At 45.6% G+C, this 56,553-nt stretch carries 59 protein-coding genes, 1 tRNA gene and 1 other RNA gene (1 of these 61 only partly in view); 29 read left to right on the forward strand and 32 right to left on the reverse strand.

All coding sequences use genetic code 11. The features are described from left to right. Positions 1-129: 129 nt before the first annotated feature. The 4 genes from MSG33_RS12120 to mutY form a co-directional block, all read right to left on the reverse strand. Positions 130-205 (reverse strand) — tRNA-Phe (locus tag MSG33_RS12120). 100 nt (positions 206-305) lie between these two features. After that, a complete protein-coding gene (gene mltC, locus MSG33_RS12125) occupies positions 306-1,445 on the reverse strand; it encodes a membrane-bound lytic murein transglycosylase MltC (protein ID WP_005393998.1) in 1,140 nt (379 codons plus the stop codon). A 78-nt stretch (positions 1,446-1,523) separates the two neighbouring features. Then, positions 1,524-1,796 carry an oxidative damage protection protein gene (locus tag MSG33_RS12130; RefSeq protein WP_005381002.1) on the reverse strand — a complete coding sequence of 91 codons (273 nt, stop codon included), beginning with the start codon at positions 1,794-1,796 and terminating at the stop codon, positions 1,524-1,526. A gap of 19 nt (positions 1,797-1,815) precedes the next feature. Continuing rightward, a complete protein-coding gene (mutY, locus tag MSG33_RS12135) occupies positions 1,816-2,892 on the reverse strand; it encodes an A/G-specific adenine glycosylase (protein ID WP_248381206.1) in 1,077 nt (358 codons plus the stop codon). 203 nt (positions 2,893-3,095) lie between these two features. Between mutY and trmB the strand changes: the two genes are divergently transcribed. From trmB to glsB, 3 genes are all read left to right on the forward strand, one after another. After that, positions 3,096-3,815, forward strand: coding sequence for a tRNA (guanosine(46)-N7)-methyltransferase TrmB (gene trmB / locus MSG33_RS12140; protein ID WP_085342616.1), 720 nt, complete (start codon positions 3,096-3,098; stop codon positions 3,813-3,815). A 17-nt stretch (positions 3,816-3,832) separates the two neighbouring features. Continuing rightward, entirely contained in the window at positions 3,833-4,861 is a 1,029-nt protein-coding gene (locus tag MSG33_RS12145; RefSeq protein WP_248381208.1) for a DNA methylase, read from the forward strand. 98 nt (positions 4,862-4,959) lie between these two features. After that, positions 4,960-5,880, forward strand: a complete 921-nt coding sequence (gene glsB / locus MSG33_RS12150; protein ID WP_005393987.1) for a glutaminase B — start codon at positions 4,960-4,962, stop codon at positions 5,878-5,880. A gap of 60 nt (positions 5,881-5,940) precedes the next feature. Here glsB and hemW read toward each other — a convergent pair whose 3' ends face one another. The 7 genes from hemW to MSG33_RS12185 all read right to left on the reverse strand — a co-directional run bounded on the left by hemW (position 5,941) and on the right by MSG33_RS12185 (position 10,995). Continuing rightward, positions 5,941-7,119, reverse strand: coding sequence for a radical SAM family heme chaperone HemW (gene hemW / locus MSG33_RS12155; protein ID WP_248381210.1), 1,179 nt, complete (start codon positions 7,117-7,119; stop codon positions 5,941-5,943). 18 nt (positions 7,120-7,137) lie between these two features. Continuing rightward, positions 7,138-7,740, reverse strand: a complete 603-nt coding sequence (locus MSG33_RS12160; protein WP_074191809.1) for an XTP/dITP diphosphatase — start codon at positions 7,738-7,740, stop codon at positions 7,138-7,140. A gap of 118 nt (positions 7,741-7,858) precedes the next feature. Continuing rightward, entirely contained in the window at positions 7,859-8,290 is a 432-nt protein-coding gene (locus MSG33_RS12165; RefSeq protein WP_005393982.1) for a DUF4426 domain-containing protein, read from the reverse strand. 127 nt (positions 8,291-8,417) lie between these two features. Further along, on the reverse strand, positions 8,418-8,708 hold the full coding sequence (gene yggU / locus MSG33_RS12170) for a DUF167 family protein YggU (RefSeq protein WP_005393980.1): 291 nt from the start codon (positions 8,706-8,708) through the stop codon (positions 8,418-8,420). Beyond that, positions 8,708-9,265: a YggT family protein gene (locus MSG33_RS12175; RefSeq protein WP_012841393.1), complete on the reverse strand. Its 558-nt coding sequence runs from the start codon at positions 9,263-9,265 to the stop codon at positions 8,708-8,710. Before MSG33_RS12175 ends, yggU begins: the two co-directional genes overlap by 1 nt. A 52-nt stretch (positions 9,266-9,317) precedes the next feature. Beyond that, positions 9,318-10,136 carry a pyrroline-5-carboxylate reductase gene (proC, locus tag MSG33_RS12180; protein WP_248381212.1) on the reverse strand — a complete coding sequence of 273 codons (819 nt, stop codon included), beginning with the start codon at positions 10,134-10,136 and terminating at the stop codon, positions 9,318-9,320. A 157-nt stretch (positions 10,137-10,293) separates the two neighbouring features. Continuing rightward, positions 10,294-10,995: a YggS family pyridoxal phosphate-dependent enzyme gene (locus tag MSG33_RS12185; RefSeq protein WP_134648191.1), complete on the reverse strand. Its 702-nt coding sequence runs from the start codon at positions 10,993-10,995 to the stop codon at positions 10,294-10,296. A 28-nt stretch (positions 10,996-11,023) separates the two neighbouring features. On the opposite strand from MSG33_RS12185, the gene MSG33_RS12190 reads away from it, so the two are divergent. Together MSG33_RS12190 and MSG33_RS12195 are read left to right on the forward strand one after the other, a co-directional pair. Next, the gene (locus tag MSG33_RS12190; protein ID WP_005381015.1) at positions 11,024-12,064 is read left to right on the forward strand and encodes a type IV pilus twitching motility protein PilT; all 1,041 of its coding nucleotides are present in this window, start codon (positions 11,024-11,026) and stop codon (positions 12,062-12,064) included. Positions 12,065-12,094: 30 nt separating this feature from the next. Then, the gene (locus MSG33_RS12195) at positions 12,095-13,201 is read left to right on the forward strand and encodes a PilT/PilU family type 4a pilus ATPase (protein WP_005381016.1); all 1,107 of its coding nucleotides are present in this window, start codon (positions 12,095-12,097) and stop codon (positions 13,199-13,201) included. A 61-nt stretch (positions 13,202-13,262) separates the two neighbouring features. On the opposite strand, the gene ruvX is transcribed toward MSG33_RS12195, so the two are convergent. From ruvX to metK, 8 genes are all read right to left on the reverse strand, one after another. Further along, a complete protein-coding gene (gene ruvX, locus MSG33_RS12200) occupies positions 13,263-13,688 on the reverse strand; it encodes a Holliday junction resolvase RuvX (protein ID WP_005381017.1) in 426 nt (141 codons plus the stop codon). A 34-nt stretch (positions 13,689-13,722) separates the two neighbouring features. Continuing rightward, a complete protein-coding gene (locus tag MSG33_RS12205; protein WP_248381420.1) occupies positions 13,723-14,286 on the reverse strand; it encodes a YqgE/AlgH family protein in 564 nt (187 codons plus the stop codon). A 127-nt stretch (positions 14,287-14,413) separates the two neighbouring features. Then, positions 14,414-15,364 (reverse strand): glutathione synthase, encoded by a 951-nt coding sequence (gene gshB, locus MSG33_RS12210; RefSeq protein ID WP_006743090.1) that lies wholly within the window; start codon positions 15,362-15,364, stop codon positions 14,414-14,416. Between the two features lie 13 nt (positions 15,365-15,377). Beyond that, on the reverse strand, positions 15,378-16,109 hold the full coding sequence (gene rsmE, locus MSG33_RS12215) for a 16S rRNA (uracil(1498)-N(3))-methyltransferase (RefSeq protein ID WP_005393970.1): 732 nt from the start codon (positions 16,107-16,109) through the stop codon (positions 15,378-15,380). A gap of 116 nt (positions 16,110-16,225) precedes the next feature. Continuing rightward, positions 16,226-16,921, reverse strand: a complete 696-nt coding sequence (gene endA / locus MSG33_RS12220) for a deoxyribonuclease I (RefSeq protein WP_047008832.1) — start codon at positions 16,919-16,921, stop codon at positions 16,226-16,228. A 150-nt stretch (positions 16,922-17,071) separates the two neighbouring features. After that, on the reverse strand, positions 17,072-17,569 hold the full coding sequence (locus MSG33_RS12225) for a SprT family zinc-dependent metalloprotease (RefSeq protein WP_048626010.1): 498 nt from the start codon (positions 17,567-17,569) through the stop codon (positions 17,072-17,074). Positions 17,570-17,637: 68 nt separating this feature from the next. Continuing rightward, on the reverse strand, positions 17,638-18,435 hold the full coding sequence (locus tag MSG33_RS12230) for a DUF2189 domain-containing protein (RefSeq protein ID WP_005393959.1): 798 nt from the start codon (positions 18,433-18,435) through the stop codon (positions 17,638-17,640). Positions 18,436-18,836: 401 nt separating this feature from the next. Next, positions 18,837-19,991 (reverse strand): methionine adenosyltransferase, encoded by a 1,155-nt coding sequence (metK, locus tag MSG33_RS12235; RefSeq protein WP_005381027.1) that lies wholly within the window; start codon positions 19,989-19,991, stop codon positions 18,837-18,839. Between the two features lie 315 nt (positions 19,992-20,306). On the opposite strand from metK, the gene tkt reads away from it, so the two are divergent. Further along, a complete protein-coding gene (gene tkt, locus MSG33_RS12240; RefSeq protein ID WP_053807744.1) occupies positions 20,307-22,301 on the forward strand; it encodes a transketolase in 1,995 nt (664 codons plus the stop codon). Between the two features lie 92 nt (positions 22,302-22,393). Here tkt and MSG33_RS12245 read toward each other — a convergent pair whose 3' ends face one another. Next, positions 22,394-23,287 carry a LysR family transcriptional regulator gene (locus tag MSG33_RS12245; protein ID WP_248381214.1) on the reverse strand — a complete coding sequence of 298 codons (894 nt, stop codon included), beginning with the start codon at positions 23,285-23,287 and terminating at the stop codon, positions 22,394-22,396. A gap of 140 nt (positions 23,288-23,427) precedes the next feature. Between MSG33_RS12245 and MSG33_RS12250 the strand changes: the two genes are divergently transcribed. The 5 genes from MSG33_RS12250 to mscS all read left to right on the forward strand — a co-directional run bounded on the left by MSG33_RS12250 (position 23,428) and on the right by mscS (position 30,401). Next, the gene (locus MSG33_RS12250) at positions 23,428-25,386 is read left to right on the forward strand and encodes a ligand-gated channel protein (protein WP_005393952.1); all 1,959 of its coding nucleotides are present in this window, start codon (positions 23,428-23,430) and stop codon (positions 25,384-25,386) included. Positions 25,387-25,517: 131 nt separating this feature from the next. Further along, positions 25,518-26,555, forward strand: a complete 1,038-nt coding sequence (gene epd / locus MSG33_RS12255) for an erythrose-4-phosphate dehydrogenase (RefSeq protein WP_248381215.1) — start codon at positions 25,518-25,520, stop codon at positions 26,553-26,555. A 153-nt stretch (positions 26,556-26,708) separates the two neighbouring features. Further along, positions 26,709-27,869, forward strand: a complete 1,161-nt coding sequence (locus MSG33_RS12260) for a phosphoglycerate kinase (RefSeq protein ID WP_005393948.1) — start codon at positions 26,709-26,711, stop codon at positions 27,867-27,869. A gap of 154 nt (positions 27,870-28,023) precedes the next feature. Then, a complete protein-coding gene (gene fbaA, locus MSG33_RS12265; protein ID WP_005393947.1) occupies positions 28,024-29,100 on the forward strand; it encodes a class II fructose-bisphosphate aldolase in 1,077 nt (358 codons plus the stop codon). A gap of 434 nt (positions 29,101-29,534) precedes the next feature. After that, positions 29,535-30,401 carry a small-conductance mechanosensitive channel MscS gene (gene mscS, locus MSG33_RS12270; RefSeq protein WP_005393946.1) on the forward strand — a complete coding sequence of 289 codons (867 nt, stop codon included), beginning with the start codon at positions 29,535-29,537 and terminating at the stop codon, positions 30,399-30,401. Between the two features lie 46 nt (positions 30,402-30,447). Here mscS and MSG33_RS12275 read toward each other — a convergent pair whose 3' ends face one another. Continuing rightward, complete coding sequence (locus tag MSG33_RS12275) at positions 30,448-30,930, reverse strand: YbaK/EbsC family protein (RefSeq protein ID WP_248381216.1); 483 nt, start codon at positions 30,928-30,930, stop codon at positions 30,448-30,450. A gap of 19 nt (positions 30,931-30,949) precedes the next feature. Continuing rightward, the gene (locus tag MSG33_RS12280; RefSeq protein ID WP_012841398.1) at positions 30,950-31,579 is read right to left on the reverse strand and encodes a LysE/ArgO family amino acid transporter; all 630 of its coding nucleotides are present in this window, start codon (positions 31,577-31,579) and stop codon (positions 30,950-30,952) included. Between the two features lie 146 nt (positions 31,580-31,725). Between MSG33_RS12280 and MSG33_RS12285 the strand changes: the two genes are divergently transcribed. Together MSG33_RS12285 and MSG33_RS12290 are read left to right on the forward strand one after the other, a co-directional pair. Continuing rightward, positions 31,726-32,622 (forward strand): LysR family transcriptional regulator ArgP, encoded by an 897-nt coding sequence (locus tag MSG33_RS12285; protein WP_046875104.1) that lies wholly within the window; start codon positions 31,726-31,728, stop codon positions 32,620-32,622. Between the two features lie 227 nt (positions 32,623-32,849). Further along, entirely contained in the window at positions 32,850-33,542 is a 693-nt protein-coding gene (locus MSG33_RS12290) for an oxidative stress defense protein (protein ID WP_005393939.1), read from the forward strand. Positions 33,543-33,602: 60 nt separating this feature from the next. Here the strand turns inward: MSG33_RS12290 and serA are convergent, their stop codons facing one another. The 5 genes from serA to MSG33_RS12315 all read right to left on the reverse strand — a co-directional run bounded on the left by serA (position 33,603) and on the right by MSG33_RS12315 (position 36,925). Further along, positions 33,603-34,835 carry a phosphoglycerate dehydrogenase gene (serA, locus tag MSG33_RS12295; RefSeq protein WP_005393937.1) on the reverse strand — a complete coding sequence of 411 codons (1,233 nt, stop codon included), beginning with the start codon at positions 34,833-34,835 and terminating at the stop codon, positions 33,603-33,605. Between the two features lie 273 nt (positions 34,836-35,108). Beyond that, a complete protein-coding gene (gene rpiA, locus MSG33_RS12300; protein WP_005380982.1) occupies positions 35,109-35,765 on the reverse strand; it encodes a ribose-5-phosphate isomerase RpiA in 657 nt (218 codons plus the stop codon). A 53-nt stretch (positions 35,766-35,818) separates the two neighbouring features. Next, a complete protein-coding gene (locus MSG33_RS12305) occupies positions 35,819-36,418 on the reverse strand; it encodes a 5-formyltetrahydrofolate cyclo-ligase (RefSeq protein WP_248381217.1) in 600 nt (199 codons plus the stop codon). Between the two features lie 5 nt (positions 36,419-36,423). After that, positions 36,424-36,608: non-coding RNA, 6S RNA (gene ssrS / locus MSG33_RS12310), on the reverse strand. A gap of 8 nt (positions 36,609-36,616) precedes the next feature. Further along, a complete protein-coding gene (locus MSG33_RS12315) occupies positions 36,617-36,925 on the reverse strand; it encodes a cell division protein ZapA (RefSeq protein WP_005393932.1) in 309 nt (102 codons plus the stop codon). Between the two features lie 249 nt (positions 36,926-37,174). Between MSG33_RS12315 and MSG33_RS12320 the strand changes: the two genes are divergently transcribed. The 3 genes from MSG33_RS12320 to MSG33_RS12330 are packed head-to-tail and all read left to right on the forward strand — an operon-like array spanning position 37,175 to position 40,195. After that, on the forward strand, positions 37,175-37,753 hold the full coding sequence (locus MSG33_RS12320; protein ID WP_170903475.1) for a YecA family protein: 579 nt from the start codon (positions 37,175-37,177) through the stop codon (positions 37,751-37,753). A gap of 23 nt (positions 37,754-37,776) precedes the next feature. After that, entirely contained in the window at positions 37,777-38,955 is a 1,179-nt protein-coding gene (gene ubiH / locus MSG33_RS12325) for a 2-octaprenyl-6-methoxyphenyl hydroxylase (RefSeq protein ID WP_248381218.1), read from the forward strand. 31 nt (positions 38,956-38,986) lie between these two features. After that, positions 38,987-40,195, forward strand: a complete 1,209-nt coding sequence (locus tag MSG33_RS12330) for an FAD-dependent 2-octaprenylphenol hydroxylase (RefSeq protein WP_248381219.1) — start codon at positions 38,987-38,989, stop codon at positions 40,193-40,195. Between the two features lie 65 nt (positions 40,196-40,260). On the opposite strand, the gene MSG33_RS12335 is transcribed toward MSG33_RS12330, so the two are convergent. From MSG33_RS12335 to ygfZ, 3 genes are all read right to left on the reverse strand, one after another. Beyond that, positions 40,261-40,467: a DUF1107 domain-containing protein gene (locus MSG33_RS12335; protein WP_005380970.1), complete on the reverse strand. Its 207-nt coding sequence runs from the start codon at positions 40,465-40,467 to the stop codon at positions 40,261-40,263. Positions 40,468-41,106: 639 nt separating this feature from the next. Further along, positions 41,107-41,580, reverse strand: coding sequence for a YbaK/EbsC family protein (locus tag MSG33_RS12340; RefSeq protein WP_031780369.1), 474 nt, complete (start codon positions 41,578-41,580; stop codon positions 41,107-41,109). Continuing rightward, a complete protein-coding gene (gene ygfZ, locus MSG33_RS12345) occupies positions 41,573-42,541 on the reverse strand; it encodes a tRNA-modifying protein YgfZ (protein ID WP_085342629.1) in 969 nt (322 codons plus the stop codon). Before ygfZ ends, MSG33_RS12340 begins: the two co-directional genes overlap by 8 nt. A gap of 189 nt (positions 42,542-42,730) precedes the next feature. Between ygfZ and MSG33_RS12350 the strand changes: the two genes are divergently transcribed. Both MSG33_RS12350 and MSG33_RS23595 read left to right on the forward strand, forming a co-directional pair. Further along, on the forward strand, positions 42,731-42,991 hold the full coding sequence (locus MSG33_RS12350) for a succinate dehydrogenase assembly factor 2 (protein WP_005393925.1): 261 nt from the start codon (positions 42,731-42,733) through the stop codon (positions 42,989-42,991). Then, positions 42,939-43,421: a protein YgfX gene (locus tag MSG33_RS23595; protein ID WP_317411432.1), complete on the forward strand. Its 483-nt coding sequence runs from the start codon at positions 42,939-42,941 to the stop codon at positions 43,419-43,421. Before MSG33_RS12350 ends, MSG33_RS23595 begins: the two co-directional genes overlap by 53 nt. 22 nt (positions 43,422-43,443) lie before the next feature. On the opposite strand, the gene nadB is transcribed toward MSG33_RS23595, so the two are convergent. Continuing rightward, entirely contained in the window at positions 43,444-45,057 is a 1,614-nt protein-coding gene (nadB, locus tag MSG33_RS12355; RefSeq protein WP_248381220.1) for an L-aspartate oxidase, read from the reverse strand. Positions 45,058-45,610: 553 nt separating this feature from the next. Here nadB and rpoE point away from each other — a divergent pair. The 11 genes from rpoE to acpS all read left to right on the forward strand — a co-directional run bounded on the left by rpoE (position 45,611) and on the right by acpS (position 54,850). Further along, on the forward strand, positions 45,611-46,189 hold the full coding sequence (gene rpoE / locus MSG33_RS12360; RefSeq protein ID WP_005380946.1) for an RNA polymerase sigma factor RpoE: 579 nt from the start codon (positions 45,611-45,613) through the stop codon (positions 46,187-46,189). 26 nt (positions 46,190-46,215) lie between these two features. Further along, a complete protein-coding gene (locus tag MSG33_RS12365) occupies positions 46,216-46,842 on the forward strand; it encodes a sigma-E factor negative regulatory protein (protein ID WP_012841405.1) in 627 nt (208 codons plus the stop codon). Further along, the gene (gene rseB / locus MSG33_RS12370; protein ID WP_248381221.1) at positions 46,839-47,804 is read left to right on the forward strand and encodes a sigma-E factor regulatory protein RseB; all 966 of its coding nucleotides are present in this window, start codon (positions 46,839-46,841) and stop codon (positions 47,802-47,804) included. Before MSG33_RS12365 ends, rseB begins: the two co-directional genes overlap by 4 nt. Next, positions 47,801-48,271 (forward strand): SoxR reducing system RseC family protein, encoded by a 471-nt coding sequence (locus MSG33_RS12375; protein WP_005384575.1) that lies wholly within the window; start codon positions 47,801-47,803, stop codon positions 48,269-48,271. The genes rseB and MSG33_RS12375 overlap by 4 nt, the downstream gene beginning before the upstream one ends. Before the next feature lie 159 nt (positions 48,272-48,430). Beyond that, on the forward strand, positions 48,431-50,224 hold the full coding sequence (gene lepA / locus MSG33_RS12380) for a translation elongation factor 4 (protein ID WP_248381222.1): 1,794 nt from the start codon (positions 48,431-48,433) through the stop codon (positions 50,222-50,224). 104 nt (positions 50,225-50,328) lie between these two features. Continuing rightward, positions 50,329-51,228: a signal peptidase I gene (gene lepB / locus MSG33_RS12385; protein ID WP_005380933.1), complete on the forward strand. Its 900-nt coding sequence runs from the start codon at positions 50,329-50,331 to the stop codon at positions 51,226-51,228. Between the two features lie 20 nt (positions 51,229-51,248). Beyond that, positions 51,249-51,926 (forward strand): ribonuclease III, encoded by a 678-nt coding sequence (gene rnc / locus MSG33_RS12390; RefSeq protein WP_005393907.1) that lies wholly within the window; start codon positions 51,249-51,251, stop codon positions 51,924-51,926. After that, entirely contained in the window at positions 51,919-52,881 is a 963-nt protein-coding gene (gene era, locus MSG33_RS12395; protein ID WP_006743309.1) for a GTPase Era, read from the forward strand. The genes rnc and era overlap by 8 nt, the downstream gene beginning before the upstream one ends. 115 nt (positions 52,882-52,996) lie before the next feature. After that, positions 52,997-53,728 carry a DNA repair protein RecO gene (gene recO, locus MSG33_RS12400; RefSeq protein ID WP_005384578.1) on the forward strand — a complete coding sequence of 244 codons (732 nt, stop codon included), beginning with the start codon at positions 52,997-52,999 and terminating at the stop codon, positions 53,726-53,728. Beyond that, the gene (gene pdxJ, locus MSG33_RS12405; RefSeq protein WP_006743311.1) at positions 53,725-54,456 is read left to right on the forward strand and encodes a pyridoxine 5'-phosphate synthase; all 732 of its coding nucleotides are present in this window, start codon (positions 53,725-53,727) and stop codon (positions 54,454-54,456) included. The genes recO and pdxJ overlap by 4 nt, the downstream gene beginning before the upstream one ends. 13 nt (positions 54,457-54,469) lie before the next feature. Beyond that, entirely contained in the window at positions 54,470-54,850 is a 381-nt protein-coding gene (gene acpS / locus MSG33_RS12410; RefSeq protein ID WP_248381223.1) for a holo-ACP synthase, read from the forward strand. A 69-nt stretch (positions 54,851-54,919) separates the two neighbouring features. Here the strand turns inward: acpS and barA are convergent, their stop codons facing one another. Continuing rightward, a protein-coding gene (gene barA / locus MSG33_RS12415) for a two-component sensor histidine kinase BarA (RefSeq protein ID WP_248381224.1) crosses the window boundary here: on the reverse strand, positions 54,920-56,553 show its 3' portion. 1,165 nt of this gene lie beyond the right edge of the window; only the last 1,634 of its 2,799 coding nucleotides appear in the window; its start codon lies beyond the right edge, outside the window; its stop codon occupies positions 54,920-54,922.

Raw genomic sequence — 56,553 nt, forward strand, 5'->3', positions numbered from 1 at the left:
CGGAATCGAACTGGTGACCTACTGATTACAAGTCAGTTGCTCTACCTACTGAGCTAAGTCGGCACACTTTATTCTTTGTGCTTTTGTCCGTGTTATAACATTTCGTTAAGACACCAACAAATCAAATTGTGGTGCCCGGAGGCGGAATCGAACCACCGACACGAGGATTTTCAATCCTCTGCTCTACCGACTGAGCTATCCGGGCGACGGAGCGCTATTAAACGGATTTTCCCGCTTTGCGTCAACCACTTTTTTTAAATAATTTCAAAAAAGTGCTTGTTCGAACGCTTTTTATTCAACTGTCACTACAAAGTTTGCTTTGAGTTAAATTCCTTTTTGAAATTTGTAACTTTTTCTAGGTAACGACGTGCTTCTGCGTTCGGGTGTTTCTTAGTTAATGCCCAATAAACTTGGTTGGGTTGCAACGAATTAAGATCTTGCATTGCGCGTTTGCGATCGCTGCGATGGAATGTGTTTAAAACACCTCCAGTACCACCATTGTAAGCGGAAATCATACTGTACTCGAGAGAGGTTGGGTGATGGACTTCTCTTAAATAACGATTTTTTAAGATGTAGAAATACGCAGTACCGGTATCGATGTTGTTTTCTGGATTAAACAAATATTCCGGGCTTGGCTGGCCTGAGCGCTTTTTCACGAGCTTGAATACGTCTCGACCGGCGGTTTTAGGTACAACTTGCATTAAGCCATACGCATTTGCCCAACTTACTGCGTACGGGTTGAAGCTGCTCTCGGTTTTAATAATGGCGTATATCAAATCTTCTGGAATATCGTATTTCTTGGAAGCTCGGCGCACGATATCGGCGTATTGGTAGCTGCGTGTTGAAAAATGGTCTTCAACCATGGGGATTTCGACGTAATACGCTTTCTTGAAATCAACGTCTTTGGTCTTGATCTTGTTTGCGATGAGATACTCCGCAAATCGGTTTGCCCGCCAAGACCACTGAATTGGCTTATTGTCTTGATCGACAACTTGTTTATACAGAAATGGTTGCCCTTCTAACGTGATTCCTTTTGAGGAGAACAAGTCGACGTGAGCTGGATCGTCTGGCGTGAGTAAGGTAGTGACAATCGCCTCTTTGAGGTGCTTTTGGGGCTCGGTCGGTGATACGGTTTCAATCGTGATCACGCCTTTGCGAAAGTCGACTTCGGCACGGCTAAGGTAGTTATCGATATATTTGACGTAATTACTTTTGCCTGCGTACTTAATTTCTTTTTTACCCCAGCGCTTTTGAATATTACCAGAGAAACTATTGATCAGGGCATCCAACGCGGCGGTATCTTTTTCAAATTGTCCAGGTAGCTCAGCTAAGTTATTGGCAAAACGGTTTGTGGGCTCGTAGTTGACGTCATAAATCTTTTCGACGAATTCACGGCTACAGCCAGCCATTAAAAGTGCGGCAGCAATAAAGACAATTTTTTTCATAAGTATCAGGGCTATTGAAGGTAATAGAAAAATGACACCACAAGTGGTTGTGATGTCATTGTTTTAACTCAAGCAACTTTATTCGCTCGGCGGTGTGTAACCTTCGATATGAACGTCTTTTCCTTCAAAGAGGAAGTTTACCATTTCTGTTTCGATCAGTTTTCGGTGCTCTGGATCCATCATGTTGAGTTTCTTTTCGTTGATCAACATGGTTTGTTTGTGTTGCCACTGAGCCCACGCTTCTTTCGAGATGTTGTCGAAAATGCGTTTACCTAGTTCACCAGGGTAAAGTTGAAAGTCTAGACCTTCGCCTTCTTTTTTTAGTCGAGCACAAAATACAGTGCGGCTCATAATGACTCCTTGTATTCAATTAACGAAGTTCGTGGGGTAGCGCTTCCAGCAATAGTTTTACTGGCGCGGCTAAACCGACTTCTTCAGGTTTAGATAAGTTATACCAAAGACCTTTGTTGCCTTCCATTATCACGTCCGGTTGCTTTGATAAATCAATCAAAATTGGCGTGATATCGAGGTGGTAATGGCTAAAGGTATGGCGAAAGGTAATCAGTGTTTGCTGCTGTTTGATATTGCTGGCTTGAATGCCACGTTGATCCAGTAGCAATTCAATGTCGCTTTCTACATCCACATGTTCGGTTTGCGGGAAGCAAAATAAGCCACCCCAAATGCCTGTTTGTGGTCTTTGTTCTAACCACACTTCATGACCATTCTCGGTGCTGTGGTGAAGCATTACAAAACGAGTTTGCTTGATTGGCTTGTCTTTTTTCGGTTTTTTACCCGGGTAGTCGAGCACATTGCCTTGTTGTTTTGCCACACACAGATCCGCAACAGGGCAGAGGCTACATTTGGGTTTGCTGCGTGTGCAGACCATTGCGCCCATGTCCATCATTGCCTGGTTATACTTATCTACGTCCGTTTGTGGGGTGTGCGTTTCGGCAATTTCCCACAGCTGGTTTTCAACCTTTTTTTGTCCTGGCCATCCTTCGACTGCGAAACAGCGGGATAGGGTGCGCTTCACGTTGCCATCAAGAATCGCATGTGGTTGTTTATACACAGACGATAAAACGGCGGCTGCGGTAGAGCGGCCAATCCCCGGTAAGGCGTTCATTTTCTCTATATCAAGAGGAAACTCACCATTGTATGTAGAGGCGACCTCTTGTGCTGCTTTGTGAAGGTTACGGGCTCGGGCGTAATACCCTAAGCCAGTCCAAAGGTGCAGGACTTCATCTTGCTCAGCATTGGCAAGATCGATCACGGTTGGAAAACGCTCTAAGAAACGTTGGTAATACGGAATAACCGTAGTGACCTGAGTTTGCTGAAGCATGATTTCAGACAACCAGACACTGTATGCGGTCTTATTTTGTTGCCACGGAAGATCTTTTCTTCCATATGCGTCATACCATTCTAGGATGGCATTGGCGAAAGGTGTCACGACTTGCTCTGTATTCTATTATTTGTTAGGTGCAAAATTGCACCACATAATGGGCAAGAAGTACAACGGATAAACAGTAGGGATATAAAGAGGTGTGCTATTGCTTTTGGGCTGCCATAGGCCAAGAGCTCAACAAATACTTGCACCTCAGTAAATTCTTTGGATAATCCCCGCTTTGATTAATCAATGTGCAGGCAAAATCAATGAGTGAAGTAACCACTAACGAATACAACGAAGACGGAAAGCTGATCCGCAAAATCCGCAGCTTTGTGCGCCGTGAAGGGCGTTTGACTAAAGGTCAAGAGAGCGCGATGAATGAATGCTGGCCAACGATGGGTATTGACTTCAAAGCTGAACTTCTCGATTGGAAAGAAGTGTTTGGCAACGATAACCCAGTAGTGCTTGAGATCGGTTTTGGTATGGGTGCTTCATTGGTTGAAATGGCAAAGAATGCACCAGAGAAGAACTTCATTGGTATCGAAGTACACAGCCCGGGTGTTGGTGCTTGTCTTGCGGATGCGCGTGAGGCGGGAGTTACTAACCTGCGTGTGATGTGCCATGACGCAGTGGAAGTGTTTGAGCATATGATTCCAAACGGTAGCCTATCGACACTGCAGTTGTTCTTCCCAGACCCTTGGCACAAGAAACGTCACCACAAGCGTCGCATCGTTCAATTAGGTTTTGCTGAAATGGTTCGTGAGAAGCTGATCCCTAATGAAGGTGTTTTCCACATGGCGACAGACTGGGAAAACTACGCAGAGCACATGATTGAAGTTATGAACCAAGCGCCAGGTTTCGAAAACATTGCTAAAGATGGTGATTTCGTTCCTCGTCCAGACGACCGTCCTTTAACGAAGTTTGAAGCTCGTGGTCACCGTCTTGGTCACGGTGTGTGGGATATCAAATATAAGCGTATCGCGTAACTAGAGGAGTTCATGGGATGTACCATTACGCGATATTAGCGAATCCGGGTCATAACCGAATTTACTTTGATAGCGCAATGACCATTGCCTGTTCAGAGCTAAAAGCAATTTTAGCTTCACAAGGCGTGGATGTGACAGAAATTGGTAGTAAAGAGGTTGGCTTACCTGCAGCGTTGGTGTTTTCTTGTCAGGAAGCTCTAAGCGATGAGCAGACGCGAAGAATCGCAGCCTCTTCGATTTACTATGCACTATTTGAAGTGCGCGAAGATGGTTTACTTCGACCAATTCAAGCGCCAGCGTTCAATACTTTCCCGGAAAGCATGAGTCAGATTCTGCGTTATACCGGGAAAACAAACGAGCAGTTTACTCGCTTTATGGTGAATATCGGCATTAGTGCGTCCAATACGGGAAGTGAGCAGCTGACCTTAATGGATCCAATGTGTGGTAAAGGTACAACCTTGTTTGAAGGCTTGATCCATGGTTTGAACGTGGTGGGGGTAGAGATCAATGCCAAGTGGGTGCAAGAGATCCAGACCTTTATCGTTAAGTTCATGAAGAATGGCCGCTTTAAGCACAAAGTGAGCAAAGAAAAGCGTACTGCGGGTGGCAAGAAAGTGGCGGATGGTTTCGTGGTTGAAGCTGCAGCAAATAAAGAAGATTACAACCAAGGCAATCTTCAGTTTATGAAGCTGTATTCGGCTGATACTCGTATCGCTGATCAAGTCGTGAAAAAGAACTCAGTTGATGTGATGGTGTCTGATCTGCCTTATGGTGTGCAGCACGGCAGCAAAAATGCCAAGGACAGCAAACTGAACCGCAGCCCACTAGAGCTTTTAAAAGAGGCTCTGCCTGCATGGAAAGTGGTACTGAAAAAACAAGGTTCAGTGGTGTTGTCTTTCAATGAATTTACGTTGAAATGGAAAGACGTCGCGGCATTATTTGAAGAGCAAGGTTGGAAGGTACTTTCAGAAGAGCCTTACATCGGTTATCTTCACCGTGTTGATCAATCTATCAACCGCAATATTATTGTGGCAGTAAAACCATAATCGACTTGAGTCGAACGAACCCTATGGAAAAGCCAACGACACGTTGGCTTTTTTTACCTCTGAGCTCAACGAGTTCTCTTGTAAATAGAAGGTAGAGAATGAAACCGACAGTGGAAATTTTGACAGATATTTTGGCGGAAGTGCGCCCTTTAATCGGCCAAGGCAAAGTGGCTGATTACATTCCTGCTCTGGCAAAAGTACCCAGCAACAAGTTAGGTATTGCGGTATACACCAACGAAGGTGAGGTTATTAAGGCGGGCGATGCCGATGAACCTTTCTCTATCCAATCTATTTCAAAAGCATTGAGCTTGACGTTAGCGATGTGCTTGTACAAGCAAGAAGAAATTTGGTCTCGAGTGGGAAAAGAGCCTTCGGGGCAGGCATTTAACTCGCTAATCCAGCTAGAAATGGAGCAAGGTATTCCTCGCAATCCTTTTATTAATGCTGGAGCGATAGTTGTGGCGGATCTGTTGCAAACTCGCTTATCTGCACCTCGTCAGCGCCTATTGGAATTTGTACGTCAGCTTTCTGGTGATACTCATATTGTGTATGACAAAGTCGTCGCGGCATCCGAAATGATGCATGGTGATCGGAATGCGGCGATTGCATATCTCATGCGCTCGTTTGGTAACTTCGAAAATGAAGTAATTCCAGTGCTGCAAAACTACTTCCACGCTTGTGCACTGAAGATGAGCTGTGTCGACTTGGCTAAAACGTTTAGCTATTTGGCAAATAAGGGCACATCGGTACAAACGGGTAAGCCCGTTGTTTCTCCCGTGCAAACCAAACAACTTAATGCACTGTTAGCAACGTGTGGCCTGTATGATGGCGCGGGCGAATTTGCTTATCGTGTTGGCATGCCTGGTAAGTCTGGTGTCGGTGGTGGCATTATCGCGGTAGTACCTGGCGAAATGACCATTGCAGTATGGTCTCCAGAGCTTGACCCTTCAGGTAACTCCCTTGCTGGTACTAAGGCGCTTGAATTGCTATCGGAGCGAATTGGCCGTTCGATTTTCTAATGTTGAATGTTCTATATAAAAAGCCTCTCAATTGAGAGGCTTTTTTGTTTTTGGGCTGCGTTACTCTTCGCTTTCTTCGGCCATAAAGGCTTCGAGCAAGTCATTAAGGAAGAGCTTCCCTTTTTCAGTAATTTGCCAATGAGTGGCGGTTTCACTCAAGTAGCCCATTTCTAACGCCCAATCAATAGTTTCTTGAATCGTACTGAGCGGCAAGCCTGTGGTGTCCACGTAATCTTGCTTCGGGCATGCTTCCATTAAGCGGAATCGGTTCATAAAGAACTCGAATGGACGGTCTTCATCCGCGACGACATGTTCTGTATGCAGATAAGGTTTGACCATATTTTGATAAGCCGCTAAATAGCCACGCGGGTGTTTTACCTTTGTCGTTCGAATAATACGCCCGTCGGTAAAACTGAGTTTGCCATGAGAGCCACAACCAATACCAAGGTAATCGCCAAAGCGCCAGTAGTTGAGGTTGTGCTGACACTGATAGCCCGGCTTGCTGTAACCCGAGATTTCATATTGCACATAACCCGCGGCTGAAAGTTTTTGGTGTCCGAGCTCGAAAATATCCCACAAGTCATCATCGTCAGGTAGCGTTGGTGGCTTGTAGTAGAACATGGTGTTTGGTTCGATGGTCAGCTGATACCAAGACAGGTGCGGCGGTGCCAACTCAATAGCTTTGTCCAAATCTGCCAAGGCTTGTTCGATGCTTTGATCTGGTAAGCCGTGCATGAGATCGAGGTTAAAGCTGTTCAAACCGATTTGGTGCGCCAGCTTAGCAGCATTGACGGCTTCGTCTTGGCCGTGAATGCGCCCCAAACGCTCAAGCTTCTGTTGCTCAAAGCTTTGCACGCCGATAGAGATACGCGTTACACCAGCTTTGCGGTAGCCAACAAAACGCTCTGCTTCAATGGTGCCTGGGTTAGCTTCCATGGTGATCTCAATTTCTGGCTTAAACGGAATACGCGCTTCAATGCCCTTAAGTAGACGCTCGATGCCTTCTGCCGAAATCAAACTCGGCGTACCACCACCAATGAAGATTGAATGCAGTGGACGTGGCGCTTCGTTAAGGAGGTATTTCTCAATGTCGGTATCCAAATCTTCTAGAAGGGCACTGATGTACTCTTCTTCTGGAATCTCGGTTTTGAGCGCGTGAGAGTTAAAGTCGCAATACGGGCACTTTTGTACACACCAAGGGATGTGTACATACAAGCTGAGTGCTGGGGGCGTTAACATGGTCTAATTCGCTCGTGATTACTGAGACACTTGCTCAGACAGTTGAGCAAACAACGACTTGAGCGCTTTACCGCGGTGAGACAGTTGTTTTTTACGTGCAGGTTCAAGTTCGGCTGACGCACAGTTGTTTTCAGGAACAAAGAAGATTGGGTCGTAGCCAAAGCCATTTTCACCGTGTGCTTCAGTTAGAATGCGGCCTTCCCATTTACCGTGGCAGACGATAGGCGTTGGGTCGTTCTCGTGGCGCATGAGGACTAATACGCAGTGGAAACGTGCTGTACGTTCTGCTTCTGGTACGCCTTCCATTGCCGCTAGCAATTTTTCTAGATTCTCTTGATCAGATGCGTTCTCGCCTGCGTAACGTGCAGAGTAAATGCCCGGAGCGCCTTTTAAGAAATCGACTTCTAAGCCAGAGTCGTCTGCAATCGCAGGAAGCCCAGTTTCTTGCGCGGCATGGCGAGCTTTAATGATTGCGTTTTCAATGAACGTTGTGCCCGTTTCAGCTACTTCCGATACATTGAATTCACTTTGCGCTAATACTTCAAAGCCGAAGTCAGACAACAAATCTGCCATTTCACGAACTTTGCCTTGGTTACCAGTTGCTAGCACAATTTTTTTCATGGGAATCTCTTTTAATAGTGATAGAGGAGAACAAATCGTTCTCCTCTAGATATTCTTTAACTAATAAGTAGTTTTTAGCCTGCTTAGATCCAAAAGCTTTTGGATCATCACAACCCAATTACTCTTCAACATAAAACTTCTGGGTGAATTTAAGCTTACCTGAGCCTTTGTTTCCAGCTTTTACGTCAATATCGAAAGTAAAAGTTTCTTCGTGGGTAATTGGCAGTTCGGCTAAATAGTATATCGCATTGCCTTCTTTGACTTCACGAAAGGACAAGGTCTGAGTTTGGCCGATGAGGTTTTTCGCGCGTCCAGCAATTTTTGCTTCTAATGCAGGTTTACCCAATGAAGCTCTATCTAGCACGCTAATATTAACCACAGCGAGGTATCCATTACGCTTGATATCGTAGCTACGTGCGACTTTCGGTGTTAAGAATGTCGAGTTAAACGCGACATAGTGTACTTCGATATCTTTCATATTTTTAAACTGATCGGCGAAGCTTGGTAACGACAATAGGCTGATCAGTAATGCGGTAATCCATTTGCTCATTGTTACTTCCTCAAAGCACTTGTTATAAAACAACCATAGCCGCAATTTTACCTTGGTCACGGGGTAAAAATGCGAACTCAGTCATTGGTACTAGTAAGTGTGGTACAAAATTGTAAATAAAAAGCCATCATAAGATGGCTTTAATTTCTGTCGGTATCTGGGTAGGTGATTCTATCCGAATTTGTTTGTGCCGTCCTAATTCACCTTTTTCTATGTGAACCAAACCCTTAGCGATTTTAAACTGCTTGGCTAAGAACTTAGTTAGGTGCGCATTAGCTTTGCCATCGACAGGTGGAGCAGTAATGGCGATTTTGAGCTCTTCACCATGCAAGCCAACAATTTTATCGCGGCTTGCTTTAGGTTGAATATAGAGCTTTAGGATGATGTCCTCGCCATCTTGCCAAACTGCGGCTGACATTATAACTGGAACCAAATTGGACCAATGATATCACCCATCAAGAAGTTCGCGAACTGCAAGCCGATAAACAGTACCAGTACGCTCAAATCAAGACCACCAATAGCCGGAATAATACGACGGATTGGTGCGCACATTGGCTCGGTTAATTGATGGAATACGTACTCGATAGGGCTGCGACCTTGGCTTACCCAGCTCAAAATTGCACGGATCAATAGTACCCAGAACAGCAGACCTCCAGCGGCTTTGATTAATGATAACAAGCCCAAGAACAAGAAATCCGCGCTGAAAGAGACGGAACCGTTCGAAGCTATCAGGATCAGAACGACAAATTTAAGCACACACAAGACGTAGGCAAACAACACGGTTGCTAGGTCAATATTCCCCACGGAAGGGATAATGCGGCGCAGTGGACCAATGACTGGCTGAGTCGCTTTTACTATGAATTGCGAGAATGGGTTGTAGAAGTCTGCGCGTGCAGCTTGCAACCAAATTCGCAAAATTACGACCATGATGTACAGGTCAAATAGGGTTGAGATGAGAAAACTCATTGAATTCATAAGGTACCCTTAACAAGTGATGGATGATACTAAACGGAGTTCATCCAAATAATTAAAACAGTTTTTCCATTTCTTCCGCGCGAGCCACAGCAGCTTGCATGGCTTTAGCAACAATATCTGAAAGTTGATGTTCGTTGAATGTACGCAGTGCTTCTGCCGTTGTCCCACCTTTCGATGTCACATTCTCACGCAGGGTCGATAGCTCAGTTTCTGGGTTGCTAACCACCATACTGGCCGCGCCCAATGCAGCTTGCTGAACCAATAGTCGAGCGGTGTCTTTATCAAAGCCTTGAGCAATCGCTTCTGCTTGCATTGCCTCCATAAACAGGAAGAAGTATGCCGGAGCACTGCCTGCTGCGGCAATCACATTATTGATACCAGACTCTTGCTCAACCCAACATACTTTACCGACCGCTTCCATCAACTCTGCGGCAAAAGCTTTGTCTTGCTCTGTTACATGGGCTGGTGCGAATAAACCACTCATGCCCAACCCAAGTTGTGATGGCGTATTTGGCATAACACGAACCAAGTTCAATTTGGTGTCTAGCATATCATCCAATCGTGAACAGTTGATGCCAGCGGCAATAGAAATCACCAGTTTATTAGTGAAATCGATCGCTTGCAGTGGTTTACAAACATCCGCCATCATTTGCGGTTTCACAGACAATACCACCACATCCGATTCAGTCGCAGCTTGGATGTTATCGCTGGTGGTACGGATGCCAAAATCTTGTTCTAGCGGAAGACGGCGTGCCTCTGAAGGAGCTGTCGCGGTAATGTTTTGCGCTGGGTATCCGTTAGCAACCAAGCCAGAAACAATGGCTCTCACCATGTTGCCAGCACCAATGAAGGCGATTTTTTTATGTTCCATTTGTCTGATTTCCATCATGATATTTAGAGTTTGTTGTGCGCTCAGGTGTATAATGGCGCCGCTGTTACTTACTGCTCCTATTGGCGAGTAAGATGATTGCGCGATTTACTCTTTAATTTAACGACGAATTTATGTCGCGAGTGAGCGTTTTGTTAATTTAGCTGTAGTCTCGTGCGCCGAAAATAGCGGTTCCAATACGAACCATTGTACTACCAGCTTCGATTGCAGCGGTCATATCACCACTCATTCCCATTGATAATGTATCGATTTCTGGGAACTGAGCTTCGAGTGTTTGCTTCAATGTGGCCAACTTCTGAAACTCATGAAGTTGTGATTCGTAGTCAGACACGTTGGCAGGAATCGACATCAACCCTCTTAAAGTGAGGTTGGGTAGGCGAGAAATCAACTCCGCCAGCTCGAATACTTCCGCTTCGGTGACACCAGACTTAGATGCTTCACCACTGGTGTTAACCTGAATCAGAACTTGTAGCGGTTTAAGTTCGCTTGGACGCTGATCATTCAGGCGTTGAGCAATCTTGGTTCGATCGATGGTGTGAACCCAATCGAAATGTTCGGCAACAAGTCGCGATTTATTCGACTGAATCGGGCCAATGAAGTGCCATTCGATTCGATTATCTGGATAATGCTCGGCAAAGTGCTGAACTTTACTGACGCCCTCTTGGACGTAGTTTTCACCAAAGGCGGTTTGTCCCGCTTGGTGGGCTTCGAGAATTGCCTCGACAGGTTTAGTTTTGCTTACCGCTAGAAGTTGCACTGACTCTGGAGTTCGACCACATTTTTGCTCGTCATATCGAATTTGAGAGGTGATATGTTCAATATTTTGTTGAATACTACTCATAGCTGTACTTTAGACTTAAGGATTTTAAATGGATATCACTGAGTTACTGGATTTTAGTGTAAAACATAATGCCTCGGATCTACATCTTTCTGCAGGTGTCCCACCAATGGTTCGTATTGATGGGGATGTGAGAAAACTAGGCATTCCAGCGTTTACACACCAAGAAGTGCATCGTTTGGTTTTCGAAATCATGAACGATGCCCAACGCAGTGAGTTCGAAGAAAAACTCGAAGTCGACTTCTCTTTTGAGTTGCATAACGTTGGTCGTTTCCGTGTCAACGCTTTCAACCAATCTCGTGGCTGTGCGGCAGTATTCCGTACCATTCCAAGTAGCATTCCAACTTTGGAAGAGCTGGAAGCTCCCGAGATCTTCAAAAAAATTGCGAACGCTGAAAAAGGCTTAGTTCTGGTTACTGGCCCAACAGGTTCTGGTAAATCGACGACCTTAGCAGCCATTGTTGACTACATTAACCGTAATCACAACAAGCACGTACTCACAATTGAAGATCCGATTGAATTTGTTCACAACAACAATAAATGTTTGATCAACCAGCGTGAAGTACACCGTGATACGCATAGTTTCCAAAACGCACTGCGCAGCGCATTACGTGAAGACCCGGATGTCATTCTGGTTGGTGAGATGCGTGACAAAGAAACCATCAGCCTTGCGTTAACGGCAGCGGAAACGGGGCACTTAGTGTTCGGCACGTTACACACCAGCTCGGCGGCAAAAACCATTGACCGTATTATCGATGTGTTCCCTGGTAGTGATAAAGATATGGTGCGCTCGATGCTTTCTGAATCCCTTCGTTCGGTTATCGCACAAAAATTATTGAAACGTAATGGTGGTGGCCGTATTGCATGCCATGAAATCATGATGGCAACGCCTGCGATTCGTAACTTGATCCGTGAAGACAAAGTCGCGCAGATGTATTCGATCATTCAAACTGGTGCGGCTCACGGCATGCAAACCATGGAGCAAAATGCTCGTCAGTTAATGGCGCAAGGTATGGTTGCTCGTGAAGAGGTCGATAGTAAGATCGGGTTAGAAGTGCAGCAATTCTCGTAACGTTCATACAGATAATGGTGAATACGGAAGATGGATCTAGATAAATTTCTCGAAGGCATGCTGGCGCTGAAAGCGTCGGATCTTTACATCACGGTTGGAGCGCCAATTCTATTTCGTGTGGATGGCGAATTGCGACCACAAGGTGAAAAACTCACCGAGAGTGATGTAGCGGCATTACTCGACAGTGCTATGGAGCCAGATCGGCGTCAGGAATTTCGTAAAAGTCGTGAGTCGAATTTTGCCATTGTGAGAGATTGTGGCCGCTTCCGTGTTAGTGCCTTTTTTCAACGGGAATTACCGGGTGCGGTGATTCGTCGTATTGAAACCAATATTCCCACCTTTGAGCAATTAAAGTTACCGTTAGTGTTGCAAGATTTAGCGATAGCCAAGCGTGGTTTGGTGCTGGTGGTTGGTGCTACTGGGTCAGGTAAATCCACCACAATGGCGGCAATGACGGGCTATCGAAACAGCAACAAGACGGGACACATTTTGACGGTCGAAGATCCGATCGAATTCGTGCATGAGCACAAGCGCTGTATCGTGACTCAACGCGAAGTTGGGTTAGATACGGAAAGCTATGAAGTTGCGCTTAAAAACTCGCTGCGCCAAGCGCCAGATATGATTTTGATTGGAGAGATCCGTAGCCGTGAAACAATGGAATACGCGATGACATTCGCTGAAACAGGCCATTTGTGTATGGCAACTTTGCACGCCAACAACGCCAACCAAGCCTTAGAGCGCATTCTTCACTTGGTACCGAAAGATCAAAAAGAACAATTCTTGTTTGATTTGTCGATGAACCTAAAAGGTGTGGTTGGTCAGCAGCTGATCCGAGACAAAAATGGGCAGGGGCGTCATGGTGTATTTGAGATCTTGCTAAATAGCCCACGAGTATCTGATTTGATCCGTCGCGGAGATTTGCATGAGTTGAAGTCAACCATGGCTCGCTCAAATGAGTTTGGTATGCTGACGTTCGATCAATCTCTTTATAAGTTGGTGATGCAAGGTAAGATCAGCGAAGAGGATGCGCTGCACAGTGCCGACTCGGCGAATGATCTGCGCTTGATGTTGAAAACGCAGCGTGGTGAAGCATTCTCTACGGGCAGTTTGGCGAACGTTAAGATCGATATGGATTAATCCAATCCAGAAACAAAAAAGGTTGGCAGAAGCCAACCTTTTTTCATTGTGCTTGAAGTTTTTACTCACCCCAGAGGGCTTCAAACCAGCTTTCTAGAATCACCACCGCTGACTGGCAGTCCACATTCCCTTTCGATAGGGCTTTGTAGCCGCCCATGCTGAACAACTCCGCACGAGCTTCTGCTGTAGATAAACGCTCATCATGCAGTTCAACAGGTAAGCCGTATCGGCCTTGCAGACGCTTAGCAAATTTTCGTGCACGAGGGGTTATGGTCTCAAGGTCTTTGCCATGAAGATCAGTTGGTAAACCGACCACTAGCAAATCTGGCTGCCACTCTTTGATTTGCTTTTCGATATCGTCCCAATTTGGAATACCGTCATTGGCTTTAAAGGCTTTTAATGGGGAAGCTGTACCAGTAATTTCTTGGCCAATAGCGCTACCAATGCTTTTGGTTCCAAAGTCAAAAGCCATAATTGTGCGTGACATAAGGTGTCTCTATCTAATGTAACTGTATTTCGGACTAAGCATGTCCAGAGTCTGCTGAAAGATGACTGGGGTCGATGCCCAGCTTTTCGACCGCTTTCTTCCAACGCTCGTTGATTGGTGTATTAAAGATAATTTCAGGCGTCGCTTCAATGGTGAGCCAAGAGTTTTCGACCAGCTCACTTTCTAATTGGCCTGCACTCCAACCTGAATAGCCAAGTGCCACTAAGTAATCACTTGGTTCTGCTTCTGTTCCTAACACCGAAAGAATATCACGTGAAGTGGTTACTGCGAGGTCATCGGTCACTTGGACGCTGGACTCGTAGTAATCTTTAGGTTTATGCAGAATAAAACCACGATCTTCCGAGATTGGGCCGCCATTGTAGACTGGTCTATCTAAACTGGCTTCAAATAGACGCGGGTGTACCGGCTGAACTTCCACCTGCTTGAGCATGTTGCCGACGGTGATATCAACAGGAGCATTGATCATCAACCCCATAGCGCCGTCTTCGTTGTGCTCACAAACGTAGATCACGCTGTTTTGAAAGTACGGATCTTTCATCCCAGGCATGGCAACTAAAAAGTGATTTGTGAGATTCATACTCATATTGACCCTTAACTCTCGTAAATGCCCCTAAGCAAACATCATACAGTTTACCTCTAGGTATGTGCATGACTTTGCTTAAGTTAATGTACTACGCTCTCTATTAACTGTAATACAGTTTGAGTTATTCGCCTTTTACTCGACGCTCAATCGCATCCATCAGTTTGCCAGTGATTGAGATGTCAAAAGCCGCTTCAATTTCGCGAATACAGGTTGGGCTGGTGACGTTGATTTCCGTTAGCTTATCGCCAATTACGTCAAGGCCAACAAAGATAAGGCCTTTTTCTTTCAGTGTAGGAGCCACAGTTTGAGCAATCTTAATATCGGTCTCGCTTAGTGGTCGAGCCTCACCTGTGCCACCAGCTGCAAGGTTGCCGCGCGTTTCGCCTTTAGCAGGAATGCGTGCTAGACAGTAAGGCATAGGTTCGCCATCTACGACTAGGATACGTTTGTCACCGTTGCTGATGTCTGGTACGAAGGTTTGTGCCATTGCGTAGTTTTGACCGTGGTTAGTCAATGTCTCGATGATCACAGAGACGTTTGGATCGTTTTCCTTCACACGGAAGATGGACGCGCCGCCCATACCATCAAGCGGTTTCAGGATGACATCACCATGTTTTTCACGAAATTCTTTAATTTTCTCTGCTTTGCGCGTCACGATAGTTGTAGGTGTCAGCTCTGGGAACCATGCTGTAAACAGCTTTTCGTTACAATCACGTAAGCTTTGAGGCTTGTTAACGATCAATGCACCTTGTTCTTCTGCACGCTCAAGGATGTAAGTCGCGTAGATGTATTCTGTGTCAAACGGAGGATCTTTACGCATTAGTACAGCGTCTAGCTCAGACAGTTCGATCGTTTGCTCTGATTTGAACTCGTACCAACCGTTTGGATCTTCTTTTAGTTCCACCACTTTAGTATCTGCAATGGCAACGCCTTGATCGAGATGCAGATCATTCATTTCCATGTAGTGGATTTCATAGCCGCGTCGTTGCGCTTCAAGCATCATGGCAAAGCTAGAGTCTTTTTTGATGTTAATGGACGAAATTGGGTCCATCACAATGCCGAGTTTGATCATTATTTTTCTCCGTTTAACCAAGATCGCCGAAACGAACTTGTAAGGCTGTAATTGCTGTCAGAGCCGCTGTTTCGGTGCGCAGAACGCGAGGGCCGAGTAGCGTTTCTTCAAATTGATATTCTCGAGTCATCTCGATCTCTTCAGACGATAAACCGCCTTCAGGGCCGATCAGTAGGCGCACTTTCTCAACAGGTGTTGGCAGTGTGTTGATTGAGTAGTTAGCACGAGGATGAAGATTGAGCTTTAAGCCATCGTACTCTTCTTTACACCACTCTTCCAAGCTCATAATTGGACGAATTTCTGGAACGACATTGCGTCCACACTGCTCACAGGCACTGATGGCGATTTTTTGCCATTGCGCGAGTTTTTTCTCAAAGCGCTTTTGGTCAAGCTTGACGCCACAACGTTCGGAAATCAGAGGTGTGATGGTATTGACGCCAAGTTCCACTGACTTTTGGATAGTGAACTCCATCTTATCGCCACGTGAAATAACTTGACCAAGGTGCAGGTCTAAAGGGGATTCAATACTGTTTTCTACACGCTCGGTAATGTTAACCAAAACCGTCTTTTTGCTGACTTCACTGATAACCGCTGGGAATTCTGCGCCGCTGCCGTCAAATAGGAGAACGTCTTGGCCTTCTTTCATGCGCAGAACACGGCCGATATGGCCTGCTGCGTCGTCACTTAAAGCAAGTGAGCCAAGTTGATGAATGGTTTCTGGATGATAAATTCGAGGGATACGCATGAGATTTCCAGCAAGAGAATAAACTTAAACCCTAACATGGATGCTTTACACCGAAAAAACAAGGGGCAAGAAGCGTTTCAATATCAGTTATTGAAACGCTTCAAGGTAGAGGAGCACTAGAGTGCGCGACAGGCTTTTTGAACAAATGGGTTATGATTGCCTTGTACTTTGGCAATGCGCTCGTCACGCTCACATTCCCATTTATCGACTGGGTAGGTTTTGTTCCAAGCACTCATCAACTGTGTTTGCTGTTTTGATAATTTAAAGCCGTACTCTTTGCTCATGTATAGGTAGGTACGAGCAATCGAACCTCGAGCACGGTCTGGTGGCATGACTTTACGCTGCTTAAAGTTCACTTGCATCTCACAGCGACCATAACTCACGCCATCGATACCGTTCCATTGGCTAAAGTTGTAGTTCGAACGGTCACCGTTTACTTCACCAATGGCAGGGGTTAGGTTGTGCAGGTCTGCTTCCATCAAGCGAAAGGTTTTGTCTTTTTTCTTGCAGTTTTTACGTCCACCATCTTGCCAGCATTGACGCTGGTGGCCAAACTGCCACGCAGGTACCACATGCTCCCATTCGATTCGTGCGGCCCGCTTTTCCTGTTTACGGACTTGGTAACCGCAAGAGGCTAAATCTGGGGAGCCTTTTTTGCCTTGCCATTGAATGTTGCAGCCACAGTAAAAGCTCGTTGGATGGTCTTGATAAATTTTTACCGCCTCACGTTTGGCGGCAGAGAATGAACTTGGTGGCGCGGCAACCGCAGTGCTAGAAAGCGCGATAAGTAACAGAGAGAATAGGTATTTCATGATTAAAGTCTTTATAAAGTATGACTTTATTCATGATAACACGCATAAAATGGCTTTAGTGATGAGTAAGTTAACAATAAGTGGCGAAGGGAAGGTTTTGATAAACTCGATCTTTATTTTGGGAACGCAAGTAACACTATGAGATATAGATTACGATAACTGAACGCCCGTGAAGTTAAGTGGTTGGCGGCATTTTTGACAAGAGTACGTCGCCTCTTTGCGCAGCACTTTATTATGACGGCGAATCGATAGAGGGTAGGTCATACAGCCACAACGATACTCAAAGGTTTTACCTTGAACGGATTTTACTTCAAAGCTGTGAGTGGTTTTGGCGGGCACTTTAAATACGGCTTCCATGACACCTTGCCATTCTTTGCCGTGAGGCCTAACTCGTCCGTAAACCTGATAAGTAATCAGGTGTGCCACCTCGTGAGGAATGACTTCATCTAAGAATGCTTGGGTGTTTTCGCGAAATAAAACGGGATTCAGGCGCACTTGATTCAATTGAAGGTAGGCTTTTCCTGCCGCTTTCCCGCGGACGTTGAAGGTGATTGTTGGAATAGGGAAAGAACGTTTGAAAGCTTGCTCTGCCATCGCGATGCAGTCCGCCATCACTTGCTTGGCTTTATAGCTTAGTTCTATATCCACAATTCACCTCGATAAATCAAATAAAAAAGCCCCCGCATTTGCGAGGGCCAGATCATAGCATCAGTTAATTATGGTGTGTGTTTTTTCTTGATGGTGGCATGGTAAGCATGCCATGTACCGTAGCCTAGAATTGGCATGGTAAACAACATTCCGATCCCGTAGGTCGCAAAGCCGATAAGAATACCGCCGCAGATGATCGCCGCCCAAACAATCATCGCTGGAATGTTGGATTTCACGGCATTAAAGCTGGTAAATACAGCGGTCATCATGTCTACGCGACGCTCCATCATAAGCGGAATAGAAAAGGCTGAAATGCTAAACACCACACAAGCCAAAACAAAGCCAACTAAAGATCCTATGACAAGGAAGGGTAGGAACTCACTTAAAGATGCCCCTTGAACAGAAGGGTAAAGCGCATGAAGTAGAGCGGCAATGCGCATCCAAAATATCATACACACTGCGAGTAACACGGCGAATGCCCATTGAGATGTTGAGTTACGACCGATCGCTTTCATTGAATGGAACAAGCTAGCTTTGTGTCCGCGCTCTCTCTCCCAACTGGCATCATACAAACCGAGCGCGAGAAACGGACCAATTAACATATAAACAATCAAACTGGGCATGACGACCAAGTGTGTGCCCTGCCATTGTACGAGCAAAACAATACCTATCGCAGCCGCCATAAAACAGATGCCATAGAAAGCACTGATGAGGGGCATTCGCACGAAATCATGCAGACCTAATGCGAGCCAATGAAAAGGTGCAGAAAGATTGACCGTATTGCACGGTATGGTTCTGGCGTATTCGTTATCTGGCACTTCCTTTCGCTTGTTGTGGAAGTCCGATGGATTAACAGTTCGAGGCATAACTCCTCCTTGATTTATTCCCACATTATCCGCTTATACCAACTGACAGCGGTTTTTGTTCAGTCAAACTTGAAGCGACTTTTTCAAGCTTACTTCTGAGCATTGGCTTAGTTTGGTATCGGCCATAAAGATGCCTGACTCGTGTCTTTCGTAAGTGTTGCTGCCACAGTCGCCAGCATCCGACGTCTCTATTTAAATTGGAATTAACAATATTTTAACTATTGGCGGAGATGGGATAATTTACAAATAATTGCTGAAAATTTATTCGGTATAAAAATGAGGGAGAAACAGGACTGCTTTGTGGGGCTGGGCGGTATGAGCTGAAATGGCTGGATAAAAGTTGCTGAAAATAAAAAGCCCCCGCCATAGGCGAGGGCTTGATTGATTCTTGCTTGGCTTGATTATTTGATGCCAGCGAAATCGCGTAGAAGTGCAGCTTTGTCTGTCGCTTCCCACGGGAATTCTTCACGACCGAAGTGACCGTAAGCCGCTGTCTTCTTGTAGATAGGTTGAAGAAGGTTAAGCATTTCTTGTAGACCGTATGGACGTAGGTCGAAGAATTGACGAACCGCTTCAATGATGATGTCGTGAGATACTTTCTCAGTACCGAACGTTTCCACCATGATAGACGTTGGATCCGCAACACCGATTGCGTAAGAAAGTTGGATCTCACAACGGTCAGCCATGCCAGCCGCTACGATGTTTTTCGCTACGTAACGTGCTGCGTATGCTGCACTACGGTCAACTTTTGATGGATCTTTACCAGAGAACGCACCGCCACCGTGACGAGCTGCGCCGCCGTAGGTATCTACGATGATCTTACGACCTGTTAGACCACAGTCACCCATAGGACCACCGATTACAAAGCGACCAGTTGGGTTGATGAAGAAGTTTGTTTCTTTGTTGATCCACTCAGAAGGTAGCACTGGCTTAATGATCTCTTCCATTACCGCTTCACGCAGGTCTGAAGTTGAGATTGAATCACAGTGTTGAGTTGAAAGAACAACCGCGTCGATACCAACGATGTTACCTTGATCGTATTGGAATGTTACCTGAGATTTTGCATCAGGGCGCAACCAAGGTAGTGTGCCGTTTTTACGAACTTCTGCTTGCTTTTGAACAAGACGGTGAGAGTAAGTAATTGGCGCTGGCATTAGTACTTCAGTTTCGTTACAAGCGTAACCAAACATGATGCCTTGGTCGCCTGCACCTTGTTCTTTAGGGTCAGCTTTATCAACACCTTGGTTGATATCTGGCGACTGTTTACCGATTGTGTTTAGTACCGCACAAGAATCTGCGTCAAAGCCCATATCTGAATGTACGTAGCCGATTTCACGAACGGTTTCACGAGTTAACTCTTCGATGTCTACCCATGCTGAAGTCGTGATTTCACCACCCACCATTACCATACCGGTTTTAACGTAAGTCTCACATGCAACACGAGCCTTTGGATCTTGCTCTAGAATCGCGTCAAGAACCGCATCAGAAATCTGGTCTGCAATTTTATCTGGATGACCTTCTGATACTGACTCAGAAGTAAACAGGTGCTTAGCCATGTTAGCTCCACTATATCTGGTTTAAAACTGGGGAATGATAAACTCTCCAGCGCAAATTAATACTAATTTTTGTAGGTGTATCTACATCTAGACGTCTATTCTAAATTTGATTGCTCGAATTACAAGCTCTTTTTTGGTTTTTGTTATAACCAAACGTTTGCCTGATTTATTGATAATTTTAAGAACTTCGAACGATTTGGCGCGAAAGGTGCAATATTTGTGAGGTTTTGGACTGGAAAACGTTTGCACACCCAACAGGGCTTTGAGAGAATTATGACCTACTTTTCGTTTCGCTTAATGTACTCAGGAGCAGACATGTCGTCTCGTAAACATCTTGCCAATGCAATTCGTGCTCTAAGCATGGATGGTGTTCAACAAGCTAACTCAGGCCACCCAGGCGCACCAATGGGTATGGCTGATATCGCTGAAGTTCTTTGGCGCTCTCACCTAAACCACAACCCATCAAACCCAGAGTGGGCCGACCGCGACCGCTTCGTGCTGTCAAACGGTCACGGCTCAATGCTTATTTACTCTCTACTGCACTTAAGCGGTTATGAGCTATCTATTGACGATCTGAAAAACTTCCGTCAATTGCACTCAAAAACCCCAGGTCACCCAGAGTACGGTTACGCGCCTGGTATCGAGACAACAACGGGTCCTCTTGGCCAAGGCATCACTAATGCTGTTGGTATGGCTATCGCAGAGAAAGCACTAGCGGCACAGTTCAACAAAGAAGGCCACGACATCGTTGACCACTTTACGTATGTGTTCATGGGTGACGGCTGTCTAATGGAAGGCATCTCGCACGAAGCATGCTCTCTAGCAGGTACGCTAGGTCTAGGCAAACTGATCGCGTTTTGGGATGACAATGGCATCTCTATCGATGGTCACGTTGAAGGTTGGTTCTCTGACGATACACCTAAGCGTTTCGAAGCTTACGGCTGGCACGTAATCCCAGCGGTAGATGGTCACGATCCTGAAGCAATCAACGCAGCGATTGAAGCGGCTAAAGCGGATCCTCGCCCGACTCTAATCTGTACTAAAACAATTATCGGTTTCGGTTCTCCTAACAAGTCTGGCTCACACGACTGTCACGGTGCACCATTAGGTCACGATGAGATTCAAGCGGCTCGCGAATACCTAGGTTGGGAGTACGGCCCATTTGAGATCCCGGCAGATGTTTACGCTGAGTGGGACGCAAAAGAAGCAGGTGCAGCGAAAGAAGCGGCTTGGAATGAAAAGTTCGAAGCATACGCAGCAGCTTACCCTGTAGAAGCAGCAGAGCTTAAACGTCGTTTAAACGGCGAACTTCCAGCGGAATGGGAAGAAAAAGCGAACCAAATCATTGCTGATCTTCAAGCAAACCCAGCGAACATTGCATCACGTAAAGCATCGCAAAATGCACTAGAAGCGTTTGGTCAAATGCTTCCTGAATTCATGGGCGGCTCTGCTGACCTAGCGCCTTCTAACCTGACCATGTGGTCTGGTTCTAAGTCTCTAGAAACGGATGACTTCTCTGGCAACTACATCCACTACGGTGTACGTGAATTCGGTATGACTGCTATCATCAACGGTATCGCATTGCACGGTGGTTTCGTTCCTTACGGTGCGACATTCCTAATGTTCATGGAATACGCTCGTAACGCAATGCGTATGGCTGCGCTGATGAAAATTCAGAACATCCAAGTGTACACGCACGATTCGATCGGTCTTGGCGAAGATGGCCCAACTCACCAACCTGTTGAGCAAATGGCATCTCTACGCGTAACGCCAAACATGAGCACATGGCGTCCGTGTGACCAGGTTGAGTCTGCTGTAGCATGGAAACTAGCGATTGAACGTAAAGATGCACCAACAGCACTTATCTTCTCTCGTCAAAACTTGGCGCAACAAGATCGTACAGCTGAGCAAGTAGCGAACATCGCGAAAGGTGCTTACATCCTGAAAGATTGCGAAGGCAAGCCTGAGCTTATCCTTATCGCAACAGGCTCTGAAGTTGAGCTAGCAGTAGAAGCAGCGACTCAACTAACGGCAGAAGGTAAGAAAGTACGCGTGGTTTCAATGCCATCAACGGATGCATTCGACAAGCAAGACGCTGCTTACCGTGAAGCAGTATTGCCATCAGACGTAACAGCACGCATCGCTATCGAAGCGGGCATCGCAGACTTCTGGTACAAGTACGTTGGTTTCGATGGTCGCATCATCGGCATGACGACATTTGGTGAATCTGCACCTGCTGGTCAGCTATTCGAGATGTTTGGCTTCACGACTGAAAACGTAGTGAACACAGCAAAAGAATTGCTAGCTTAACTGCTAGATTGTCTCAATAGTCGAACGTAAAGGACGACTGTTAGATGCTAAAGTTGGAAAGGCCATCATTGCGATGGCCTTTTTTGTTTTTGTCAGGTTTTCCAACCTTGTGGAATGCTTTGGTGAATACAGTCTAAAAGTACGGATAAGCGCAGTGGTGGTCTTCCTGCAGGCGTATAGCAGTTAATGGAGATGGGCTCTGAAAGCCAACCTTCTAAGCAAGGTGTGATTCGACCCGGATGATGTTTCTCGTAGCCGCTTGCTGTCCAAGTTGGCAATAGTCCAATACCATGACCATTCGCGATGCTGTCGATCTGCATTGCGATGTTGTCGCTGTATAAGCGACTCACAAATGGCTCTAAAAAGAACTCACCGTGTTGGGGGTGTGAGAGCATCAATCCATTTTCTTGTACCGAGCCAAAATCGATCCACGGATGCGCTTCAAGCTCTTTGGGGTGCAGGATCGAACCGTGTTGTTCAAGATAAGCTGGAGAGGCAAAGGGCGTGTAACGAAATGAGCCTAATACCTCTTTGCGCCAATCGAGATCTTTACGCTCACCGAGCCAGATGAACAAATCTGGGTCATGGTGCGCTTCAGAAAAGTCACTGGTAAGCTGAACCCTAATATCAGGATTATCGGCAAGAAAACCGTTGAGCACACCACCTAGCCAACTTCTAACTAATGCTGTGTGACAAACAATATGTAGCGGCCCTGAAACTTGGTTTGTTAAACCTTGAAGCGCGTCATAACTCTCTTCACTTAGCTCAAGAATCTGGCGACTGTAGTGGGCAAAAATTTCTCCCGCTCTTGTCAGAACTAATCGGTTACCTTGTCTTGCGGTTAGAGCCTGACCGAAATCTTCTTCTAATTGTGCCAAGCGACGACTCAGCGTTGATTTAGGCTGGTTAAGGGCCTTGGCAGCGGCGGTCAAACTCTTATGCTGATTGAGCGCATCAAAGGCTCGAATTGATGCTAAGTCGTGCATATTTCATTTACTCCTTACTGCGTTATGCACGGGTTCCATAAATGGGAAGAACCGTTCCATAACTCTCACTATGCATCTCATTCTATTTGTGAATAATTTACTTTCGAAAATAATAATCATTATCAATTATGGAGATGTAGATGTCTACTCTTAGACTGCCAGTTATTACTGCAACTGGTATTTTAGCCTTCGTCAGTGTCCCTCATGTGTTTGCCAATGATGCGGTTTCTAAAATGGAAACAGTGGTTGTAACTGCATCAAGTTATGAGCAATCTCAAGCGGACGCGCCTGCAAGTATTAGTGTGATTTCACGTGAGGAGTTGGACTCTCGTTATTACCGCGATGTGACTGATGCACTAAAAAGTGTGCCTGGTGTCGTCGTAACAGGTGGTGGTGACACTACCGATATCAGTATCCGAGGTATGGGTTCTAAATACACTTTGATACTGGTCGATGGTAAACGTCAAAGCACACGTGAAACTCGCCCAAATAGTGATGGCCCTGGTATCGAACAAGGCTGGTTACCCCCTCTTCAAGCGATTGAGCGAATTGAAGTTATCCGTGGTCCAATGTCGACGCTTTATGGCTCTGATGCGATTGGTGGTGTAATTAACGTGATCACGCGAAAAGACGCGATGGAGTGGACAGGTAATGTTCAGCTAGGCACGGTTCTGCAAGAAAACAGTCGCTCGGGCGGAGAGCAGAGCGCGAATTTCTTCGTCAATGGGCCGCTAGCCGAAAATCTATCTCTCCAAGTATACGGTCAGTATACCGCAAGAGAAGAAGACGATATTGAATACGGTTATGAAGATAAAGATATGCAAAGTATCTCTTCAAAACTGACCTACCAGATTAATGACCGCCATTCTGTGCAACTAGAGGGTGGCACATCGGCACAAAGTCGTCGCGGTAACGTTGGCCTTTCCGTACCAACGACGGGTTGCCGAAGAGGTTGTGAGGATTCACTCAACGAATATCGTCGTAATTATGTAACGCTAAGTCACAATGGCGACTGGGACTCGGTTGGCATCTCAGATACTTACTTACAACGTGAAGAGAGCGAGAACAAATCTCGCGAGATGACGATCACCAACACCACGTTCAAATCGAGCTTAGTGACTGGAATTGGAAACCATACGCTGACGACTGGTGTGGACGCCACTCATGCAGAGCTTGAGGATTTCACCTCCAACAAAGCGTCATCGAAGACCGAAACATCGAATACGCAGTGGGCTGTTTTCATTGAAGATGAATGGAGAATCGCCGATCCGTTTAGCGTTACGCTTGGTGGTCGTCTAGATCATGACGAAAACTATGGCGCGCACTTTAGTCCGCGTGTCTATGGTGTATGGCGAGTTGACCCGTCTTGGACTGTGAAAGGTGGCGTGGCAACAGGTTTCCGTTCTCCGCAATTACGTGAAATTACTCCTGGTTGGGCGCAAGTCAGTGGCGGCGGTAATATCTACGGTAACCCAGACCTTGACCCTGAAACGTCGCTAAACAAAGAAATCAGTGTCTTGTATCAAGGTGACTCTGGTTTAGATGTCTCTTTGACTGCGTTCCATAATGAGTTCAAAGACAAGATCACACGTGTTGTTTGCCCAGATACCATCTGTACAGATGGACCAAACCAATGGGGTGCAGATCCAACGTACCGCATTAACGTGGACGAAGCGGTCACACAAGGTATTGAAGCGACCTTAGCATCGCCATTAACGGAAACCATTTACCTCAGCTCGAGCTACACATTTACCGACTCAGAGCAAAAAACAGGTGAATACAAAGGCATGCCGCTGCAGCAGCTACCAAAGCATCTGTTTAATGTGGATGTAACTTGGCAAACAACAACAGATCTAGAAAGTTGGGCTAAAGTCACTTACCGAGGTAAAGAAATGGATCCGGTTACTGGCCCATCAAGAAACAGTATCGTAGAGCCTGCTTATACCTTTGTGGACGCTGGTGTGACATACCAGTTAACCGATAATACTCGTATTAAAGGCGCGATCTATAACTTGCTGGATGAGGAAATCAGTTACGAAGAATACGGATATGTCGAAGATGGTCGTCGCTACTGGTTAGGTTTAGACGTCGCATTTTAATTATTGTTGTAATAAGGCCGAGCATTGTCTCGGCCTTTTTTAATCCTGCTTTACTATGATTCAACAGGTGCGTTTTTCAGCCTGATCAGGTAGTATCTGTGACACGAAATTTTTGGTGGGGCGAAGGATAAATGCTAAAGGTTGCGATCAATGGATTTGGACGTATAGGTCGTAATGTTCTGCGAGCCGTATATGAAAGCGGAAAACATCAGCAGATCAAGGTTGTGGCGGTTAACGAATTAGCGCAGCCAGAAGCGATGGCGCACCTACTGCAATATGACACTAGTCATGGTCGCTTCGGTAAAAAAATCTCCCACGACCAAGAACACTTGCATGTTCATCATGACAGCGGCGAATATGACTCTATTCGCATTCTTCATCTCTCTGAACTCGAACTACTTCCTTGGCGCGATTTAGAAGTCGATATTGTCTTGGATTGCACTGGCGTGTTTGGTTCACAAGCCGATGGGCAAGCGCATATAGAAGCAGGCGCGAAGAAAGTGCTGTTTTCACACCCGGGCGCAAACGACATAGATAATACGATTATCTATGGTGTGAACCACGAAACTCTGAAAGACGAACACCGTGTTGTCTCCAATGGCTCTTGCACCACCAACTGTATCGTTCCCATCATTAAAGTGTTAGACGAAGCCTTCGGTATTGAGTCCGGTACCATTACCACGATTCACTCTTCCATGAACGATCAGCAAGTAATCGATGCGTACCATAACGATCTACGCCGTACCCGCGCTGCGAGCCAATCTATTATTCCGGTTGACACCAAGTTGCATAAGGGGATTGAAAGAATCTTCCCGAAATTTTCCAACAAATTCGAAGCAATTTCTGTTCGTGTCCCAACCGTTAACGTCACTGCAATGGATTTAAGTGTCACAATTAATACAAATGTGAAAGTTAATGACGTAAATCAAACCATTGTTAACGCATCTCAGTGTACATTACGTAACATTGTTGACTATACTGAATCGCCACTCGTTTCCATCGACTTTAACCACGATCCCCATAGTGCGATTGTAGATGGAAGCCAGACTAGAGTGAGTAACGGGCAACTCGTAAAAATGCTCGTTTGGTGCGACAACGAATGGGGCTTTGCTAACCGGATGCTGGATACTGCCTTAGCAATGCAAGCTTCTTCTCAAGTGGATCAGTAATGACGAAGAAGTGATGGAGAATTTTTATTTCAAGCCTTGAAATAAATCCATGATATCTCCATATCATCTATAACCAGTTTGAAGAATTAACAGGCTTGGCAGGGTTGCCGAGTTTTCAAAAACTTTAATTATCAATATTTGAGAGGACACATCATGTCTGTAATCAAGATGACTGACCTGGATCTTGCAGGTAAACGTGTATTTATCCGTGCTGACCTAAACGTGCCAGTAAAAGACGGTAAAGTAACTTCAGATGCACGTATCATCGCATCTCTTCCAACTATTAAGCACTGCCTAGAAGCAGGGGCTAAAGTGATGGTTACGTCTCACCTAGGTCGCCCAACTGAAGGTGAATACGCTGAAGAGTTCTCTCTACAACCAGTTGTTAACTACCTAAACGACGCACTAGATTGTGAAGTTAAGCTAGCAAAAGACTACCTAGATGGCCTAGAGCTAAACGCTGGTGAACTTGTTGTTCTAGAAAACGTTCGCTTTAACAAAGGCGAAAAGAAAAACGACGAAGAGCTATCTAAGAAATACGCAGCACTATGTGACGTATTCGTAATGGATGCATTCGGTACGGCTCACCGCGCTCAAGCGTCAACTCATGGTGTTGGTATGCACGCACCTATCGCTTGTGCTGGCCCTCTTCTAGCAAACGAGCTTGAAGCGCTAGGTAAAGCAATGGACAACCCAGCTCGCCCAATGGTTGCTATCGTAGGTGGTTCAAAAGTTTCTACTAAGCTAACTGTACTTGAGTCTCTATCTAAAATCGCTGACCAACTAGTTGTTGGTGGTGGTATTGCTAACACATTTATCGCAGCTGCTGGCCACAACGTTGGTAAGTCTCTATACGAAGCGGATCTAGTAGACACTGCTAAGAAGCTAATGGATGAGTGTGCAATTCCAGTAGCAACTGATGTTGCATGTGCGAAAGCATTCGACGAAAACGCAGAAGCAGAAATTAAGCACGTTTCTGAAGTACAAGACGACGACATGATCTTCGACCTTGGCCCAGATTCAACAGCTGAACTAGCAGAAATCCTTAAGAACGCGAAGACTATCCTATGGAACGGTCCAGTAGGCGTATTCGAATTCAAGAACTTCGAAGCAGGTACTAAAGGTATCTCAGAAGCTATCGCAGCATCTGAAGGCTTCTCTGTTGCAGGTGGTGGTGACACGCTAGCAGCTATCGACAAGTTCGGTATCAAAGCTGACGTTTCTTACATCTCTACAGGTGGCGGCGCTTTCCTTGAGTTCGTAGAAGGTAAAGTTCTTCCAGCAGTAGAAATGCTAGAAGCACGCGCTAAGTAATTAATGCAAAGCGGGGGAGTGATTCTCCCGCTTTCTTGTTTGCTGCAACGTGTGAGGAACTCTGCTAGAATAGCCTCAGTTGTGAGCAAACGTTTGCAAGATTTTCAACTTAACAAGTTTTGTTTAAAAACGACAGATAAATAGGATTACATCCATGTCTAAGATCTTCGACTTCGTAAAACCAGGTGTTATCTCTGGCGATGACGTTCAGAAAGTATTTGAAGTTGCAAAAGAAAACAGCTTTGCACTTCCAGCAGTAAACTGTGTGGGTACTGACTCTGTAAACGCAGTACTTGAAGCAGCTGCAAAAGTTAAAGCTCCAGTTATCGTTCAATTCTCTAATGGTGGCGCTGCTTTCTTTGCTGGTAAAGGTCTAAAACTTGAAGGTCAAGAAGCTCAAATCCTAGGTGCTGTTGCTGGTGCGAAATACGTTCACGCTGTAGCTGAAGCTTACGGTGTACCAGTAATCCTACACACTGACCACGCTGCTAAGAAACTACTTCCTTGGATCGACGGTCTACTAGACGCTGGTGAAGAGTACTTCGCGCAAACTGGTAAGCCACTATTCTCTTCTCACATGATCGACCTTTCTGAAGAGTCTCTAGAAGAGAACATCGAGATTTCTGCTAAGTACCTAGAGCGCATGGCTAAAATGAACATGACTCTAGAAATCGAACTAGGTTGTACTGGTGGTGAAGAAGACGGCGTAGACAACTCTGATATGGATGCGTCTGAGCTATACACTTCTCCAGAAGACGTTGCATACGCATACGAGAAACTAAGCGCAATCAGCCACCGTTTCACTATCGCAGCATCTTTCGGTAACGTACACGGCGTGTACAAGCCAGGTAACGTTGTTCTAACTCCAACTATCCTACGTGATTCTCAAGCGCACGTTTCTGAGAAATTCGGTCTTCCAGCGAACTCTCTAAACTTCGTATTCCACGGTGGTTCAGGTTCTTCTCTAGAAGAAATTCGTGAGTCTATCGGTTACGGTGTTATCAAAATGAACATCGATACTGATACACAGTGGGCAACTTGGGATGGTATCCGTAAGTTCGAAGCTGAAAACCACGATTACCTACAAGGTCAAATCGGTAACCCAACTGGTGAAGATGCACCAAACAAGAAGTACTACGATCCACGCGTATGGCTACGTGCTGGTCAAGCTTCAATGGTAGCTCGTCTAGAGCAAGCATTTGCTGACCTAAACGCAGTTGACGTACTATAATCGTTACTGATTAAGTTACTTAAAAACCCGCTTTTTGAGCGGGTTTTTTTATGTCTATCATTTTGCCCCTATGTTTCTTTCCCTGTTTTCCTATTGATATCTTTATGCGTCAGGTTGTATTTTCTGGTGGGATGTTCCCCCTTTAACGTTTTTAAATAAAAACATAGGAATATCAGTCATAGGAGTGGCGAAATAAGAGTGCATTGCGTAACCTGTAACAAGCCAATATCAGAAAACTCTGATAAAGTCTTGTTTTGCATATCTTTGCGAAACTCTGACTTTGAAAAAAGTCAAAGTTGGGATATTGTGCCAAAAATCTGACACTGTTCAGTGGGGCAATAGGGATGTTGTTTTAGAAAAGAGCCTTTAAAAAACAAGGTTCATAAATTAACGGCAATTGGATTTATATATCTTTATTTTTGAGGATAAGAATTATGGCAGGTGAATCGGTGGGTATCGATACCACTTTAACGGATGGTCTAACTCAGGCTGAAACTTGGCTGACAAACAACTCAGATCTACTGGTTCAGTACGGTGTGAACATTATCTCTGCGCTGCTTATTCTGTTTATCGGTAATATTATCGTTAAAGCAGTCGCTGGTAGTGTTTCTAAAGTACTAGAAAAGAAAAACATGGATAAGGCTGTCGTTGAATTTATTCACGGTCTTGTTCGTTACTTGCTATTTGTAATCGTACTTATCGCCGCTCTTGGTCGATTAGGCGTTCAAACCGCTTCAGTTGTGGCTGTAATCGGTGCGGCAGGTCTTGCTGTTGGTCTTGCGTTACAAGGTTCACTATCAAACTTTGCAGCTGGTGTACTCATTGTTGCGTTCCGTCCATTCAAATCTGGCGACTACGTAGAAATTGGCGGTGTAGCGGGTAGTGTTGAAGCAATTCAAATCTTCCAAACTGTTCTAAAAACACCAGACAACAAGATGGTTGTTGTGCCTAACTCGTCAGTAATCGGTGGTGCAATTACTAACTACTCTCGTCATGCAACGCGACGTGTCGACTTAGTGATTGGTGTGTCATACAAAGCGGATCTTAAACTAACGAAGAAAGTAATTCGCGAGACGCTAGAAAAAGATCCGCGTATCTTGAAAGATCCTGATATCACAATCGGCGTACTTACGCTGGCAGACTCTTCAGTAAACTTTGTGGTTCGCCCATGGGTGAAAACTGCAGATTACTGGGGCGTATACTTTGATGCAATGCAAGGTATTAAAGAAGCATTGGATGAAAATGGTATCGAAATTCCATTCCCACAAATGGATGTTCATCTGAACAAAATCGACGCTTAATACAAGCGGTAGATATTCGAAAGCGAGGCCAATTGGCCTCGCTTTTTTATATCTCATAAAGAATGTGATTACCGGCAAGCAATAGACGTTTTAGATGTTTACCGGCAAAGCCAAAGGTGAATTCAGGCAATCCTGGCGTATAGAGCAACTCTTCGTGTTGATACAGGGTTGTATCAACAATGAGCGTGACATATTCAGGTAAGCCAATCGGACATACCGCTCCAGGCAAACAACCTAACACCTCGACCATTTCATCGTCGTCACAAATTGAGGGGCGTTTGCCTGTGACGGCCTTTATTTGTTTGGCATCGAGGCGAAAGTCTTTTTCTGTTAGATAAATTGCGTAGCCTTGCCCTTTAAGTTTTAAGAAGAGGCTTTTGGTGTGCGTGCCTGTCCATCCAAGCTCGGACGCAATTCTTATATCCGTGTCAAAGTCTAAGATGGCTTCATGCTGCCATTCCCGAAAAGGAATAGAGAGCGCGTTGAGTCGCTCTCTATTGATATCATAGATACGCTTTAGTGACTCCATGTCTTTGTTGTCCTGTTGATTACCAGTACTTTTCAATAAGTTCACTCGCTAAGATATACGCTATCGTGAACATCATTACTGCGACCGCGATGTCGATGCCTTTTTTCACTCTTGGCTTTGATAGGGTAGGGCCTAGTTTTGCGGCTCCTATCGACAAGGTATAGAACCAAACAAAGGAAGCCATCATCGTACCTAGTGCAAAAGCAATTCGGTCATGGCCTTCAAACTGCCCACCAATAGAGCCCAGAATAACGACTGTATCTAAATACAAGTGTGGGTTAAGTACTGTGACGGCTAGCGCACCTAAAATGACCGTTCGACGACCACGAGCGACGACTTCACCTTTTGATTCTGACTCACTGTCTGACTTAAACGCGCTCTTAAGTGACAGTAATCCATAAAAGCTCAGGAACGCAATACCACCAAGCGTCACCGATGTTAGTAAGATTTCATTTTGAGACAAAATCGCACCACCACCAAAGATACCTAGAGAAATGAAGATCATATCTAGGATGCTACAAATAGTGGCAGTCGTCAGGTGATGATTGCGCTTTATGCCTTGATTTAAGACATACGCATTTTGTGCGCCAATCGGAATGATCATTGATGCCCCTAAACCAAACCCTTGCAATAGAACCCACAAGCTCACACTTCACCTCACTTCAAAATAACCAATAAATTCTCAGAAGAGTGAAAGATAAAGAGTTTATCTAAATAAGTATAATTAATGATTTTAATATTATATTAGCCAAGCTAATTTAAGGGTTGGTGTTTTATCAGGAGAGGAAGAGTAGGATGAGAGGGTTGGACTACAAATGGATTGAGGCATTAGATGCCGTGGTTTATCAGGGGAGCTTTGAGCGTGCTGCTGAGCATTTATTTGTCTCGCAATCAGCGATTTCTCAACGTATTAAACAATTAGAGAAGTTTCTCGCACAACCCGTTTTGGTTCGTAGTCAACCACCCAAGCCAACGCCGATTGGTAAAAAGTTATTAGGCCTTTATCGTCGAGTGCGCTTACTCGAGCATGAAATTCTACCCGAACTCAAGAATGATACCAGTACTCGACCTGTACAACTCTCTTTGGCGACCAATGCTGATAGCCTTGCTACTTGGCTACTGCCTGCACTGCAAGATGTCATGAAGCAGCGTCAGGTTGAACTCAAACTCACTATCTATGGTGAATCTCGTTCCATCGAAAAGCTAAAAAGTGGCGAAGTGACGGGGGCGATCAGCTTAGAATCCCAGCCGATACCTGGCTGTAGAGCGGATTACTTGGGACGTGTTGATTACGTTTGTGTCGCGAGCCCGGAGTTTTATCAGCGTTACTTTGCTCAAGGCGTTAATAACCAGACGTTGGCCAAGGCGCCGGCCGTTTCGTATGATCAATATGATGACCTACATAAAACCTTTCTTACCGAGCATTTCAATGTCAGCCCTGATAGCGTCATTCACCATAACATCAGCAGCTCTGAAGCGTTTCTAAAAGTGGCGTTAGCTGGTGTAGCCTATTGCTTAATCCCTCGTTTGCAAATTACCGACGAGCTAGAGCGTGGCGCGTTGGTTGATGTTACTCCCGGTTTTTTAATGTCCCATCGGATTTATTGGCATCATTGGCAACTGGAAACGGGGGTTCTACAAGAAATCTCACACGCGATAGTCGGGTATGCTCAGCGACACTTACCTCAATAAGTTCATTGTCGCAGCGATGGGTTCATTGTCGACAGAGTGTTTCGTTGAAAAATCACGCCAATGTTACATAGTCAAAGTTGTGTTAGAAGTCATTCTGAGTGCTTGGATAATCGACAGAAGTTTCTATTATGAAACCATACACTTTCTCAGTAGTGATAGTTTTGTCTGAATCTTGAGCCTTTCTGCTGAGAGTAAGTACTTTATTTTTGTATGGATGGATTTATTGAATGAGACTGTATTCATTTTTGCTGGCTTCTGCACTCAGCCTTACTAGTGCTTCAGTGTTGGCGAACTCGCCTGAATTTGCTCACGTAACGACGACAGGTTATGGTGAAGTTATTGCTACACCAGATATGGCGACGTTTTCTGTGAAAGTGGTAGACACGACAATGACTGCTGAACAGGCCAAGCAGTCAGTTGACAAAACCGTTGAGCAATTTCTGAAAAATCTGTCCGATGCTGGCTTATCAAAAGACAATGTTACCAGCTCGAATTTATACCTTGCGCCTCAATACCACTACCCTAAATCTGGTAAAGCAGAGCTCGTTGGTTATCGCGCTTCTCGTAGCATTGATGTGACGGTTACGGATCTAAAAAACCTAAACCAGTACCTAGATATGGCGTTAGAAGCAGGGATTAATCAGGTTGATAATATTCAACTTAAGGTAAGCAACCAGGCTGAGTATCAGCAAAAGGCACGCATGGCGGCTATCCAAGATGCGCGAGAAAAAGCAGCGTCACTGGCTACTGGCTTTGAGAAAAAATTGGGTGATGTCTGGCAGATCAATTACAGACAGATGCACGTTCAGCCAGTTCTAATGCGCTCGATGGCGATGGACAGTAAAGAAGGGGCAAACAGCTACCAGGATTCTACCATGATTATTCGCGATCAAGTTGACGTGATTTACAAGCTGAAGTAATACTGGGTGCAAAAAGAAAAGGCAGGGTATTCCCTGCCTTTGTTATTTCTGCTTCACAAATTAGTGAAGGATACGAGCACGGATAGTGCCTTCAATACTTTTCAGTTTCGCTAGCGCTTCTTCTGAGCGCTCGGTTTCAACATCGATCACTACGTAGCCGATTTCAGCGGCTGTTTGTAGGTACTGTGCGGCAATGTTAATGCCGTCTTCCGCGAAGATGGTATTGATCTGAGTAAGAATACCAGGACGGTTTTTATGGATGTGAAGCAAGCGAGAGCATTCACCACCGTGCTCTGGCAGTGACACCTCTGGGAAGTTTACGCTTGAAAGCGTAGAGCCGTTGTCAGAGTACTTCGCCAGTTTTCCTGCAACCTCAACACCGATGTTCTCTTGTGCTTCTTGCGTTGAACCACCAACGTGTGGAGTGAGAATGACATTATCGAACTTCTGCAAAGGAGATTCGAACGGGTCGGCATTCGTTTTCGGTTCTGTTGGGAATACATCAATCGCAGCGCCCGCAATATGACCTGCTTCTAAACTATGGCAAAGCGCTGGAATATCCACGACAGTGCCGCGTGCTGCATTAATAAAGATTGAGCCTGGCTTCATGCGAGCAAACTCAGCTTCACCCATCATATTTTTTGTTTCTGGCGTTTCAGGAACGTGCAGAGAAATTACGTCACACTTGTTTAGTAGTTCACTCATGGTATGTACTTGCGTCGCATTACCAAGGGACAGCTTGTTTTCGATGTCGTAGTAGTAAACGCGCATACCTAAGTTTTCGGCAATAATACCTAGCTGCGTACCAATGTGGCCGTATCCGATAATGCCAAGACGTTTGCCACGTGCTTCGTAAGAGTTGTCAGCACTTTTCTTCCAAATACCGCGATGTGCAAGCGCATTCTTTTCAGGAATGCCACGCAGAAGTAGTAGGATTTGACCAAGTACCAGCTCAGCCACACTGCGTGTGTTAGAGAACGGTGCATTAAACACAGGAATGCCGCGTTTTGCTGCTGCGTCTAGGTTTACTTGGTTAGTACCGATACAAAAACAGCCAATTGCAACCAGTTTATTCGCCGCATTGATTACCTCTTCGGATAGGTTCGTACGGGAGCGAATACCGATGAAGTGCACGTCTTTAACCGCTTCAATCAATTCTTCTTCCGGAAGGGAACCTTTATGGTACTCAATGTTGGTATAACCAGCTGCTTGAAGAACTTCAACTGAAGAAGGGTGGAGTCCCTCTAACAAGAGGATCTTAATCTTTTCTTTTTCCAGTGAAACTTTGGCCATTTTTTCTCGTCCTTAAAATGGAAAGGTGGGCTAATGTGGCGCACATTGGGCAAAACTATTAAAAAGGGGATAATTGATAGTTTTGTAGGAGGACAAACGTTTCCTTGTGCGTCTTCTGTTCAATAAAGTAACAAAAAAAAATTGCTTTGGGTAAGAAAATTACGGAATAAGAGATAATTTTCTTAGAGAAAGGAATAAAAAACGGTGCCTTGCAGCACCGTATGTAATGAAATAACAGAAAAGTGAACCAGATAGGTCGATTTGAGCTGTTATTTATTCTTCAATTTTTGCGCCTTCTGGTGTACCTGTGATTACGACGTCAGCACCACGGTGAGCAAAAAGACCCACAGTCACCACACCCGCGATACCGTTGATCTTGTCTTCCATTTCTTTCGGGTTAGTAATCTGCATGTTGTGTACATCCAGAATTACGTTGCCGTTGTCAGTCACAACGCCTTCACGGTAAGCCGGGTCACCACCCAGTTTTACTAATTCGCGCGCAACGTAAGAGCGTGCCATTGGGATCACTTCTACAGGTAGTGGGAACTGACCTAGTACGTCAACTGCTTTGGTGCCGTCAACAATACATACGAACTTATCAGAGATTGCCGCGACAATTTTCTCACGAGTCAGAGCCGCGCCGCCGCCTTTGATCATTTCACGTGCTGGGTTAATTTCGTCTGCGCCATCAACATACACATCCAGCTTCATTACGTCGTTACACTCGTATACTTCAATACCAAGCTCTTTAAGGCGCTCAGTTGAAGCGACAGAGCTAGACACTGCACCTTTAATATCGTCTTTGATAGTGCCTAGTGCATCGATGAAGTGATTCACGGTAGAGCCAGTACCAACACCGACAATGCTGCCTTTCTCAACATATTTTAGTGCTGCCCAACCAGCCGCTTTTTTCATTTCATCTTGAGTCATGCCAATCTCCTGAATAGATGTTCGTTAACGTTTGCGGGCGTGATTATAGCGGCTTACTTGCCACTTTCCCATTGCCATATTCGGCTTGGGGTCACGATCTTAGGTAATGGAATGTCCCAGCTTTCAATTGGTAAGCGTTCTACATGTTGGCAGTCGTGAGCGATACCAACAGGCTTGGCACCTTCTCCGGTTATAAACCAATGAGACAGGGTACGGTCATAATACCCTCCGCCCATGCCTAAGCGGTGGCCGATGCTGTCGAATCCAACCAAAGGTGTACAAATGATATCAAGTTGACGAACGGGCTTGAGATGGCGGATGTCCAGTTTGGGCTCTAAGATGCCGTATTTGTTGTAGACCAATTGATCATCACTTACGTACAGAAGAAACAGTAACTGACCTTTGGAAAACGGATGGATGACAGGTAGATAAACCGATTTTCCCTGTTGCCACAACCACTCAATGAGCGGCTTGGTATCAAGTTCACCGTCAGCAGAAAGATAAATAGCAATATGCTGCGCTTGCTGGATTTCAGGAAGTTGAGAGAACTGAGTGACAAGGTCGATCCCCGCTTGGAATTGCGTATCGCTACACAATGCGTTGCGCTTTTCACGAATCTGTTTGCGGAAGTCTTGTCGAGAGAGGTCTGACATAGAGAGAATACCCCAGGGTGCCGTTGAGGATTGTGGCCCTTGAACCAGCTGGTTCAAGGCGGATCAGCAATGACAACCGTAGGCTTCTCGGTACATGCCGAGCTTGCTCAATAGCTACCAAATACTAACCCTTAGGTATTGCTTATCGGCTCAGGGACTTAAATCCTGCTGACGCACACCCCAGGGTAAATTTTGTATTTACTGCTGTCCTTGCGTAACTTTGCTTAGTGCGTTCTCAAGAGACGCAGTGAGCTTTTCCATTCGCTCAGTAATTTCTTGCTGTTGACCGTTTGATTCGTATGACTTGGTGTGCAACTCATAACAAATATTCAATGCAGCGAAGGTCAGCAGTTGGATTTCATTGGTTACCTTAGTACGTTCGCTCATTTCTTTCAATCGGCGATCCAGATCTTTTGCCGCTGCAACAAGAGACTCTTCTTGTCCTGTCGGACAATTCACTCGTGTAACTTTGCCTAATATTTCAACGTCGATCGCTTGATTGCTCATGATGAATAAACTCTATATTCGGGCTATCTAAGGTGTTGCTTCATACAACTACCGAGGAGCAAACTATAGGAAAACCGCTATTAAGATTCAAGCATTTCCCATCACAGAAAGAGAAATGATGACGAGATCACACAGGAATTGGGCAAATTGAGCAAATGCTGTTCAAAATTGAATTTGATAGCCGTTTCAGACCACTAACCTTGATGGTAGGATATACCAATACATTATTATGCAAGAATGAGCCAAGTTATGAGTGAAATCACCCTTCCTGAATACCAATCTATTGCTGCTGAACTGCAATCTGCAAGCCTAGCAGTAACACCTGCGGAATTACATGGCTTATTTGTCGGCATGTTAAGTGGTGGATTGGCGATTAATGATCAAACTTGGCAGCCTATTCTGTTTGACTACACCAATGATGGGATGGGGTGGCCTTCTAACGCGCTAGCGTTTGCTCAAAGCGTATTCACCGTTACTGTCAATGAACTCACGGGCACGTCGATGGAGCTGTCTTTATTATTGCCAGATGAGCCGGGAGAAGAAGGCTTATTCACGTTGGCTGACAGCGTGTCCGATTTCGTAAACCATTTTATTTCTGGGTTAGGTCTAGCAGGTGTTGCGCTAAATAAAGCGTCAGATGACGCTAAAGAAGCATTGGCTGACCTAGAAGAGATTGCCAAATTAGGCATTGATGAAGATGACGACCTCGGTGAACAAGCGCAATTGCTAGAACAAGTGATTGAACACATCAAAGCTTGCGTACTAACGATTCATGCTGAGTTTGGTGTTCGCCCTGAAAGTAGCGATAAAAAGCCTACTATTCATTAATCGTAGATGGTCCAGAGGTTAGCATGAAGCAATATGATGTAGTCATTGCTGGTGGTGCCATGGCAGGAGCAACGTTGGCATTAGCGATTGACCATTTGTCTCAGGGAAAGCTCCGCATTGCCGTCGTTGAGCCTTTTAAAGCGCAGTCAGATATGCACCCTGGTTTTGACTCTCGCTCAATCGCATTGTCTTACGGTACTGTCAATCTGTTGCGTCAACTACAGCTCTGGACCTCGATAGAGCCGTTTGTCACACCTATTGAACATATCCACGTTTCTGACCGCTCTCATGCTGGGATGACGGAAATCACCAAGCAAGAGATTGGCGTTGAAGCACTAGGGTATGTTGTCGAATTAGACGATGTTGGTCGCGTATATCAAGAATTATTAGATAGCAGCGCATCCATAACGCTGTTTTGCCCTGACTCTGTTACCGATATCGAGCGCGAGCAAGACTGTACCCATATTACGTTGAAAAGCGGTGAGCAGCTTGACGCAAAACTGTTGGTGGCAGCCGATGGTGCTGTTTCAACCTGCTGTCAGAAAATTGGTTTAGAGCTTTCTGAGCAAGATTTTGAACAAGTGGCTGTCATTGCCAATATTGTGACTCAAGAACCTCATCAAGGTAGAGCCTTTGAACGTTTTACTGAAAATGGCCCTGTTGCTTTATTGCCAATGAGTGACAATAGAATGTCCTTAGTTTGGTGTCTGCACCCTGAGGAAGCCCAAGCAGTTCTTGAGTTATCTGACCAAGCATTTCTCCAACGTTTACAACAAGATTTTGGCTGGCGTTTGGGCGCGATGAAAAAAGTGGGACGACGTGCGAGTTACCCATTGCTTCTTCGCCATCGAAAGCAAAATATCTCTCATCGTTTTGCGATTGTTGGGAATGCGGCGCAAACGCTGCATCCGATAGCTGGACAAGGTTTTAATCTTGGTATTCGCGACGTCGTCTCGCTAGCAGAAGAAATCGTGCAGCAAAGCGATGATGTTGGTCTTTATCAAGGCTTGATGCGCTTTAGTCAGCGTAGAGAGGCAGACCGAAGCGAAACGATCTGGCTAACCAGTGCCTTAGTGCATATTTTTTCAAATGATTTACCCGCGATGCGAATTGGGCGAAATACAGCCTTAGCAGCGATGGATAACCTTTCTATTTTTAAGCAGCCGCTACTGCGCCATACGCTTGGTTTGGTAAAACGATGAACGGCCGCACTGAATTAGGTAATAAAAAGCAATGATGCAAAGTGTAGATATCGCCATCATCGGCGGAGGGATGGTTGGGTTGGCACTTGCTGCCGCGTTCAAGGACAGCGATCTGCGTGTCGCCGTAATAGAAGGCAAGGTGCCAGATGAGTCGTTGAAAGAGTTACCTGATGTGCGTGTGTCTGCGTTGAGCCGTTCTAGTGAGACGATCTTGCGTAAGCTTGGCGCTTGGCAGGGGATAGAGCAACGCCGAGCTTCACCATACTACGGTATGGAAGTGTGGGAGCAAGATAGCTTTGCTAGTATTGAGTTCAATGCACAAAGCATGGCACAACCTGATTTAGGGCATATTGTTGAGAATCGAGTGATTCAACTCGCACTGCTCGAACAAGTCCAAAAGCTCGATAACGTCACTATGTTTATGCCTGCACGTTGCGCGACCTTAGCGGTGGGCGAACAAGAAAGTTGGTTGACGCTCGACAATGGTCAAGCCATGACGGCTAAGTTAGTGGTCGGAGCCGATGGGGCAAACTCGTGGCTTCGTCATCAAATGGATATTCCGTTAACGCATTGGGATTATGGGCATCATGCTCTGGTCGCGAATGTTAAAACCGCTGCTCCGCACAATAGCATTGCACGACAGATTTTTACTCCTCAAGGGCCATTGGCGTTTTTGCCAATGTCGCAACCAGATATGTGCTCTATTGTTTGGTCCACTGAGCCAAATCGTGCAGAGCAGCTATTGGCAATGAGTGAGCATGATTTCAACAACGCGTTGACGAGCGAATTTGATACACGACTTGGTCTATGTGAAGTCGTGGGAGAGCGTGCCGCGTTTCCTCTGAAAATGCGTTATGCGCGAGATTTTGTTGTGGAGCGAGTCGCATTGGTTGGTGATGCGGCCCATACCATTCATCCTCTAGCGGGGCAGGGTGTGAATTTAGGTTTATTAGATGCAGCCAGCCTCGCTCAAGAGGTGCTAGCGCTATGGAAGCAAGGCCAAGATATTGGCAGCAAACGCAATCTAAGAGGTTATGAGCGTTGGCGCAAAGCGGAAGCAGCAAAGATGATCGCTGCAATGCAAGGATTCCGAGACCTGTTCTCTGGAGAGAATCCTGCTAAGAAGCTGGTTCGTGGCATTGGTTTGAGTTTAGCGGGTCAATTGCCGGGAGCGAAAGATGAGATCATGAAGCGTGCGCTTGGTCTAAAAGGTCATCTGCCGGATCTGGCACGTCAGTAGGTGTAAAGCGAACTTCAAATACACAAAAGGCTGGTTAATCCAGCCTTTGTTTTATCAACGTTTTGCTAAGCATATGCGCATCGGAGTTTCATTATTTCTTGGTTGATCTCTTTGACCGCTCGGAAATGGCGTTGCTCTGCTTTCTCCGGCAGTATTAACTTGCCGTTATCAAACTCGAATCTACCGACCCCGTAAATATAAATTCTTCCTTTAAAAAGACGACTTATATGTTTAGCAATCATACTTGGTGTATAGCGCTTAAACAGTCTCATATTTACTTTCCTTTTATCTAACCTAGCCTAGGTATTCTACGTTTTGGACGCGAAAATTATTGTGACAGCCATAGTATTAAATACAGATGTAGGGTGTTGCGTCAGAGATTTGTGTTGTCTTAGACAATTTGACAGTGTCATCTCTTAAATAGCGTGAGGATTACCCCAAAAAATCACCGTTCAAGGAACCCTTACGACAATACACTCCTTTTTACGTGACGCATTAAGCAATAGTTTTGTTACAGAATTAAGAATAGAACGAAAATGATTGTTTGCTAATTGTTTCTATTGAGGTGGTATCCAACAGAACAAACTTTACGTCCTAACGGTTAGAGAAAGAGGAAGAGAAAAAAGTTCCGTACAAAAAAAAGCCCGCTTCAGCGGGCGAATAGTCACAGATGCATTACACAAAAGTGGACAGCTGACGGCATGAATACTGTCATTCAGTCAGCTGATTCACTTTATGCTGGTTAAGTGCTTGTTTGAAACTTAACCAACAAATTCAGCATATACGAGTTTTATCTTTGCGACTATTTATGTTTTATATGTGATTAAAAATTCTCTCGTGTATTTTTATAGATATGAGCGAGATCACGTGATGATAGAAACACTACGTGTTATTACATTATTTTTAGACGATTAACGACAGATCTCAGCTACGGTCGGCTGACACAATTGGATAAGATCTTGGATAGAAAGCGCCAGTCCAGCCATGCGATCGCCACTGCTGATCGTGACTTCCTGTTCTTCTAGTAAGCTAGGATCGAACACGATCGGCATGTGTCGTTTGAGTAATAGTGGAGTGACAGTACCAATTTTGTAACCTGTGATGGCCTCAACGTCGGCTTGATCAACGCAAGTCATCCGGCGGCATTGCAGTAACGAGCGCACTTTTTTGGGATCGACACTACGATCACCAGGTGCACAGGCGAGTGCATATTGATTACCCATGTCTCGTAGCAAGATCGCTTTTACCATTTGAGAGGGGCGAATGCCGCGTTGTTGCGCGGCATCCTCAATAGTGGTTGCTGGTCTTTGATGCGGTAACAGACGAAACGGAATGTGTTGGTCTGTGAGAAATTGCATCAAAGGAGTATTGATTGTATTACTCATCATCAAGGCTGTAAGGCAGTGATTCGATTGTCCATTCACATTCTGGTTGAGCAACCAAACGAAGACGAGTGTCTTCATCGAGATTATTAGGCAGTACGATCAGGCCAATCGCTTGATTGTCGCTGAACTGGTAGTGGTTTAATAAAGCACCCACTGAACGCCAGTTTTCACCCACGCTGCGTTCGAGCTCAATTGGCTCGTCACTGAATGGAGCTGAAGTTGCCCCTTTTACGATGTACATCGCACGTTTATTTGTACCGCGATACTTAGCTCGTGCTACCGTTTCTTGTCCTGTGTAGCAGCCCTTTGTGAAGCTAATGCCTCCTAAAGCTTGCACGTTGAGTGCTTGTGGAATGTGAGCATTCTGCGCGGATGCAGAGACAAATGGTAAACCAGCTTCAATGTCGAAACGATTCCAAAGCTCATTTGTCGTAAGGGCAGCATCTGTATTTTCAATGAATTGTTGCGCAGCTGACGCACTTAATATCAGTAGCCAGCGGCTTTGTGAAACTTGTACCGCGGTGCCGCCTTCAACAGGGCGAACGCTGCCAGTCGTTTTGCTCATTGAAGAAATAAGCTCGTCGGCTTTGACGCCTGCAACACCTAAGATAACTTCATCAGAAGCTTCAATCGTTACTTTAGAGAAAATGGCGTATTTTTTTATTTCGCTAAGTTCTACGTCAATCGCCGATTTTGGTTGGATCATGCCGTAGCCATCGTGGTGATGGAAAAGGCGGAACACACTCCACACTTTACCTTTCGCATCACAATGTGCGCCTAATGTTGATTGGTCTTGTTCTAAAGAAACGACATCGCAGGTAACCTGACCTTGTAAGTATGATTTTTTATCGTCACCGACCATGGTGATCATGCCGAAATTGTCCAGCAGCGAGATAGATAACTCTGGAAGTGCGTCTTGAGTTGAGAGAGGTAGTGCTGAAAAACGAGTTTGCCATTCCATAATTACAATGCCTTTTGAAGATATTTTTCCGCTATGTTATACCCAAATAACCTTGAGATACTAGGGGAGCGATTTACGAATCAACATTTGTCTGCTTTCACTATCGTATTGTGACCCGCACACTAGTGACGTAGCACATCCCTTGTTACACTCCGCACTAACAACAAGACATCTATGAAGGAATAGTGAATGTACACTCCGGAAGAAAAAGCGCGTATTAAATGGGCTTGTCGTCGAGGCATGCTTGAGCTTGACGTAGTAATTATGCCGTTTTTTGAAGAGTGCTTTGATACTCTGAGTGAACAAGAGCAGCGTGACTTTGTTTCTTTACTTGAATGCGATGATCCTGATCTGTTTACTTGGATAATGGGGCATGGCCGCAGCGAAAACTTAGGTCATGCTGCAATGGTTGATAAAATTGTCGCCCATAACCTCAGCAAAGTTCGTTAATTTTACCGCTTCTCCCTCTCTGACCGCCCGAGTTCTCAATGTAATACTTTTCTTACTGATGACTTGGGCCGTTACCCTCTCTAGCATCCCTCTCGTATTATCGATTTATTTGTTATTAATGATTGTTAAGGCACTATTGAGCCAAGGCTTTGTTAAACCGACAAGTCAGGGTTATTGGTATGTGCATTGCGATGGCTCGGTTAGGTTTGAGGCCCTTGAGTATAGTGAATGTTCGGCGCCTCTTGAGTCTGAAAAGGATCAGTTACAACGAATCGATACATCGATATTGCCATTCAAGATAACATTTCGATTGGAGTCTGGCCGTAGCGTCACGATTTGGCGTGATAGCTGTGACGATCAGCATTACCGTCAATTATCTTTGGTATTACGCCAGTGGGAAATGAAACAGGGAGCCAATGCTCCCTGTTGATGTAATAGTTTATTTTGTCGAATTAAAGCTGTTTAGCTGGAACCAAAATCGTTGGTCCGCTGTTTTCCAGTTGGTTCGGATAATCAAGCGTGTAGTGCAAACCTCGACTCTCTTTACGCTGCATCGCACAACGAACCATCAGCTCTGCTACTTGTAAAAGGTTACGCAGTTCTAATAAGTTGTTCGAGACACGGAAATTGCTGTAGTACTCATGCGTTTCTTGTTGCAACAGTTGGATACGGCGCAAGGCGCGTTCTAAACGCTTGTCAGTTCGTACAATGCCCATGTAGTCCCACATAAACAGACGAAGCTCGTGCCAGTTGTGCTGAATGATCACTTCTTCATCACTGTTGGTCACTTTACTTTCATCCCAACATGGCACCTGTGAAGGAAGCTCCACGTTAGTGTGATGTTTTAGAATATCTTTCGCCGCAGACCAAGCATAAACCACGCATTCGAGAAGTGAATTTGATGCCATGCGGTTAGCACCATGCAGCCCTGTATAGCTGACTTCGCCAATTGCATACAAGTTTTTAAGATCGGTGCAGCCATTTCTATTCACCATGACACCGCCACAAGTGTAGTGCGCAGCAGGTACGATTGGGATTGGCTCTTTGGTCATATCAATGCCCAAGTCCATCAAACGTGAGTAAATGGTTGGGAAGTGCTTAGTAATAAAGTCCGCAGGTTTGTGACTAATGTCGAGGTGCATACAGTCGGCACCCAAACGCTTCATTTCGAAGTCGATAGCACGAGCCACGACGTCACGCGGAGCAAGCTCTTTACGCTCATCGAAATCTGGCATAAAGCGAGAACCATCTGGACGACGCAGGTAAGCACCTTCACCACGTAACGCTTCGGTCAACAAGAAGTTACGCGCCTCGGGGTGGTATAAACACGTCGGGTGGAACTGGTTAAACTCCATATTTGCCACACGACACCCTGCACGCCAAGCAATCGCAATACCATCACCAGACGACACATCTGGGTTAGAGGTGTATTGATAAACTTTTGAAGCGCCACCTGTAGCGAGAACCACAAATTTGGCCCGCACGGTTTCGACATGCTCTTCGTTGCGGTTCCAAATATAAGCACCGATAACTTTGTTTTTATCACCGCCAATTTTGTCTTCGGTGATTAAGTCCAGCGCATTGTGACGTTCGAGAACATGAATGTTTGGATGGTTGTGAGCGTTATCTTGCAGAGAGGTTTGCATCGCCATACCTGTTGCATCTGCCGCGTGAAGAATACGACGACGGCTATGGCCACCTTCTCGAGTTAAGTGGTAACGAGGCTCATCGTCAGAGTCATCCTCTTCACGATCAAATGGGACACCACCGTCGATCAACCACTGTACGCACTCTTTTGAATGTTCAGCAATGAACCTCACGGTGTCCTCATCGCAAATACCATCGCCGGCGATTTGCGTGTCTTCAACGTGTGAATCAATGGTGTCTGACTCATCAAATACAGCAGCAATACCACCCTGGGCATAATAGGTCGCCCCTTCGCTGCGTGGCCCTTTACTCAGCACCATCACTTTACAGTGGTTAGCAACGCGCAAAGCCAACGACAAACCAGCCGCGCCACTCCCTACCACTAACACATCACACTCATGTTCACGATTTGTGTTCATATAACTTTTATAATCCCAAGCTAAGGTAACAAAATCACCTTGTGTATTATTTGCACACCATGTGCATTCCATTATCGCGACACCTGTCGCTAAGGGCTAAGTTGGGAGACCTATCGACATCCGTGTTACTGCGGTGACTGAGCCACTCTTCTTTTTCATGCAGAGCATGAGCATGCTTCCTAAGTTATATTTGTAACGCGGTGTTCAGATAGCCATTAGCCATGCAAATGAAAAGTAATAGTTTGTCAATGCCATTGCTTTTCCATGCTCGACCCAGCACAATCTGGGACAGAGATCATTCATTATACCCATTTCCCCTCAAGATGCTCGCTTGTCAAACTTAGACTAAAGTCAGGCAACGGTGGTTATTTGGGTATAGACATCACACTGTGAAAAAACAATGACAAAAAACTTGAGAAACCATGGAACTTTCTCATTCACGTTAGGGTCACAATAGTGCTCAAGTAAGCAGTGGTGTCAATACTACGTTTTGCATAATTAGTACCCATATCTGAGAAGAGTAGGGGCATAACAAATAGGAGTATCCGCTCGAATGAACGAGCAGCTGACCGATCAAGTATTGATTGAGCGAGTTCAGAATGGCGATAAGCAAGCATTCAACCTGCTGGTAACGAAGTACCAGAACAAGGTATGTAATCTTATTTCCAGATACGTTAGTAATCCTGGCGATGTACCAGATGTAGCACAAGAAGCGTTTATTAAAGCTTACCGAGCTATTCCCAGCTTTCGTGGGGAAAGTGCGTTTTATACGTGGCTGTATCGCATTGCAGTGAATACTGCGAAAAATCACATTGTTGCTCAAGGGCGTAGACCTCCAGCGACAGATGTCGATGCTGAAGATGCTGAATTTTACGAAACAGGTAGTGCACTTAAAGAAATATCGAACCCTGAGAACTTAACGTTGTCCAAAGAATTGCAACGGGTGGTGTTCAGTGCAATCGAAGCTTTACCTGAAGATTTAAAAACCGCAATGACATTACGAGAGCTCGATGGCTTGAGTTATGAAGAAATTGCAGAAGTGATGGATTGCCCGGTAGGAACGGTACGATCGCGTATCTTCCGTGCTCGTGAGGCGGTGGAAAAGAAAATCAGACCTCTTTTGCAACGCTAGTACAAGTAATAACTATGGTGAAAATAATGGCTGACAAAGAAAAACTTTCAGCTCTCATGGATGGAGAATTGGTCGATAAGGCTTTAATTCAAGAGTTAGAGCAAGACCAAGAGAGCCGTGATGCTTGGCAGAACTACCACCTGATTGGTGATGTGATGCGAGGCGAAGCGCCAGCAAAACCTGAGTGGAATATTGCTGAAAGCGTGGCGTTAGCGTTAGAAGATGAACCTGCACACCGTGCGTTTGATGCGCACAGTGCAAATGTTATCTCAATTGCTGATACGCCAAAAGAGTCGCAACCAGAACCGCAAAAAGCAAAACGTCAGTTGCCAGGTTGGTTGACACAGTTTGGTCAAGTTGCTGTTGCTGCATGTGTATCGCTTGTTGTTATTTTAGGTGTACAGCAGTACGGTGGTAGTGATTCAATGTCGCCGCAAACAGACCAATTGCCTGTGTTGCAGACAGTTCCGTTTGCTGGCAGCGCAGAGCCTGTGAGTTTAACTCGTGAGTCTGTTGAGCGTTCTGTAGGTGAAGCAAATATGCAAGAGCAACGTAAGCGTGTTCATGCTATGCTGCGAGACTACGAATTGCAGTTACGAATTAACAGTGATGCATCTCAACAAGATGCAAATCTGAATCCGGATATTGAATGAAAAAATTTCTGATCAGCGCTTGCGCTCTGTTCAGTATGATGTCTTCTCAAGCCTTTGCTGGTGATAAGCCAGCGGAGGCTTTATTGCATCAAATGAGCGAGGCGAGTAAGAATTTAAGTTACGAACTCTCTTATATCCTTATCAAAAAGAACAGCATTGAGCCGTTGCTGTATCGTCATGCGACGCATGGTGACGATCAATATGCTCATCTTGTTTATTTAAGTGGCCCTGTGCGCGAAGTGATTCGTCGTGGCACAGAAGTAAGCTATATCGAAACGGGTTTAGAACCATTCACCATCGAGTCAGGTAAAATGGTCGCTCCGACCATGCCTATGCTCAACACCAATATCGATGAGCTAAACTTGTATTACGACTATGTAAAAGTGGGTAGAGCTCGTGAAGCAGGTGTAGCAACACAAGTGCTGCGTGTCGTCCCTAAAGACGGTCTGCGCTATTCATACGTACTATGGATCGATGAAAAGAGTAAATTGCCGTTACGTGCCGACCTTGTGGACCGTGATGGTGAGATGCTTGAACAATATCGCACTATTTCTTACACGGTGAATCCAAAAATCGCAGAGTTAATGAGTGGCCTACAAGATGTTCAATTACCAGCTGTTCTCACCATGCCAAAAGGCGATATTGGAACCAGCAATTGGCAGGTAGGTTGGATCCCTGAAGGTTTCGAACCGAACGAGCTGAACCGCTACCGCATGGCTGTTACCAATCAAATGGTGGAGAGTCAGCTGTACTCTGACGGTCTATTTAGCTTCTCTATTTACGTAGCAAACAAAGATGAGCATTCGTTAAAAGGTCAGTTGGTTCGCCAAGGCCGAAGAACGCTGCATAGTTTTGTGAGCGGTCAACATGAAATCTCCGTAGTTGGAGACATTCCGCCGACCACAGCACAGCGTATCGCTCAATCTGTCACATTTAATGTAACAAAGAGTAAACAACAATGATGACCGCGTTGGCTACTGTGACAGACGTACATCGTCGCGGTAAACAATACGAAATTGATTTAAGCTGCGAACAGCAGACCAGTTGCAGTAGTTGCTCTTCACAGAAAAGCTGTGGAACGGGCGTTGTGACTAAAGCCATTGGTAACAAGAGTTTATCTTGGCACCTGCGCACGGATAAATCAGTGAAGATAGGTCAAGTCGTTGAGATAGGCTTTCCTGAGTCGAGTCTGATAAAATCAGCAATGGCGGTTTATTTACTGCCGTTGTTTGGTTTGATTATCGGTGCGATGTTTGGTCACTTCCTATTAGCGCCGCTGACCGCGGGCGGGGAAGGTATCATCATATTGGCATCAGTATTATTTGCAGCTGGTGGAATGTGGATCGCAAAACGTGTTTCTCGTCCGTTAGAGGATGAATCCAAGCGCCAAGTTACCCTTGTTCGGGTACTTGGAGAGCCAATCCAGTAAGCGCCGTCCCCCCTCCACTAAAGGTTATTTGGGTATGTACTTTAAATTACGTGCGCCCGTTAACGAAATTCGGTAGAATCTGCAAACTTGATTGAAATGCCGTCAGTGGATGGCGTTTCTTACTGTCCCTATTTGTAAAGAGTTAGTCACCCTAAATCTATGAAGCACATTCGTAACTTTTCGATTATCGCCCACATCGACCATGGTAAGTCGACCCTATCAGACCGTCTAATCCAAGTTTGTGGCGGGTTAACCGATCGTGAAATGGCCGCACAGGTTCTGGATTCTATGGATCTTGAACGTGAGCGTGGTATCACCATTAAATCTCAGAGTGTGACGCTAAACTACACCGCTAAAGACGGTGAAACGTATCAGCTGAACTTCATCGATACTCCGGGGCACGTTGACTTTGCATATGAAGTATCACGTTCTCTAGCGGCTTGTGAAGGTGCGTTATTGGTTGTAGATGCGGGTCAAGGTGTTGAGGCTCAAACACTGGCTAACTGTTACACCGCGATTGAGATGGATCTAGAGGTTGTGCCAATCTTGAACAAGATTGACCTACCAGCAGCCGATCCTGAGCGCGTGGCAGAAGAAATTGAAGAAATCGTTGGTATCGATGCAATGGAAGCAACCCGCTGTTCTGCGAAGACAGGCATCGGTGTTGATGACGTTCTAGAGAACATCGTATCAGCGATTCCAGCACCGGAAGGTGACCCAGATGCGCCATTACAAGCGCTGATCATTGACTCATGGTTTGATAACTATCTTGGCGTTGTTTCTCTAGTACGTATTAAAAACGGCGAACTGAAGAAGAACGACAAGATCAAAGTGATGAGCACGGGTCAAGTTTGGGGTGTAGACCGTCTTGGTATTTTTACGCCAAAACAAGTAGATACCGATATCCTTCGTACTGGTGAAGTAGGTTGGGTGGTTTGTGGTATTAAAGACATCCTTGGTGCACCAGTTGGTGATACGCTGACTATGGCTAAGAATGGCTGTGAAAAACCGCTACCAGGCTTTAAGAAAGTAAAACCTCAGGTTTACGCAGGTCTGTTCCCGGTATCTTCTGACGATTACGAGAACTTCCGTGATGCGCTGGGCAAATTAAGCCTAAACGACGCATCGCTATTCTACGAGCCAGAAAACTCAGCGGCACTTGGCTTTGGTTTCCGTTGTGGTTTCCTTGGCATGCTGCACATGGAAATTATCCAAGAGCGTCTAGAGCGTGAATACGACTTAGATCTTATCACCACGGCACCAACGGTAGTTTACGAAGTTGAAAAGACCGATGGTGAACTGCTGTACGTTGATAGCCCTGCTAAACTACCAGCGATCAATGATATTGAAGAAATTCGTGAACCGATCGCTCGTTGTAATATCCTGGTACCTTCAGACTATCTAGGTAACGTGATCACGCTGTGTGTTGAAAAGCGTGGTACTCAGGTCGATATGGTTTACCACGGTAACCAGGTTGCCGTGACTTACGATATTCCAATGGCAGAAGTGGTACTGGATTTCTTCGACCGTCTGAAATCGACATCTCGTGGTTATGCGTCTTTGGATTACAACTTCCAGCGTTTTGAAGCGTCGAATATGGTACGTGTAGACGTTCTTCTGAACGGTGACACCGTTGATGCATTGGCGATGATCACACACAAAGACCAGTCTCAGACTCGCGGTCGTCAGCTGGTAGAGAAGATGAAAGAATTTATCCCTCGCCAAATGTTTGATATCGCAATCCAAGCAGCGATTGGTAACCACATTATCGCACGTTCAACTGTAAAACAGCTGCGTAAGAACGTAATCGCGAAATGTTACGGCGGTGACGTAAGTCGTAAGAAGAAACTTCTGAAGAAACAGAAAGAAGGTAAGAAGCGCATGAAGCAGATCGGTAACGTTGAGCTGCCTCAAGAAGCGTTCCTAGCCATCCTTCACGTAGGTAAAGACTAAAGTTGAACTTTGTCTCACACTTGTCGGTCTTAAGACGTTAGATATTAAAATAAGTGAAAGGGTTTCGGCTCTTTCACTTTCGTATTTTTAGATAAGGGAATTTAATGGCGAATACATTCTCACTGATGCTGGTTATTGCGACTTTGGTAACTGGCGTGGTTTGGCTATTGGAAAAGCTGGTTTTCGCGAAAAAGCGTCAGGAAAAACTGGCGGAGATTCAAGCTCAGACGTCTAATGGTTTGGATGCAGTGACCTTGCAAAAAGTTGAGCGTCAGCCTTGGTGGGTTGAAAATAGCGTCTCAATTTTTCCTGTGATTGCGTTCGTTTTAGTATTACGTTCTTTTATCTACGAACCATTTCAAATCCCATCAGGCTCAATGATGCCGACTTTGTTGGTGGGTGACTTTATCTTGGTAGAAAAATACGCCTATGGCTTGAAAGATCCGGTATGGCGCACGCAGTTAGTTGAAACAGGTAAACCTGAGCGTGGTGATATCGTGGTATTCAAATACCCGCCACAACCAAGCGTGGATTACATTAAGCGTGTTGTTGGTTTGCCTGGTGATATAGTGCGTTATTCAAGTGATAAGCAGCTTTGCGTGCAAAGCCAAGGTGAATCGGCGTGTAAACCAGTTAAACTGAGCAATGTTGAAGAAAGTCAGTTTAGCTCGAACGGTATTCCAATGATCCAACTGGATGAAAAATTGGGTAACGTGGAGCACAATATTTTGGTTAACCCTCTTGTTCGTAACCGTGTGGAGCAATACTTCCCACGTAGCGGTACGACAGAGTGGGTTGTACCACAAGGTCAGTACTTTGTGATGGGTGATAACCGTGACAACAGTGCTGACAGCCGTTACTGGGGCTTCGTTCCTGAAGCAAACTTAGTCGGCAAAGCTGTCGCCATTTGGATCAGCTTCGAGTTTGATCGTGGCGCAGATAGCGTTCTACCTTCATGGATTCCAACTGGTGTGCGTTTTAACCGCATCGGTGGTATTCACTAACCATTTTATATCGAGAGAGTATGAATTCTCCAATTGATAAACTAGAGAGAAAGCTCGGCTACCAGTTTCAAGATGCCGGGCTTATCAACTTGGCGCTGACTCACCGCAGCGCCAACAGTAAGCATAATGAACGTCTTGAGTTTCTGGGCGATTCAATTTTAAGTTTTGTCATCGCTGATGATCTGTACCATCGTTTCCCGAAAGTGAACGAGGGTGACATGAGCCGTATGCGTGCTACTTTGGTTCGCGGACATACATTGGCGGAACTGGGTCGTGAATTCGATCTAGGAGATTATTTAAAATTAGGTCCAGGTGAATTGAAGAGTGGCGGTTTCCGCCGAGACTCTATTTTAGCCGATGCGGTTGAAGCCATTATTGGCGCAATTTACCTAGACAGCGATCTTGAAGTCGTGCGAGGCATTGTACTGAGTTGGTACAACTCACGCCTTGAAGCCATTAAACCTGGCGTCTCACAAAAAGATCCGAAAACTCGCCTACAAGAGTTCCTGCAAGGCAGAAGAAAACCGCTGCCTGTGTACACAGTAACTAATATTAAAGGTGAAGCGCACAACCAAGAGTTTACGGTTGAGTGTGAAGTAGCAGGTGTGGACAAGCCTGTAATCGGGAAAGGCACCAGCCGCCGCAAGGCAGAACAAGCGGCTGCTGAAACAGCACTTGAGCAATTAACAAATGGCTGATAACGAATTCGATATCGATGCGTTTTTCGCATCACAAGGTGAGCCAAGCTCGCCAGAAAACCAGCACTGTGGCTTCATTGCTATTGTTGGTCGCCCAAACGTAGGTAAGTCGACACTTCTGAACAAAATCTTGGGTCAGAAGATTTCGATCACCTCACGTAAGCCGCAAACAACACGCCACCGCATTATGGGTGTGGACACAGACGGCGATTACCAAGCGATTTACGTCGACACGCCAGGACTTCACATTGAAGAAAAGCGTGCGATTAACCGCCTGATGAACCGTGCGGCTAACTCATCTCTAAGTGATGTAAACCTAGTGTTCTTCTTAGTCGATGGTACGCATTGGACCAAAGACGATGAGATGGTGCTAACTAAGCTTCAAAAATCGAACTTCCCAGTTGTGCTTTGTGTCAATAAAGTCGACAACGTGCAAGATCGTAACGAAGTGATGCTACACATGGCTGAGATGTCTAAGAAGATGGACTTCGTGGACGTTGTGCCAATCTCTGCGAAGCAAGGGAAGAACATTGATGTACTGCGTAAGCACGTGCGTAATCACTTACCTAAAGCAACGCACCACTTCCCAGAAGAATACGTGACTGATCGCTCCCAGCGCTTTATGGCATCTGAAATTGTGCGTGAAAAGTTAATGCGTTTCACGGGTGAAGAATTGCCATACTCGGTAACGGTCGAGATTGAACGTTTTGATTACAACCCAGAAACCGACGGTTTCCACATCAATGCCTTGATTCTTGTTGAGCGTAATGGCCAGAAGAAAATGGTGATTGGTAAAGGTGGCGAGAAGATCAAGACCATTGGTCGTGAAGCGCGTTTAGATATGGAAGAGTTGTTCGGTCGTAAGGTTTACCTAGAAACCTGGGTAAAAGTGAAATCTGGCTGGGCTGACGATGAACGAGCTCTGCGCTCGTTGGGCTATATCGACGATTTATAATCTTGGCTGCGAAGATGCTTCGCTCCAACATCGATGAAAAATTAGTATCGATTAAAATAAGGAGCCGCTCGGCTCCTTATTTTTTATTTCACACTTTTTAGGCACAATGACTTAGATGAGTAATCTGTCTTCCGAAGGTTTACAGCGCTGCTTTGTTTTACATCGCCGCCCTTACAGTGAATCGAGCTTAATCCTTGATGTATTCAGTGAGGAATATGGTCGAATGACTTTAATGGCCAAAGGCGCGCGCAGTAAGCGTTCGAACTTAAAAGGCGCATTGCAACCTTTTACTCCGCTGTTACTTAAATGGTCGGGGAAAGGTTCGATGAAGACTTTGCGTCAAGCCGAGCCGATAAGCCTAGGCTTACCGCTAACGGGCATTAATCTCTACTCTGCCATGTACGTCAATGAACTGATTGGTCGGATATTGATGGCTGAAGTGCCGATGCCAGCGCTATTTCATGATTATTTGCATGCGCTAACAGAGTTGGCACACAACGAGAACCCTGAGCCAGCACTGCGTCGTTTTGAGTTAGCATTGCTATCTGCGATGGGGTATGGCGTGGACTTTTTGCACTGTGCAGGTACTGGCGAGCCCGTCGACCCAGAGATGACGTATCGTTACCGGGAACAAAAAGGCTTCATAGCTTCGGTTAGGCGCGATAACCTTACGTTTTTAGGGAATGAGCTGATTGCTATCAGTGAGCGGCGGTTCGTCACTAAAGAGCAGCTAAAAGCGGCAAAACGCTTTACACGTATAGCCTTAAAGCCGTATCTTGGCGGCAAACCTTTAAAAAGTCGTGAATTTTTCATTCAGACCCCCAGAGCACGGAGTAACGGAAAATGAGCTCAATTTATTTAGGCGTCAATATCGACCATATTGCCACTCTACGTAATGCACGTGGTACAAAATACCCGGATCCTGTTCACGCTGCAGAAATTGCTGAGCGTGCAGGCGCGGATGGTATCACAATTCACTTACGTGAAGACCGTCGCCATATTTTGGATCGTGATGTACGTATTCTGCGTGAAACCATTCAAACGCGTATGAATCTAGAGATGGCAGTGACAGACGAAATGGTTGAGATTGCGCTGCAAACTCAACCAGAGTTTGTGTGCTTAGTGCCTGAAAAACGTGAAGAACTGACGACGGAAGGTGGCTTGGACGTTGTGGGGCAGCTTGAAAAAATTAAAGCTGCGACGAAAAAGCTGACAGATGCAGGCATTAAAGTTTCACTCTTTATTGATGCTGACCGTCAACAGATTGAAGCTGCGAAAAAGTGTGGTGCTCCGTTTATTGAGCTACACACGGGTCATTATGCTGATGCGACGACAGAAGACGAACAGCAAGCAGAACTGAAGAAGATTGCCGCTGGTGCGAGTTATGCACATGACCTAGGTATTATTGTTAATGCCGGGCATGGCCTGACTTATCACAATGTCGCGCCAATTGCTGCATTACCAGAAATTTACGAACTCAACATTGGTCACTCAATCATTGGTCGCGCGGTATTTGATGGTTTGAATAAAGCGGTTGCGGACATGAAAGCACTGATGATTGAGGCACGCCAGTAATAGGGCTATCTAGATGGCGATTATAGGGTTAGGGACCGACATTGCAGAAATTGAGCGTATTGAAAAAGCGTTAGCTCGTAGTGGTGAGCCTTTTGCTCAGCGTATTCTTTCAGAAGAAGAAATGGCTAAATTTTCACAGCTTAAGCTGCAAGGCCGTTATCTTGCTAAGCGCTTTGCGGTCAAAGAAGCGGCCTCAAAAGCATTGGGGACAGGGATCGCGAGAGGGGTCACGTTTCACGATTTTTCCATCTCGAACGATGCGCTTGGAAAACCAGTGCTCGCATTGACGGGCACAGCAAAGCAAATAGCGGATGCGATGGGAGTTAACCACATTCACCTGTCCATTTCCGATGAGCGTCATTACGCTGTGGCGACGGTCATTTTTGAGTCCTAGCTTGTAAGTCTTAAACAAAATACTAAAAAGCCAGAGCAGATGCTCTGGCTTTCTTGTCTCTCGAGCAGATTACTGTTCAAGGTATAATTTTGCAGTTGTTGTGACTTTAATCATTTCATCTTGCAGCTCGAACATTTCAGGCTCAACCTCCTCAAGACTGAGCCCTGAGCGCAGTGCTTGCTCAAGCGTCGCACAGAGTGATTTCAGCCTAGGCACTCCGCAATATGAGCTACTGCCGTGCAGCTTATGGATGACATGAATTAGGTCATCACGGGAGATATCTTCTTGCTCCAGAGCTTGGTCAACGACTGCTTCTACTTCAGGGATGAACTCAATCAACATGCGCAGCATGTCTTTGGCTAGATCCTCTTTATTCGCGCTCTGTTTTAAGGCAGCTTGCCAATCAATAATCACATCCTGCTGAGGCGAAGAAACGGATTGTGGTGCGCTTCCTTCAGGTTCATCAACGTATGAAGGGGCGACTTTGCCAATGCTCTCTGTACAAGCATTTGGGTTCCAGTGAACCAAAACCTGTTGTAGCACATGCTCTTCAATAGGTTTGGTCAAGTAGTCATCCATTCCTGCCGAGAGCAAGCGGTCTCGTTCACCCGCCATGGCATGCGCCGTTACCGCAATCACTGGCGTATCTTTATTTAACTCCAACTCTTTAATGTGCTGACAAGCGGTCACACCATCCATTTGTGGCATTTGGATATCCATGAAGATTAAGTCGTACTTTTTCTCCGTCGCAAGGTTCACCGCTTGCTGGCCATTGCTACAGGCGGTGACGGTTTCTACTCGTTCGCGAAGCAGAGCGGAAATCAGCTTCAAGTTTGCTGGGTTATCATCCACCGCTAACACCGTCAGAGGTAAACGCTCCCCTTCGCTTGGCGTAATTGGAGCACTCAATGTTGGTGGTGATTCGACATGTTCGCTAATCAGGCTTTGTAGCAGTTTACGGCGAGACAACGGCTTCGTCAGGCATTGGACGTGATGCTCTGTCATAATTTGGTCGGCAAGTGCCAGTTCGGTACTCGGCGTCCCTAGGATCACACTCGGAGCCATGCGTTTCGCTTGTTCTATCCAAGGTGTAATGACGTCTACATCATGCGTTTGATTTGCCGCTAAATTCAGTAATACATAGTCATATTGTTCTTCGTTTTTCGGTAGCGAAGAGCGGTAGGTTACTAAGATACCTTCTTGACTTAGAATCTGTTGGGTTACGGATGCGGCTTGCATGTTTGGTTCAATCAATAGCAACTGTTTGCCAGTCAGAAGTTCCACTTCAATCAGTTCGCTCATCGGCATTTCGGTTGAGTGCAAGCGCACCGTAAACCAGAACGTCGAACCTTGGTGTAGGCGGCTGGTTAAGCTGATCTCACCACCCATCTGGCTTACCAATTTCTGCGTGATAACCAAACCTAACCCAGTACCGCCGTAGCGACGTGAAATGCTGGCATCCGCTTGGCTAAATGCTTGGAATAATTGCGCTTGCTGACGTTCAGAAATACCAATGCCGGTATCACGCACCATGAATTGCAGTTCGACGGAGTCCCCTGATTGAGAGCGCATTTCAACGCTAACATCAATGTTGCCTCGCTCGGTAAACTTGATTGAGTTACCGACTAAGTTCGTCAAAATTTGCTGGATACGTAGTGGGTCCCCAACTAAACCCGGTGGAATTTTAGGGTCCACTTTTAGGG

The sequence above is a fragment of the Vibrio sp. 1CM7H genome (assembly GCF_023161645.1).
Taxonomy (GTDB): Bacteria; Pseudomonadota; Gammaproteobacteria; order Enterobacterales; family Vibrionaceae; genus Vibrio; species Vibrio diabolicus.

Bases quoted from the DNA above. Each gene is read 5' to 3' on its own strand.
- mltC (WP_005393998.1), bottom strand. From the start codon at position 1,445: ATGAAAAAAATTGTCTTTATTGCTGCCGCACTTTTAATGGCTGGCTGT.
- MSG33_RS12130 (WP_005381002.1), bottom strand. From the start codon at position 1,796: ATGAGCCGCACTGTATTTTGTGCTCGACTAAAAAAAGAAGGCGAAGGT.
- trmB (WP_085342616.1), top strand. From the start codon at position 3,096: ATGAGTGAAGTAACCACTAACGAATACAACGAAGACGGAAAGCTGATC.
- MSG33_RS12145 (WP_248381208.1), top strand. From the start codon at position 3,833: ATGTACCATTACGCGATATTAGCGAATCCGGGTCATAACCGAATTTAC.
- glsB (WP_005393987.1), top strand. From the start codon at position 4,960: ATGAAACCGACAGTGGAAATTTTGACAGATATTTTGGCGGAAGTGCGC.
- hemW (WP_248381210.1), bottom strand. From the start codon at position 7,119: ATGTTAACGCCCCCAGCACTCAGCTTGTATGTACACATCCCTTGGTGT.
- MSG33_RS12160 (WP_074191809.1), bottom strand. From the start codon at position 7,740: ATGAAAAAAATTGTGCTAGCAACTGGTAACCAAGGCAAAGTTCGTGAA.
- MSG33_RS12165 (WP_005393982.1), bottom strand. From the start codon at position 8,290: ATGAGCAAATGGATTACCGCATTACTGATCAGCCTATTGTCGTTACCA.
- yggU (WP_005393980.1), bottom strand. From the start codon at position 8,708: ATGTCAGCCGCAGTTTGGCAAGATGGCGAGGACATCATCCTAAAGCTC.
- MSG33_RS12175 (WP_012841393.1), bottom strand. From the start codon at position 9,265: ATGAATTCAATGAGTTTTCTCATCTCAACCCTATTTGACCTGTACATC.
- proC (WP_248381212.1), bottom strand. From the start codon at position 10,136: ATGGAACATAAAAAAATCGCCTTCATTGGTGCTGGCAACATGGTGAGA.
- MSG33_RS12185 (WP_134648191.1), bottom strand. From the start codon at position 10,995: ATGAGTAGTATTCAACAAAATATTGAACATATCACCTCTCAAATTCGA.
- MSG33_RS12190 (WP_005381015.1), top strand. From the start codon at position 11,024: ATGGATATCACTGAGTTACTGGATTTTAGTGTAAAACATAATGCCTCG.
- MSG33_RS12195 (WP_005381016.1), top strand. From the start codon at position 12,095: ATGGATCTAGATAAATTTCTCGAAGGCATGCTGGCGCTGAAAGCGTCG.
- ruvX (WP_005381017.1), bottom strand. From the start codon at position 13,688: ATGTCACGCACAATTATGGCTTTTGACTTTGGAACCAAAAGCATTGGT.
- MSG33_RS12205 (WP_248381420.1), bottom strand. From the start codon at position 14,286: ATGAATCTCACAAATCACTTTTTAGTTGCCATGCCTGGGATGAAAGAT.
- gshB (WP_006743090.1), bottom strand. From the start codon at position 15,364: ATGATCAAACTCGGCATTGTGATGGACCCAATTTCGTCCATTAACATC.
- rsmE (WP_005393970.1), bottom strand. From the start codon at position 16,109: ATGCGTATCCCTCGAATTTATCATCCAGAAACCATTCATCAACTTGGC.
- endA (WP_047008832.1), bottom strand. From the start codon at position 16,921: ATGAAATACCTATTCTCTCTGTTACTTATCGCGCTTTCTAGCACTGCG.
- MSG33_RS12230 (WP_005393959.1), bottom strand. From the start codon at position 18,435: ATGCCTCGAACTGTTAATCCATCGGACTTCCACAACAAGCGAAAGGAA.
- metK (WP_005381027.1), bottom strand. From the start codon at position 19,991: ATGGCTAAGCACCTGTTTACTTCTGAGTCAGTATCAGAAGGTCATCCA.
- tkt (WP_053807744.1), top strand. From the start codon at position 20,307: ATGTCGTCTCGTAAACATCTTGCCAATGCAATTCGTGCTCTAAGCATG.
- MSG33_RS12245 (WP_248381214.1), bottom strand. From the start codon at position 23,287: ATGCACGACTTAGCATCAATTCGAGCCTTTGATGCGCTCAATCAGCAT.
- MSG33_RS12250 (WP_005393952.1), top strand. From the start codon at position 23,428: ATGTCTACTCTTAGACTGCCAGTTATTACTGCAACTGGTATTTTAGCC.
- epd (WP_248381215.1), top strand. From the start codon at position 25,518: ATGCTAAAGGTTGCGATCAATGGATTTGGACGTATAGGTCGTAATGTT.
- MSG33_RS12260 (WP_005393948.1), top strand. From the start codon at position 26,709: ATGTCTGTAATCAAGATGACTGACCTGGATCTTGCAGGTAAACGTGTA.
- fbaA (WP_005393947.1), top strand. From the start codon at position 28,024: ATGTCTAAGATCTTCGACTTCGTAAAACCAGGTGTTATCTCTGGCGAT.
- mscS (WP_005393946.1), top strand. From the start codon at position 29,535: ATGGCAGGTGAATCGGTGGGTATCGATACCACTTTAACGGATGGTCTA.
- MSG33_RS12275 (WP_248381216.1), bottom strand. From the start codon at position 30,930: ATGGAGTCACTAAAGCGTATCTATGATATCAATAGAGAGCGACTCAAC.
- MSG33_RS12285 (WP_046875104.1), top strand. From the start codon at position 31,726: ATGAGAGGGTTGGACTACAAATGGATTGAGGCATTAGATGCCGTGGTT.
- MSG33_RS12290 (WP_005393939.1), top strand. From the start codon at position 32,850: ATGAGACTGTATTCATTTTTGCTGGCTTCTGCACTCAGCCTTACTAGT.
- serA (WP_005393937.1), bottom strand. From the start codon at position 34,835: ATGGCCAAAGTTTCACTGGAAAAAGAAAAGATTAAGATCCTCTTGTTA.
- rpiA (WP_005380982.1), bottom strand. From the start codon at position 35,765: ATGACTCAAGATGAAATGAAAAAAGCGGCTGGTTGGGCAGCACTAAAA.
- MSG33_RS12305 (WP_248381217.1), bottom strand. From the start codon at position 36,418: ATGTCAGACCTCTCTCGACAAGACTTCCGCAAACAGATTCGTGAAAAG.
- MSG33_RS12315 (WP_005393932.1), bottom strand. From the start codon at position 36,925: ATGAGCAATCAAGCGATCGACGTTGAAATATTAGGCAAAGTTACACGA.
- MSG33_RS12320 (WP_170903475.1), top strand. From the start codon at position 37,175: ATGAGTGAAATCACCCTTCCTGAATACCAATCTATTGCTGCTGAACTG.
- ubiH (WP_248381218.1), top strand. From the start codon at position 37,777: ATGAAGCAATATGATGTAGTCATTGCTGGTGGTGCCATGGCAGGAGCA.
- MSG33_RS12330 (WP_248381219.1), top strand. From the start codon at position 38,987: ATGATGCAAAGTGTAGATATCGCCATCATCGGCGGAGGGATGGTTGGG.
- MSG33_RS12335 (WP_005380970.1), bottom strand. From the start codon at position 40,467: ATGAGACTGTTTAAGCGCTATACACCAAGTATGATTGCTAAACATATA.
- MSG33_RS12340 (WP_031780369.1), bottom strand. From the start codon at position 41,580: ATGAGTAATACAATCAATACTCCTTTGATGCAATTTCTCACAGACCAA.
- ygfZ (WP_085342629.1), bottom strand. From the start codon at position 42,541: ATGGAATGGCAAACTCGTTTTTCAGCACTACCTCTCTCAACTCAAGAC.
- MSG33_RS12350 (WP_005393925.1), top strand. From the start codon at position 42,731: ATGTACACTCCGGAAGAAAAAGCGCGTATTAAATGGGCTTGTCGTCGA.
- MSG33_RS23595 (WP_317411432.1), top strand. From the start codon at position 42,939: ATGCTGCAATGGTTGATAAAATTGTCGCCCATAACCTCAGCAAAGTTC.
- nadB (WP_248381220.1), bottom strand. From the start codon at position 45,057: ATGAACACAAATCGTGAACATGAGTGTGATGTGTTAGTGGTAGGGAGT.
- rpoE (WP_005380946.1), top strand. From the start codon at position 45,611: ATGAACGAGCAGCTGACCGATCAAGTATTGATTGAGCGAGTTCAGAAT.
- MSG33_RS12365 (WP_012841405.1), top strand. From the start codon at position 46,216: ATGGCTGACAAAGAAAAACTTTCAGCTCTCATGGATGGAGAATTGGTC.
- rseB (WP_248381221.1), top strand. From the start codon at position 46,839: ATGAAAAAATTTCTGATCAGCGCTTGCGCTCTGTTCAGTATGATGTCT.
- MSG33_RS12375 (WP_005384575.1), top strand. From the start codon at position 47,801: ATGATGACCGCGTTGGCTACTGTGACAGACGTACATCGTCGCGGTAAA.
- lepA (WP_248381222.1), top strand. From the start codon at position 48,431: ATGAAGCACATTCGTAACTTTTCGATTATCGCCCACATCGACCATGGT.
- lepB (WP_005380933.1), top strand. From the start codon at position 50,329: ATGGCGAATACATTCTCACTGATGCTGGTTATTGCGACTTTGGTAACT.
- rnc (WP_005393907.1), top strand. From the start codon at position 51,249: ATGAATTCTCCAATTGATAAACTAGAGAGAAAGCTCGGCTACCAGTTT.
- era (WP_006743309.1), top strand. From the start codon at position 51,919: ATGGCTGATAACGAATTCGATATCGATGCGTTTTTCGCATCACAAGGT.
- recO (WP_005384578.1), top strand. From the start codon at position 52,997: ATGAGTAATCTGTCTTCCGAAGGTTTACAGCGCTGCTTTGTTTTACAT.
- pdxJ (WP_006743311.1), top strand. From the start codon at position 53,725: ATGAGCTCAATTTATTTAGGCGTCAATATCGACCATATTGCCACTCTA.
- acpS (WP_248381223.1), top strand. From the start codon at position 54,470: ATGGCGATTATAGGGTTAGGGACCGACATTGCAGAAATTGAGCGTATT.